Source organism: Variovorax sp. GrIS 2.14, from assembly GCF_046115955.1.
Lineage (GTDB): Bacteria > Pseudomonadota > Gammaproteobacteria > Burkholderiales > Burkholderiaceae_C > Variovorax.
Map to the genome: position 1 here is coordinate 1 of NZ_JBJXIA010000013.1, position 56,420 is coordinate 56,420.

At 64.3% G+C, this 56,420-nt stretch carries 52 protein-coding genes and 2 tRNA genes (1 of these 54 running past the window's edge); 32 read left to right on the forward strand and 22 right to left on the reverse strand.

The features are described from left to right. Positions 1 to 172 precede the first annotated feature (172 nt). On the forward strand, positions 173 to 949 hold the full coding sequence (locus tag RCH10_RS19340; protein WP_409053655.1) for a hypothetical protein: 777 nt from the start codon (positions 173 to 175) through the stop codon (positions 947 to 949). 36 nt (positions 950 to 985) lie between these two features. After that, a complete protein-coding gene (locus tag RCH10_RS19345) occupies positions 986 to 1,480 on the forward strand; it encodes a hypothetical protein (RefSeq protein ID WP_409053656.1) in 495 nt (164 codons plus the stop codon). A gap of 76 nt (positions 1,481 to 1,556) precedes the next feature. On the opposite strand, the gene RCH10_RS19350 is transcribed toward RCH10_RS19345, so the two are convergent. Both RCH10_RS19350 and RCH10_RS19355 read right to left on the reverse strand, forming a co-directional pair. Further along, complete coding sequence (locus RCH10_RS19350) at positions 1,557 to 2,870, reverse strand: site-specific integrase (protein WP_409053657.1); 1,314 nt, start codon at positions 2,868 to 2,870, stop codon at positions 1,557 to 1,559. Between the two features lie 99 nt (positions 2,871 to 2,969). Then, positions 2,970 to 3,046 (reverse strand) — tRNA-Met (locus tag RCH10_RS19355). Between the two features lie 90 nt (positions 3,047 to 3,136). On the opposite strand from RCH10_RS19355, the gene RCH10_RS19360 reads away from it, so the two are divergent. Beyond that, entirely contained in the window at positions 3,137 to 3,817 is a 681-nt protein-coding gene (locus RCH10_RS19360; protein ID WP_409053658.1) for a sigma-70 family RNA polymerase sigma factor, read from the forward strand. Next, positions 3,814 to 5,217: a hypothetical protein gene (locus tag RCH10_RS19365; RefSeq protein ID WP_409053659.1), complete on the forward strand. Its 1,404-nt coding sequence runs from the start codon at positions 3,814 to 3,816 to the stop codon at positions 5,215 to 5,217. Before RCH10_RS19360 ends, RCH10_RS19365 begins: the two co-directional genes overlap by 4 nt. A 39-nt stretch (positions 5,218 to 5,256) precedes the next feature. Here RCH10_RS19365 and RCH10_RS19370 read toward each other — a convergent pair whose 3' ends face one another. Beyond that, a complete protein-coding gene (locus RCH10_RS19370; RefSeq protein WP_187053096.1) occupies positions 5,257 to 6,036 on the reverse strand; it encodes an enoyl-CoA hydratase in 780 nt (259 codons plus the stop codon). 125 nt (positions 6,037 to 6,161) lie between these two features. On the opposite strand from RCH10_RS19370, the gene RCH10_RS19375 reads away from it, so the two are divergent. Then, positions 6,162 to 6,626, forward strand: a complete 465-nt coding sequence (locus RCH10_RS19375; RefSeq protein WP_409053660.1) for a CopD family protein — start codon at positions 6,162 to 6,164, stop codon at positions 6,624 to 6,626. Positions 6,627 to 6,664: 38 nt separating this feature from the next. Here the strand turns inward: RCH10_RS19375 and RCH10_RS19380 are convergent, their stop codons facing one another. The 3 genes from RCH10_RS19380 to RCH10_RS19390 are packed head-to-tail and all read right to left on the reverse strand — an operon-like array spanning position 6,665 to position 10,383. Beyond that, on the reverse strand, positions 6,665 to 8,491 hold the full coding sequence (locus RCH10_RS19380) for a M61 family metallopeptidase (RefSeq protein ID WP_409053661.1): 1,827 nt from the start codon (positions 8,489 to 8,491) through the stop codon (positions 6,665 to 6,667). Further along, on the reverse strand, positions 8,491 to 9,219 hold the full coding sequence (locus tag RCH10_RS19385; protein WP_409053662.1) for a DsbC family protein: 729 nt from the start codon (positions 9,217 to 9,219) through the stop codon (positions 8,491 to 8,493). The genes RCH10_RS19380 and RCH10_RS19385 overlap by 1 nt, the downstream gene beginning before the upstream one ends. A gap of 45 nt (positions 9,220 to 9,264) precedes the next feature. Continuing rightward, complete coding sequence (locus RCH10_RS19390) at positions 9,265 to 10,383, reverse strand: FAD-dependent monooxygenase (protein WP_323500164.1); 1,119 nt, start codon at positions 10,381 to 10,383, stop codon at positions 9,265 to 9,267. Positions 10,384 to 10,473: 90 nt separating this feature from the next. On the opposite strand from RCH10_RS19390, the gene RCH10_RS19395 reads away from it, so the two are divergent. Then, positions 10,474 to 11,397, forward strand: coding sequence for an MOSC N-terminal beta barrel domain-containing protein (locus RCH10_RS19395; protein WP_323495718.1), 924 nt, complete (start codon positions 10,474 to 10,476; stop codon positions 11,395 to 11,397). 21 nt (positions 11,398 to 11,418) lie between these two features. Here the strand turns inward: RCH10_RS19395 and rbsD are convergent, their stop codons facing one another. The 6 genes from rbsD to RCH10_RS19425 are packed head-to-tail and all read right to left on the reverse strand — an operon-like array spanning position 11,419 to position 17,369. After that, a complete protein-coding gene (gene rbsD, locus RCH10_RS19400; protein WP_323495717.1) occupies positions 11,419 to 11,817 on the reverse strand; it encodes a D-ribose pyranase in 399 nt (132 codons plus the stop codon). Then, a complete protein-coding gene (gene rbsK / locus RCH10_RS19405; RefSeq protein WP_409053663.1) occupies positions 11,814 to 12,767 on the reverse strand; it encodes a ribokinase in 954 nt (317 codons plus the stop codon). Before rbsK ends, rbsD begins: the two co-directional genes overlap by 4 nt. Beyond that, positions 12,764 to 13,780: a LacI family DNA-binding transcriptional regulator gene (locus RCH10_RS19410; protein ID WP_409053664.1), complete on the reverse strand. Its 1,017-nt coding sequence runs from the start codon at positions 13,778 to 13,780 to the stop codon at positions 12,764 to 12,766. The genes rbsK and RCH10_RS19410 overlap by 4 nt, the downstream gene beginning before the upstream one ends. 14 nt (positions 13,781 to 13,794) lie before the next feature. After that, complete coding sequence (locus RCH10_RS19415; protein WP_409053665.1) at positions 13,795 to 14,811, reverse strand: ABC transporter permease; 1,017 nt, start codon at positions 14,809 to 14,811, stop codon at positions 13,795 to 13,797. A 19-nt stretch (positions 14,812 to 14,830) separates the two neighbouring features. Beyond that, positions 14,831 to 16,408 (reverse strand): sugar ABC transporter ATP-binding protein, encoded by a 1,578-nt coding sequence (locus tag RCH10_RS19420; protein ID WP_409053666.1) that lies wholly within the window; start codon positions 16,406 to 16,408, stop codon positions 14,831 to 14,833. 7 nt (positions 16,409 to 16,415) lie between these two features. Further along, complete coding sequence (locus RCH10_RS19425; protein WP_409053667.1) at positions 16,416 to 17,369, reverse strand: sugar ABC transporter substrate-binding protein; 954 nt, start codon at positions 17,367 to 17,369, stop codon at positions 16,416 to 16,418. A 203-nt stretch (positions 17,370 to 17,572) separates the two neighbouring features. Here RCH10_RS19425 and ychF point away from each other — a divergent pair, with 203 nt between their 5' ends. Continuing rightward, the gene (gene ychF / locus RCH10_RS19430; RefSeq protein WP_409053668.1) at positions 17,573 to 18,664 is read left to right on the forward strand and encodes a redox-regulated ATPase YchF; all 1,092 of its coding nucleotides are present in this window, start codon (positions 17,573 to 17,575) and stop codon (positions 18,662 to 18,664) included. 425 nt (positions 18,665 to 19,089) lie between these two features. Next, positions 19,090 to 19,764 (forward strand): glutathione S-transferase, encoded by a 675-nt coding sequence (locus RCH10_RS19435; RefSeq protein WP_409053669.1) that lies wholly within the window; start codon positions 19,090 to 19,092, stop codon positions 19,762 to 19,764. A gap of 9 nt (positions 19,765 to 19,773) precedes the next feature. Here RCH10_RS19435 and RCH10_RS19440 read toward each other — a convergent pair whose 3' ends face one another. Continuing rightward, positions 19,774 to 20,244, reverse strand: a complete 471-nt coding sequence (locus RCH10_RS19440; protein WP_409053670.1) for a YqaA family protein — start codon at positions 20,242 to 20,244, stop codon at positions 19,774 to 19,776. A gap of 222 nt (positions 20,245 to 20,466) precedes the next feature. On the opposite strand from RCH10_RS19440, the gene dusB reads away from it, so the two are divergent. The 4 genes from dusB to RCH10_RS19460 all read left to right on the forward strand — a co-directional run bounded on the left by dusB (position 20,467) and on the right by RCH10_RS19460 (position 23,915). Then, positions 20,467 to 21,543 (forward strand): tRNA dihydrouridine synthase DusB, encoded by a 1,077-nt coding sequence (gene dusB / locus RCH10_RS19445; protein WP_409053671.1) that lies wholly within the window; start codon positions 20,467 to 20,469, stop codon positions 21,541 to 21,543. 21 nt (positions 21,544 to 21,564) lie between these two features. After that, positions 21,565 to 21,801: a Fis family transcriptional regulator gene (locus RCH10_RS19450; RefSeq protein ID WP_187053082.1), complete on the forward strand. Its 237-nt coding sequence runs from the start codon at positions 21,565 to 21,567 to the stop codon at positions 21,799 to 21,801. Between the two features lie 53 nt (positions 21,802 to 21,854). Beyond that, complete coding sequence (purH, locus tag RCH10_RS19455; RefSeq protein WP_409053672.1) at positions 21,855 to 23,462, forward strand: bifunctional phosphoribosylaminoimidazolecarboxamide formyltransferase/IMP cyclohydrolase; 1,608 nt, start codon at positions 21,855 to 21,857, stop codon at positions 23,460 to 23,462. A 198-nt stretch (positions 23,463 to 23,660) separates the two neighbouring features. Then, complete coding sequence (locus RCH10_RS19460; protein WP_409053673.1) at positions 23,661 to 23,915, forward strand: c-type cytochrome; 255 nt, start codon at positions 23,661 to 23,663, stop codon at positions 23,913 to 23,915. 68 nt (positions 23,916 to 23,983) lie between these two features. Here RCH10_RS19460 and hemL read toward each other — a convergent pair whose 3' ends face one another. Then, positions 23,984 to 25,276: a glutamate-1-semialdehyde 2,1-aminomutase gene (gene hemL, locus RCH10_RS19465; protein ID WP_409053674.1), complete on the reverse strand. Its 1,293-nt coding sequence runs from the start codon at positions 25,274 to 25,276 to the stop codon at positions 23,984 to 23,986. 24 nt (positions 25,277 to 25,300) lie between these two features. Further along, the gene (locus tag RCH10_RS19470) at positions 25,301 to 26,281 is read right to left on the reverse strand and encodes a hydroxymethylpyrimidine/phosphomethylpyrimidine kinase (RefSeq protein ID WP_409053675.1); all 981 of its coding nucleotides are present in this window, start codon (positions 26,279 to 26,281) and stop codon (positions 25,301 to 25,303) included. Between the two features lie 110 nt (positions 26,282 to 26,391). On the opposite strand from RCH10_RS19470, the gene RCH10_RS19475 reads away from it, so the two are divergent. The 6 genes from RCH10_RS19475 (at position 26,392) to RCH10_RS19500 (ending at position 36,597) form a co-directional block, all read left to right on the forward strand. Beyond that, the gene (locus tag RCH10_RS19475) at positions 26,392 to 26,562 is read left to right on the forward strand and encodes a rubredoxin (RefSeq protein ID WP_187053077.1); all 171 of its coding nucleotides are present in this window, start codon (positions 26,392 to 26,394) and stop codon (positions 26,560 to 26,562) included. Between the two features lie 80 nt (positions 26,563 to 26,642). Then, complete coding sequence (locus RCH10_RS19480) at positions 26,643 to 27,041, forward strand: PleD family two-component system response regulator (RefSeq protein WP_187053076.1); 399 nt, start codon at positions 26,643 to 26,645, stop codon at positions 27,039 to 27,041. After that, entirely contained in the window at positions 27,041 to 27,406 is a 366-nt protein-coding gene (locus RCH10_RS19485; RefSeq protein WP_187053075.1) for a response regulator transcription factor, read from the forward strand. Before RCH10_RS19480 ends, RCH10_RS19485 begins: the two co-directional genes overlap by 1 nt. 16 nt (positions 27,407 to 27,422) lie before the next feature. Further along, the gene (locus tag RCH10_RS19490) at positions 27,423 to 27,956 is read left to right on the forward strand and encodes a chemotaxis protein CheW (RefSeq protein WP_187053074.1); all 534 of its coding nucleotides are present in this window, start codon (positions 27,423 to 27,425) and stop codon (positions 27,954 to 27,956) included. A gap of 35 nt (positions 27,957 to 27,991) precedes the next feature. Beyond that, positions 27,992 to 30,346, forward strand: coding sequence for a methyl-accepting chemotaxis protein (locus RCH10_RS19495; RefSeq protein ID WP_409053676.1), 2,355 nt, complete (start codon positions 27,992 to 27,994; stop codon positions 30,344 to 30,346). 50 nt (positions 30,347 to 30,396) lie between these two features. Continuing rightward, on the forward strand, positions 30,397 to 36,597 hold the full coding sequence (locus tag RCH10_RS19500; RefSeq protein ID WP_409053677.1) for an Hpt domain-containing protein: 6,201 nt from the start codon (positions 30,397 to 30,399) through the stop codon (positions 36,595 to 36,597). 149 nt (positions 36,598 to 36,746) lie between these two features. Here RCH10_RS19500 and RCH10_RS19505 read toward each other — a convergent pair whose 3' ends face one another. Continuing rightward, a complete protein-coding gene (locus RCH10_RS19505) occupies positions 36,747 to 38,240 on the reverse strand; it encodes a cryptochrome/photolyase family protein (RefSeq protein ID WP_409053678.1) in 1,494 nt (497 codons plus the stop codon). Here RCH10_RS19505 and RCH10_RS19510 point away from each other — a divergent pair, their 5' ends adjacent. From RCH10_RS19510 to RCH10_RS19535, 6 genes are read left to right on the forward strand one after another with little or no spacing between them, the layout of a single operon-like run. Continuing rightward, positions 38,241 to 38,840 (forward strand): YqgE/AlgH family protein, encoded by a 600-nt coding sequence (locus tag RCH10_RS19510; protein ID WP_323495697.1) that lies wholly within the window; start codon positions 38,241 to 38,243, stop codon positions 38,838 to 38,840. Positions 38,841 to 38,851: 11 nt separating this feature from the next. After that, the gene (gene ruvX / locus RCH10_RS19515; protein WP_409053679.1) at positions 38,852 to 39,307 is read left to right on the forward strand and encodes a Holliday junction resolvase RuvX; all 456 of its coding nucleotides are present in this window, start codon (positions 38,852 to 38,854) and stop codon (positions 39,305 to 39,307) included. Further along, on the forward strand, positions 39,304 to 39,801 hold the full coding sequence (gene pyrR, locus RCH10_RS19520) for a bifunctional pyr operon transcriptional regulator/uracil phosphoribosyltransferase PyrR (RefSeq protein WP_409053680.1): 498 nt from the start codon (positions 39,304 to 39,306) through the stop codon (positions 39,799 to 39,801). Before ruvX ends, pyrR begins: the two co-directional genes overlap by 4 nt. Then, a complete protein-coding gene (locus tag RCH10_RS19525) occupies positions 39,801 to 40,763 on the forward strand; it encodes an aspartate carbamoyltransferase catalytic subunit (protein WP_323500181.1) in 963 nt (320 codons plus the stop codon). Before pyrR ends, RCH10_RS19525 begins: the two co-directional genes overlap by 1 nt. Beyond that, complete coding sequence (locus RCH10_RS19530; protein ID WP_323495694.1) at positions 40,760 to 42,028, forward strand: dihydroorotase; 1,269 nt, start codon at positions 40,760 to 40,762, stop codon at positions 42,026 to 42,028. Before RCH10_RS19525 ends, RCH10_RS19530 begins: the two co-directional genes overlap by 4 nt. A 16-nt stretch (positions 42,029 to 42,044) precedes the next feature. After that, positions 42,045 to 42,788, forward strand: coding sequence for a lysophospholipid acyltransferase family protein (locus RCH10_RS19535; RefSeq protein ID WP_409053681.1), 744 nt, complete (start codon positions 42,045 to 42,047; stop codon positions 42,786 to 42,788). A gap of 277 nt (positions 42,789 to 43,065) precedes the next feature. Here the strand turns inward: RCH10_RS19535 and RCH10_RS19540 are convergent, their stop codons facing one another. After that, entirely contained in the window at positions 43,066 to 44,466 is a 1,401-nt protein-coding gene (locus RCH10_RS19540; RefSeq protein WP_323495692.1) for a PLP-dependent aminotransferase family protein, read from the reverse strand. Positions 44,467 to 44,888: 422 nt separating this feature from the next. Between RCH10_RS19540 and RCH10_RS19545 the strand changes: the two genes are divergently transcribed. Genes RCH10_RS19545 through RCH10_RS19580 form a run of 8 tightly spaced genes read left to right on the forward strand, consistent with a single transcriptional unit; the run spans position 44,889 to position 51,984 of the window. After that, a complete protein-coding gene (locus RCH10_RS19545) occupies positions 44,889 to 45,371 on the forward strand; it encodes an MSMEG_0572/Sll0783 family nitrogen starvation response protein (protein ID WP_187053060.1) in 483 nt (160 codons plus the stop codon). Between the two features lie 13 nt (positions 45,372 to 45,384). Then, positions 45,385 to 46,461 carry a Nit6803 family nitrilase gene (locus tag RCH10_RS19550; RefSeq protein ID WP_409053682.1) on the forward strand — a complete coding sequence of 359 codons (1,077 nt, stop codon included), beginning with the start codon at positions 45,385 to 45,387 and terminating at the stop codon, positions 46,459 to 46,461. Beyond that, positions 46,424 to 47,494 (forward strand): MSMEG_0568 family radical SAM protein, encoded by a 1,071-nt coding sequence (locus tag RCH10_RS19555; protein ID WP_323495819.1) that lies wholly within the window; start codon positions 46,424 to 46,426, stop codon positions 47,492 to 47,494. Before RCH10_RS19550 ends, RCH10_RS19555 begins: the two co-directional genes overlap by 38 nt. A 30-nt stretch (positions 47,495 to 47,524) precedes the next feature. Continuing rightward, on the forward strand, positions 47,525 to 48,130 hold the full coding sequence (locus RCH10_RS19560; RefSeq protein ID WP_409053683.1) for an MSMEG_0567/Sll0786 family nitrogen starvation N-acetyltransferase: 606 nt from the start codon (positions 47,525 to 47,527) through the stop codon (positions 48,128 to 48,130). 7 nt (positions 48,131 to 48,137) lie between these two features. Further along, positions 48,138 to 49,145 carry a sll0787 family AIR synthase-like protein gene (locus tag RCH10_RS19565; protein ID WP_409053684.1) on the forward strand — a complete coding sequence of 336 codons (1,008 nt, stop codon included), beginning with the start codon at positions 48,138 to 48,140 and terminating at the stop codon, positions 49,143 to 49,145. Beyond that, positions 49,138 to 50,358: an MSMEG_0565 family glycosyltransferase gene (locus tag RCH10_RS19570; protein WP_409053685.1), complete on the forward strand. Its 1,221-nt coding sequence runs from the start codon at positions 49,138 to 49,140 to the stop codon at positions 50,356 to 50,358. Before RCH10_RS19565 ends, RCH10_RS19570 begins: the two co-directional genes overlap by 8 nt. Before the next feature lie 30 nt (positions 50,359 to 50,388). Further along, a complete protein-coding gene (locus tag RCH10_RS19575) occupies positions 50,389 to 50,673 on the forward strand; it encodes an MSMEG_0570 family nitrogen starvation response protein (RefSeq protein WP_409053686.1) in 285 nt (94 codons plus the stop codon). 18 nt (positions 50,674 to 50,691) lie between these two features. Next, entirely contained in the window at positions 50,692 to 51,984 is a 1,293-nt protein-coding gene (locus tag RCH10_RS19580; RefSeq protein WP_409053687.1) for an MSMEG_0569 family flavin-dependent oxidoreductase, read from the forward strand. 27 nt (positions 51,985 to 52,011) lie between these two features. Here RCH10_RS19580 and RCH10_RS19585 read toward each other — a convergent pair whose 3' ends face one another. The 5 genes from RCH10_RS19585 to RCH10_RS19605 form a co-directional block, all read right to left on the reverse strand. Next, positions 52,012 to 53,109 (reverse strand): NUDIX domain-containing protein, encoded by a 1,098-nt coding sequence (locus RCH10_RS19585; protein ID WP_409053688.1) that lies wholly within the window; start codon positions 53,107 to 53,109, stop codon positions 52,012 to 52,014. Positions 53,110 to 53,219: 110 nt separating this feature from the next. Then, positions 53,220 to 53,456, reverse strand: a complete 237-nt coding sequence (locus RCH10_RS19590; RefSeq protein ID WP_323495684.1) for a hypothetical protein — start codon at positions 53,454 to 53,456, stop codon at positions 53,220 to 53,222. Further along, positions 53,456 to 53,647, reverse strand: a complete 192-nt coding sequence (locus RCH10_RS19595; RefSeq protein ID WP_323495683.1) for a hypothetical protein — start codon at positions 53,645 to 53,647, stop codon at positions 53,456 to 53,458. The genes RCH10_RS19590 and RCH10_RS19595 overlap by 1 nt, the downstream gene beginning before the upstream one ends. A gap of 87 nt (positions 53,648 to 53,734) precedes the next feature. Further along, positions 53,735 to 53,809 (reverse strand) — tRNA-Arg (locus RCH10_RS19600). Positions 53,810 to 53,868: 59 nt separating this feature from the next. Further along, positions 53,869 to 56,420, reverse strand: the 3' portion of a protein-coding gene (locus RCH10_RS19605; RefSeq protein WP_409053689.1) for a translocation/assembly module TamB domain-containing protein. The gene runs 1,606 nt beyond the window's last position; 2,552 of the gene's 4,158 nt are visible here — the last part of the coding sequence; its start codon lies beyond the right edge, outside the window; it ends in the stop codon at positions 53,869 to 53,871.

Below are 56,420 nucleotides of genomic sequence, written 5' to 3' on the forward strand. Positions count from 1 at the left end.
CTGCTCAAATAAACAGCAGGGTAGGTTGAACACCTGGCTCACTTTTAATTCGGCGCTACCCGCATAACTGGCTCATTTTCCGGTCGGCGCCAACACCGTAGACCCTCTGACTTCGAAATATGTTGCACACGGCAAGGCGATTACCGATCACCTTGCGCCAATCAACGCAACCATGTTCTTGAGCACTGGGATTCTCGTACCGGTGATGGACTTCGTGCGGCCTCGCTTTCCTTACATCAACTATGTCACTGGGGCCGTGGTTCTCTTCTTCGTCTTGCTTTGCATGATGAAGCTGGCGAAGGTGCCAAAAGACAAGGTCATCCCCAGCAGCTTTGTGCTGAGCGCATTCGTCTGCATGTGTGTCTTTTCTGTTGGTTCATTGGCTAGCGCAAGGCACGCCGCGCAGGGCGGCTACATCGCAGCAAGCAGTGAGGACGCGAAAGCTCTTCAGTCCAATCTTCTGAACATTGAGAGGCAAAACGCTGACATCCTTGGCGAAATCAGAGGCCTGCGTTCGGGGAAGAGCACCGACCCTCGAGTCGAGCTTTCCAATATCGGCGTGAAGTGGAGCGAGAGCGAATTCATTGCGGCTTCCATCCGTGGCGACCTCAGAGTCCTTGAACTTTTTCTTCAAGGTGGCATGCCGGTGCATCTGCAATCGTCCGACTATAAATACAGCTTGGCACAGTACATCGTGGCGAGAAATTCGCCCAACATGAAAGCGCAACTGGCCTTGTTGCAAAAGTACGGCTTTGACCTGAGTTCGCCTACTTCGGTTAAGCAAACCCCAGACAAAGATGGTCCGCCCAACCTCTACTACTACGCCCGTGAGCAAGCCATGGACGAGCCTGCGCGCGTTCTCGCAGAGTTGGGCGTTCAAAGCGCAGGCTATGACGAATGGAAGCAAAAGAGACCGTCAGCGAAGAAGGCGGTCGACTTCGGCATCTGATGAGCAGCACAGAATTTCTAACTGAAGGGAGCAGCATTGAAAAACACCATCCACACCGAGAAATCGCACGTGGCTACTCAACACGCCAACGGCGATACCACGCTGACCTTCAAGCGGCCCATGAACGGAGCGATGGGATGCGGGCTCGTCATAGGCTTTTTCATCCTCCTGGCTTGTTTGTTGTTCGCCGTGATGATCATGTCAGGCCGCAACTCAGGAGGTTTCGGTGCGTTGTTTTTGGGCGTTACGGCACTGGTGGGCTACGCGCTTTATCAGATGAAGAAAAGCTTCACGACTGTGTCCGTCAGGGTTGTTGCTAATCAAGGCATCAAGACCATGAACGGCGATCTACCGTTTACTGACATTCGCGGTTTCGATACCTCCACGGAAAGCAATACCACCTACGCGAGAGCCTTGACGGACAAAGGGCCAGCTCGCATCTGTGTGGTCGATAACTCAGGCGGCACGGAGGTCATTGCCACCCTTGAGCAGTACTGGCGAGCTTGGACAAAATCGAACATGCCTACCTAGCGGCAGACTACTGATAGACAGCAACACTCCCAAAAAAGCCCGCGACTTGCGGGCTTTTTTGTTGCGTAGCGCACGGCTAGTGTGCCGAAAATTGGATGTCGAAGGACAGCCTGTCAATCGCTGCCTTGAACACATGCAACGGCTTCACTTCTTCTTGGTAGTTCGTGAAGTGCGGGCTAGAGAAATCAACCCGCTTCTGCTCGTAGTGGCCGACCAGCCCCATCAACACTGCAGGATGCACCCCGAGGTTCGTCATTCGACTGATGAACGTTCCACGGAACGAGTGAAAGACCTTGCGCTGTTCCATGATGCCGACCTTCTCCAGATACTGGCCGAAGCGCCGCGAGCAGTTGCGAGAGTAACCGTTCTTGCCGGGCAAGATGTGCGGGAAAAGTTGGACGTGTCCTGCGGCTTTGACCTTCTCCACATATTTCAAAAATCCCGATTCCACGACGCGTTCGTGTAGCGGCACCTGCCGGACGGAATTCAAGTTTTTGTCCTTGACGATATCCAGATACCAGATGCCGCCGTCCTCTTGAATCTGCGACACCCTGAGATTGGCCAGCGTCTCAATGCGCGCGCCGGTGTAGAGCCCGAGGAACGGTACCCAGAGGTAGTCGGGTTCGTTCATGAATTCGGCGTATCCCGGGTTCTCAAAAATGAGCTTCAGATCCTTGTCGGAGAACGCCAGATAGCTCTGGGTTGCAGCCCTCAGTTTGGCCTTGTTTGAAACACCGAGCTTGTCGAAAGGGTTGGACCCAAAGTAGAGCTTGTTGTTGATGGCGTAGCTGAAAAGGTCCTTCATGTACGACATCTTCTTGTTGATGCTTGGCGCCTTCGCCCCGTCCGAGACCATGCGATTTTTGAAGCTGACAGCGGGTTCGTCGCCAAGTGCGTTGATGTCGCTGTCGGAAAAAAGCCGGGCGTACTCGTTGTACGTGGACTGCTTTTCTTCAATCGTCTTGCGGGTGTTGTCCAACTTCTTTTCGGCGAGGTAGAGGCTGACAACCTCGCTGAAAATCTTCGTTCTGGCCTTTACGGGGGCGCCGGGGGCCTGTTGGGAGGCATGGACAGCCCCCGACGGCGGCATGCAGAGACTGGCTCTCACCTCCTCGATTTGCCTTGAGCTTTCGCTGAGAAACTGCTGAATGCTCCCGTTGGCAAGCAATTCCTTGAGCCGCTCAAAGTCTTCGGCTGTGTTCACGTTCTTGATCTCAAAGCCCGAAGGGAACGTGAGATCAAGTTTGCGAAAAGGCATGGCGCGGCCAAGGTGGAAGTGGAGTGCCAGCAGTTTAGCTGTGGCCCATTCCTTGGTGCGTAGGGAAGTACGCACCTCCCGGCCGTCCCGGTAGTTGCGTAAGTAGTAGACCCCGTGCCGGGATTTCAGCACGTTCGGTAGTCTGTTCATTGGTGGAGACCGTGTCACTGACCGTCTCACCGAATGAATCAAGCCTTGATTTTTCCCTTTAAAATCAACGACTTACTAAGATGGTGGCTCTTCACGGATTCGAACCGCGGACCTGTGGATTATGATTCCATCGCTCTAACCGACTGAGCTAAAGAGCCGAGCCCGATATTATAGCCGGCTCGTGAACACTTCGACAATCGACCCCGAATGGCAACGCCGTCCGTACAAGCTCAGGTGAAAATTGCCCGATGCTCGCGCCCACCCTCGAAGCGGACCCCGCTACCCCGACCACCCCCGACGCCATGGGGGACGATCAATTGATGCTCGCCTATGCGGCAGGCGACGCGGCCGCTTTCGACATGCTCTATGCACGTCATGAAAACGCGCTGTATCGCTTCGTCAAGCGCTTGCTGGGGTTGCGTTTGTCGGCCGAGGTCGACGAGGTGTTCCAGGACACGTGGCTGCGCATAGTGGCGGCACGCGCCAGCTTTTCCGCGCAAGGCGCGGCGTGGCGTACCTGGGCCTTCACCATCGCCCACAACCTCGCGATGGACCGCTTGCGCGTGAGCGGACGCGAGGTGCAGTTCTATGCCCACGACGAAGACGGCGATGGCCTCGAAGCCGGACGGCTGTTCAGCCGCGGCTTGCTGAACGAAGGTGCGTCACCTTCCGATACGGCCCATCCGTCGGCCGAAGAAATCGCTTTCTGGCGTGCTGCGGGCCGGCGTCTGCTGGCCTGCCTGGATGAGTTGCCCGACGATCAACGCGCTGCGTTTTTGTTGCATCACGAAGATGGCTTCACGGTCGAGGCGCTGGCCGATGCGCTCGACACGCACTTCGAAACGGTGAAGAGTCGATTGCGCTATGGCATCAAGAAATTGCGGGAGTGCATGGAGCGCTACTTGTCCGTGCTGAGGGTTCGCAAATGAGCGACGAACCGATGGGCAATGTGGCCTTCCCCGACGAGTTCGATGATCCGGTGCTCCGGCGTGCGCTGCAGAACGCTCCCGATGCCGCTGTCGCGCCGGACTGGCGGATTCGCCGGACCATTCAGCAGCGCGCGCGGGAGGCGGTCGAGCCGCGCGACGAAGACATTTCGCTGGCGCCGATGGTTCCGCTGTGGAAGCGCCTGCTGGGTATCGGTGGCGAAAGCGGTCGCAGCCGCCTGCCATGGAACGCTGCTTTTGCGACCGTGCTTGTCGGGGTCATCGTGACCGCACTGTGGCAGCACGAGCCGGTGCCCGAAGCGCGGCTCGACAGCGAAACGAAGTCGAGTGCGGCGCCGACGGCCCGTGAAGCTGCAAACACGCTTCCACCGGAGCCCTTAGACACCACGCCGATGCCGGGACTGGAGCCTCGCAACGCAGCGCCCGCGCCACCCCCGGTCGAGGCGCCTCAGGAGCCTTCGACGACGTCTGTTCCGGCCCCGACGCCAGGCACGTCGACGGAGACGGCCGCAGCAACTGCGACGCCTGCGCCACCAGCGATTTTCGAGCCTGCGCCTGCAGTCGTTTCGCCACCCCCCAAAGTCGAAGCTTCGCCAGCGCCAGCGCCAGCGCCAGCACCGGTACCGGCACCGGCACCGGCACCGGAGCGGGCTCGCGAGCCGAAGGCGGCTGCGGCCGACCTTGAGAGTTCGTCGAAGCGCGCGGAGGCCGAGCAAGCGCCGCCGCGCGCAGTGCTCAAGCTGGAGCCGATACCGACGGCACCGGCGCAATCCATTGCACCAACAGCAACACCTGCCGCTGCCGCGAAGTCACGGGATTCCAGCACCGCCGATCAGCCGGCGGCTGGCGCTTCACCGCCTGTCGGTGCAGCAACACCCGTGCTGCCCGGTACGCCCGGTGCAGCCGCAGCGCCTCCCGCACGCGCGGCCAAAGCCGCACCGACATCGACGGTACGCACTGAAGCCACCGACCCGCCGACCTTCGCCGCGCTGTCCCAGTGGACGCGGCTCACCATCGCGCAAAGCGCTGGCGAAACGCGCAGCCTGTCGCGCGCCGAAGGACGTGAGTTGCTGCCGCTGATCGGCTCTGCGGCGATCACTGCCGTGGGCGCGCAACGCTTCGTTGGCGGGGCCGAGTGGCGACTGACGTTCGAGCGTGACGGCAAAGTACTGGCGGTGCTCGAACTCGCGCGAGAGCAGGTGCGTTGGCGTGAAGGTACGGCGCCACCGGCCACGGGTTCGCCGTCGGCAGGGTCGCTCGCGGCATTGGTGCGCTCATTAGCGGAGGCGGTTGCGCCAGCGCCGCGAGCCGATCCGGCACCTCCGGCTGCTCCTGCGGCAGGTTCACCGCCAGGTGCGACATCAGCGGAAGCCCCGCGATAAGCGGCGGAGCAATGGCTTCGGGCGCGGGCGGTACCGACTTCAGGCGTTCTTGAAGTCGGCCTTGCGCTTGCCGACGAAGGCGTCCATGCCTTCTTTCTGATCGTTCGTCGCGAACAGCGCATGGAACAGCCGGCGCTCGAACATCACGCCATCCGACAGCCCGCTCTCGAACGCGCGATTCACCGATTCCTTGGCTGCCATCACCGCGATCTGCGAGAAATCAGCGATGACCAACGCGGCGCCGAGTGCTTCGTCGGCCAGCTTGTCGAACGGCACGATGCGGCTTACCAGCCCGGCGCGTTCGGCTTCGGTCGCGTCCATCATGCGGCCGGTCAGTGCCATGTCCATCGCCTTGCTCTTGCCGACTGCCCGCGGCAGACGCTGCGTGCCGCCCGCGCCGGGAATCACACCGAGCTTGATTTCAGGCTGACCGAACTTGGCGTTGTCGGCCGCGATGATGAAGTCGCACATCATCGCGAGCTCGCAGCCACCACCGAGTGCAAAGCCGCTCACTGCCGCGATCACCGGCTTGCGGATGGTGCGGATGGTTTCCCAATTGCGCGTGATGTAGTCGCCCTTATAGGCGTCCACGAAACTGAATTTGGCCATGGCGCCGATGTCGGCGCCGGCCGCGAACGCGCGCTCGCTGCCGGTGATGATCATGCAGCCGATGGCTTCGTCGGCGTCGAACGCCTTGAGAGCCGCGCCGAGCTCGGTCATGAGCGCGTCGTTGAGTGCGTTGAGGGCTTTGGGTCGGTTCAGCGTGACGATGCCGACCTTGCCGGCTTCGGTGCGGACTTCGATGTTTTCGTAGCTCATGGTGTCTCCGTTGGCGATGAAAAAGTTTCGGGGAAAAGGCTGCGGGTCACTATAGCGAAGCCTCTGCGAACACGTGCGTTGGATGCGACACTGCCAGACCACTCCGGCAACCAAGACCGACCACGATGAACCTGCTTATTTCTTCCCTTCTTTGCGTGCATCTGCTCGCCGCCGCGTTTTGGGTCGGCGGCATGGCGACGATGCACTTCGCCGTCCGTCCTGCCGCTGTCGCAGTGCTGGAACCACCGCTGCGCTTGCCGTTCATGGCGGCAGCGCTCGGACGTTTTCTGGGCTGGGTCGGTGGCGCGATCGTGTTGTTGCTGCTCACCGGTTTCGCGATGGTCGCCATGGCCGGTGGTTTCGCGCGGGTGCACTGGAGCGTTCACGCGATGCTGGCGTTGGGGCTGGTGATGATGGCGATGTACGGCCACATCCGCTTCGCCGGATTTCCGAAGCTGGCGCGTTTCGTGGCGTCACGCGATTGGCCGGCCGCCGGCAAGGCGCTCGCCACCATCCGCATGCTCGTCGCGATCAACCTCGCGCTGGGCGTGCTCGTGTTCGTGATCGCGGTGGTCGGCCGCGTTATGTAGACGACGCTGGCCGTGGTCGACTCAAGTCGACGGTTCGCCTAGCTTCCGGTCAGCCACTTCGTCGTCAACGCGGCATCCTTGGCGAAGAGGCGCCATGTCGTCACGCCTGTCGGCAGCGTGAGCGGCAGACGCAGCAGGCGACGGTCACGCGCGACGATGGCGATCATCTTTTTCTGCGGCCCGAGGTAGAGCGCCAGGTCTTCGATCTTCGTGATGCGCCAGGCCTGCGTCGGCTGCCCTTTGCGCGTCGGCAGTTCGATACCGATCCATTCGTCGTGCGCCGCGAAGCCGGCGGCTTCTGCAGCGCCGCCGCGCAGCACCACCTTGACCTGCACGCTGCCGTTGGTCTCCGTCACGCGCAGGCCGAGTTCCTGCGCGCGCTGCGCCGGGTCATCGAGCGTGGCGATGCCGTGTGCGCGCAGCAAGCCCGACAACGGCAGCTCGTCGGTCGAGTGCACCCATTGCGCGATCTCGCTTGCATACGAACGCCCGCCCACTGATGCGAGCGCTTTTGCTACATCGGCTTCTTCGATCGGGCCGCCAGCACTTTTCGTCCACAACAAACGCATCACGTCGTCGAGCGTGCCCTTGCCTTCGCTGCGCAGCGTCAGGTCGAAGCACATCGCGACCAGCGCGCCCTTGGTGTAGTAGCTGACCGTGCCATTGGGTGTCTGCTCGTCCTGCCGGTAGTACTTGACCCAGGCGTCGAAACTGGCGGCCGCGACCGACTGAACCAGCCGGCCCGGCGTCTGCATGACCTGGTTGATGGTCTTGTTGATGAGGCGCAGATAGGTCGCGTCGTCGATGCGGCCGGCGCGGCGCAGTAGCAGGTCGTCGTAGTAGCTGGTGAAACCTTCGAAGAGCCACAGCAACTGCGTGTGGTTTTCGCGGGTGTAGTCGTAGCGCGCGAACTCGGCGGGGCGCATGCGCTTCACATTCCAGGTGTGGAAGTACTCGTGACTAATGAGTCCCATCAACGTGGTGTAGCCCTCGGGCTGCTTCTTCGCGCCGAGTTGCGGCAGATCGCGGCGCGTGCAGATCAGAGCGGTCGAGTGCCGGTGTTCGAGGCCGCCATAACCATCGTCGACCGCGTTCAGCATGAAGACGTAGCGGTTGAACGGGAGCTTCGTGCCGCCGCGCTTGCCAACCTTGTCGCCGTGCCAGAAACGCATCTCGGTTTCGCAGATGGCTTTGGTGTCGGCGATGAGCCGTTCGCTGTCGAACGACGCTGTCGCACCGGCGACGACGAAGCGGTGCGGCACGCCGCAGGCTTCGAACTCGCCGCTCCAGAACGCGCCCATTTCGAAGGGGTTGTCGGCCAGTTCGTCGTAGTCGGCAGCCTCGTAAGTGCCGAAGCCCTGCTTGTCGACCGTTGCGCCGACCAGCGCGGTCACGCAAGACCAACGCGCATGTCCAGGCAAAAGTTTGGGCGCGAGGACTTCGATCGCATGCGGCGTATCGGTCTGGGCATCGACCCGCAGGCACAGGCTCGTGCCGTTGAAAAAGCCGCGGTCGACGTCGAGCCACGCGGTGCGCACCGAGTTGTCGTATGCACACACTTCATAGCGAAGCACCAATGGCTGACCAGGCGTGCAATCGACTTCCCATGTGCACTTGTCGAGTTGCGCGATGCCGATGTTGCGGCGCCCTTGCTTCGCGTAGAGACCTTGCAGGTTCTTGGCGAACTCACGAACCAGATAGCTGCCCGGAATCCACACCGGCAGCGACACGCGTTGGTGCGGCGCCGGCCGATCGATGGTGAGGGTGACCGCAAACAGATGTGCATTGCGATCGGCGCATTCGACGCGATAGTGAATGGCCGCTGCAGTTGCAGTTGCAGTTGCCGCGCTCCGGGGCGCGCCCATCAATTGGCTGCGCTGAGTTTCTGCTCGACCTGCGCTGCAGGAATGGCGCCCGGTGCGCGCGAGCCGTCGCTGAAGATCAACGTCGGCGTGCCGGTGATGTTGTACTTGCGGCCGAATTCGACATTACGTTGCACGGCGGCGACATCGCAGTCGGCGCTGGCCGCATCGGGCTTGACCTCGCTCGACATCCAGTCGTTCCAGCTTTTGACCTTGTCTTTGGCGCACCAGATATTGCGCGCCTTGGCAGTCGAGTCCGCACCGAGCACCGGATACAGGAAGAGATAGACCGTCACGTTGTCGACCGTTTTCAGGTCACGCTCGAAGTGCTTGCAGTAGCCGCAGTTGGGATCTTCGAAAACCGCCAGCTTGCGCTTGCCGTTGCCGCGCACGATCTTGAAAGCGTCGTTTACGGGCAGCTTGTCGAATGCGACCTCGCTGAGCTTTTCGACCCGCGCTTCGGTCAGGTTCTTGCGCGCCTTCACATCGATGAGATTGCCTTGCAGCAGGTAGTTGCCCTGCTCATCGGTGTAGAAGATTTCGGCGCCGTTGATGCGGACTTCGTACACGCCAGGCATCGGCGATTTGGAAACCTCGTCGATCTTCGCGAACTGCGGAATGCGCGCCGCGAGGTTCTTTCGGATTTCGGCTTCGCCGGCCAGCGCATTGAAGCTGGCGAGCAGGGCAGCGCCGAAGCCGAAGACGGCAAGAAATTTGCAAGCGAGTTTCATGAGAGAACCGTTTAAATCGTTGAGTGAGTGTGATGCCGGAAGGCGTCAGGGAAGGCCCATTGCCTGCCGGGCGATCCACTGTTTGACGAACCGCGTGCGATCGAATCCACGCATGCCCCAGTTGCGCAGTGCCGGCAGCGGCTCCGTGCGATGCGCGAAGAGTTGCTGCAGCGCGTCGGTCGCGAGGCTCATCGACAGCACGTCGGTGCGACGGGCGCGCTCGTAGCGGCGCAGCAGACGCGCATCGCCGACGCCCCGCCAATACTCGCGGCCCTTCAATACCGAGGCCAGTTCGGCCGCATCGGCCAGGCCGAGATTGAGCCCCTGGCCCGCGAGCGGATGCACCGTGTGCGCCGCGTCACCCGCCAGCGCCCATGCCTTGCCGTCGGCCATCGTGCCGCTCCAGCGATCGGCGATGGCGCGCTGCAGGGGCCAGGCGGCACGCTCGCTCGTCAGCGTCAAAGCACCCAACGCGTCTTGACTGGCTTCGCGCACCGCCGTGGCGAAGTCGTCTGCGCTCAGGGCCAGCAACGCCGGCGCGCGCAGTTGGTCGACCGACCACACCAGCGCCAGCGAGCGACTACCGGGGCCGCCGACCGGCAGCAATGCCAGCACCTCGCCGCGGTCGTCGAACCACTGGCGGGCGATCTCCCCGTGCGGTTGTTCGGCTTCGAGTCGCGCGGCGATCGCATGTTGCGGGTAGCGCGTGACCTCATATCGCACGCCGAGTGCGTCACGTGTCGTGCTGACCTTGCCCTCGCACACCACCGTGAGCGCTGCCGCCACCGGCTCGGCCACGATGTCGATGCGTGGCTGAAAGCGGACCGCATCGCTCAGCTGGCGTTCCAGCGCCGGCACGTCGACGATCCAGGCCAGCGCATCGACCTTTTGGCTCGGGGCGCTGAACTGCACGCGACCACCTCCGTCGCCGTTGACCTGCATCTCGCGGACCTGGGTCGCGTGCTGCGCATCGGGCCAGGCGCGGAGTTCTTCGAGCAAGGTCCGGGAAGCGGCATTGAGCGCATAGGCGCGCACGTCTTCGTGCGGGTTCGGCAGTTGCGGCGCCACGAGCGCCACCCTGACGCGTTCGCGCGCCAGCAACAGCGCCAGCGTGCGGCCGACGATGCCGGCGCCGCGAATACAGACTTCGGGGGGAAGAGACATCGGCGGATTGTAGGAGTTGCCTCCCGCTGCCGTGCGCTGCGGGACAATCGGAGATTCGCGTCTTTTCGTGACGTTTTCAAGGAAACCGCCGTGACTTCACCCAACGCCGCTCCGCTTGCCGACCTGGCGGCTTTCGACGTTCGCGCCACCATCTCGCGCCTGTTCGTCTATCCGATCAAATCCTGTGCCGGCGTCGAACTCCCCGAAGTCCTGCTTACCGAAGCGGGACTTGAATTCGACCGCGCCTGGATGGTGGTCGATGCCGCCGGTGTGTTCGTCACACAGCGCGAGCTGCCGCGGATGGCGCTCGTCAGGCCGCAGATGAAGCAGATGGAAATGGTGCTTCGCGCCCCCGGAATGCTGGCACTCCACATCGCATTCGATCGGGTCGAAGGTCCGGTGCGGGTCACGGTCTGGAACGACGAGGTGGCCGCCTACGACATGGGTGATATCGCCGCGCAGTGGTTCAGCGACTTCCTGTCGGAGCCCGGCAAGCCCCGGCAACTCAGGATGGTCCGCTTCGACCCCGAGCAAAAGCGCCTGTCGAACATGAAGTGGACCCGAGGCGTGGAAGCGACCAACCAGTTCGCCGACGGCTTCCCGCTGCTGATCACCAGCGAAGCATCGCTTGCCGAACTGAACGAGAAGCTGGTGGCCGCCGGGCATGGCGCGGTCGGCATGGAGCGATTCCGCCCGAACATCGTGCTGGCCGGCATCGAGGCGCAGGACGAAGACCGGGTCGACACTTTCCATGTCGCTACCGCACCCGACGCACGGGCCTTGCTGCAGCCCGCGAAGCCGTGCCCGCGCTGTCCCATTCCGGACATCGACCCCGCCACCGCCGTGTCGACGCACGAGGTTGGCGACACGCTATCGACCTACCGGCAAAACGATCGGGTCGACGGCGCCATCACTTTCGGCATGAACTGCATCGTGCTGCAGGGCGGGACCGAGGGCGCCGAGCAGGTGCTGAAAGTGGGCCAGCCGGTCGGTGCCAACTACGTCTTCGGATAGGTCGGGCGCAGCCTCGACTCCTCAGAACGTCACTCCGGCACACAACACGATGTTGGCGTAAGGCGTGCACTCGCCCGTGCGCACCACCACCTTGGCGCGCGCGCACAAGCGCTTGAGCTCCTCGTGCGAGATCATTTCGGGCGCGATGGCCAACTGACCGGCACACCAGGCTGGCAGCACGTGGCCTGCACCGGCGTCGATCGCTTCCCGCGCGATCATGGCGCGCTCAACCTGCATCTCCGACAGCACGGCCCTGAGCACGTCGGCGAGTCGGGGCACGCCCGGTGTGACCGCCAGGTCGATGCGGCGCGGGCCATCGGGAATCGGCAGACCGGCGTCGGCGAGTACGACCATGTCGCCGTGACCCAGGCGGGCGATCGATTGCGACAGTTCGGGATGGAGTAGCAAAGTGCGTTTCAAAGTGGTGTCCATGCGGGTGGCAAGGCACTGCGCAACACGGCGCTGCGCAGCGGGATGGAAGGTTGAGCGCCGGGCTGCGTGATGCACAGCGCTGCGGCCCGGATGCCCAGGCTAACGCCCTCGTCCAGTGACGCGCCGGAGGCGAGAGTTACCGCCAGCGCACCTAGAAAAGTGTCGCCGGCTGCGGTGGTGTCGACCGTCTCCACGGGGAGTGTCGGATGGTGGCGCGCACCGTCCGCATCGACGGCCACGGCGCCGCTGGCGCCCAGCGTGACCACCACGCGTGCAACGCCGCGTGCACGCATCGACTCGCCAGCCATGGCGGCATCGCGCGGGCTCTCGACCAGTCGGCCCGAAAGCGTTTTCGCCTCGACCTCGTTGACCACCAGTGTGTCGATCAGCGGCCACAGCGCGTCATCGATCGGTTGCACCGGCGACGGGTTGAGCAGCACGCGGCAGCCGGCGCGATGGGCCGCAGTCATCGCACGCGCGACTTGCGCAATGGGGGTTTCGAACTGTGCGATGAGGAACGCCGTACCGTGCAGCCGTGCTGCCAGCGCCACGTCGTCGATTTCCACACGCGCGTTGGCGCCGGCAATCACCACGATGCGATTCTGGCCCGTGTCCTCGACCATGACCAGTGCGGTGCCGGTGGGCGCTGAGGCATCGGTGGTGACCGCCGAGGTGTCGATGCCGTCCTGCTGCAGCGCCTTGCGCAACGCCTCGCCGTTCGCGTCTGCACCGACGCAGCCGACCAGGCTGACAAGCGCACCCTGGCGCGCGCAACTCACTGCTTGATTGCCGCCTTTGCCACCGGGAATGCTGTGGATCGAATGGCCCTGCAGCGTCTCGCCTGCAGCGGGCGCGTGCGGCACTCGCACCACCAGGTCCATATTGAGACTGCCCAGCACGACGATGCGCGGCGGTCCTGAGGATGAGGTCGGAATCATGGCGGGCCTGCAAGCATCCTGGCCGTCGATGCGCGCACGCGCAATTCGGGTTGCAGCACCACCTTGCGTGGCTCCTGCCGGCGCTGGCTGACGCGCTCCAGCAGCATGTCCACCGCCAGTGCGCCGATGTGATCCTTGGGTTGGGCGACGGTGGTGAGCGGCGGGCTGGTGTAGCCCGACAGTTCGATGTCGTCGAAGCCGACGATCGACAGTTCGTCCGGTACCCGGACGCCGGTCTCGTGCGCGGCGCGCAACGCGCCGATCGCCATCAGGTCGTTGCACGCGAAGACAGCGGAAGGGGGCTGGTCGGTGCGCAGGATCGCATGCATCGCCTCGTAGCCGCCCTGGCTGGTGAAGCCGCCGCGCCACAACAGCGTGGTGGCGCCGGGCGCCGCACCGCTCTCCGCCAGCGCCATGCGCCAACCCTCGATGCGCTGCTCGCTCGGCATCACGCCGGCTGGGCCGCCGATGCAGGCAATCTGCCGATGGCCGAGCGACAGCAAATGCCGCACGGCGAGCAACCCGCCCTGCATGTGTGCGGTCTCGACGAGGTCGCACGTCGGATCGGCGATCTCGCGATCGACCAGCACGATCGGCAACCTGATGCCGCGCAGTTGGGTGACCAGCGAATCGTCGTCTCCGGTGGACACCACGATCAGGCCGTCGATACGTCGTTCGGCCAGCACCTTGAGGTACACGCTCTGCCGATGCGGCTCATCGTCGGTGTTGCAGAGAATCAGCGTGTAGCCGGCGGCGAAGCAGCGGTCTTCGACGATGCGCACGATCTCGGCGAAGTACGGATTGGAGCTGTTCGGGATCAGCATCCCCAGCGTGGAGGTGGTGTTGCTTTTCAGGCTGCGCGCCACGGCGCTCGGCACATACCCCAGCGCGCGTATGGCGGCCTGCACGCGTTCGCGGCCTTGCGCGCTGACGTGGCGGGTGTCGTTCAGCACGTGCGACACCGTGGTGATCGATACCCCGGCGTGCAGCGCAACGTCTCTGATGGTGGCCATGGTCGTTTCTGCCGTCAGACCGCGCCGGCGCGGCGCTGGCGCAGCGTGTCGATGATGACGGCGACCACGATCACGCACCCGGTCACGATGCGTTTGCTCGGCTCGCTGGCGCCCACCTGGGCCAGCCCGGCCTCGAGCACCGCGATGATGAGCACGCCGAAGAAGGTGTTGACCACCGAGCCCCGACCGCCCATCAGGCTGGTGCCGCCGATGACCACGGCGGCGATCACCTGCAGCTCGATGCCGACGCCGGCGTTCGGATCGGCGGCCTCGAGGCGGGCCGACTGCATCAGCCCCGCCAGACCTGCGAGCAACCCGGTGAGTGCGAACACGATGATTCGGATCGGCCGCGGGTCGATGCCTGCCAGCCGCATCGCCTCTTCATTGGTGCCGATGCCGACCACGTAGCGACCGAACACGGTCCGCGTCAGCAACGCCTGTGCGATCGCGACCAGCACCACCGCTATCACGAACGCCGCCGAGATGCCGCCGATCCAGGGAGTCGCGAGCCCTGAGATCGCATCGCCGACGTACTGGGTGCGCGAGTTGGTGACCAGATAGGCGCCGCCGCGGACCGCTTCGAGCATGCCGAGCGAGACGATGAACGACGGCAACCGCCACGCGACCGAGACCGAGCCGGTGACCGCGCCGCAGGCCAGGCCGGCGAAGAGCCCCAGCGCCGCAGCGGCCGGAACGGGCCAGTGCCATTGCAGGATCGCCGCGGTGGTGATCGCAGCACTCAGCGCCAGCACCGAGCCGACCGACAGGTCGATGCCCGCGATGATGAGCACGAAGGTCATCCCCACCGCCATCACGAGCAATGCCGGTATTTCGTTGGCGATGGTGATGAAGGTTTCGCGCGTCAGGAAATACTCGCTCAGGCTGCCGAACAGGGCGACCATGCCGACCAGCACCGCAGCGAGGCCGAGGTACGTGCCGAGCTGGCCGCGCAGCGTGGCGCCGCGGGTCGCTGCCGTGGCGGCGGGCTGCGCGTCAGGCGCAGAAACGGGTTTGGCTGCAATCGGATTCATGGCGTTCAGGGAAGACCGGTCAAGCCGGCAGGCTGGAAAGTTGTGTGACGGGCTTTGCCGTCGTGTCGCTGAATGCAGCAGCGAGCAACGACTGTTCGGTCCACTGACCACGCTCGAAAATCGCGACGAGCCGGCCCGCGCTCATGACGCCGATGCGATCGCACATGGCCATCAGCTCGCGCAAATCGCTCGACACCATCAGCAGTGCCTTGCCGGCGTCTGTCATGCGGTCGAGTTCGGTATACAGGTCGGCGCGGGCACCCACGTCGACGCCGCGCGTCGGCTCGTCGAGCAGCAGCACACGGCATTCGCGATGGAGCCAGCGCGCGAACACCACCTTCTGCTGATTGCCGCCACTCAAGGTGGCCACCGGCTGTTCGATGCTGCGCGAGCGTATGCGCAGCACGTCGACCCACCGCTGTGCGATCGATCGTTCCTTGGCCGGCTGAAGCCACCCGCCTCGCGACACGGCGCGCAGGTCGCTCAAGGTCGTGTTGACGCGGATCGATTGCGGCAGCAGCAGCCCTTGCGATTTCCGGTCCTCGGTCACGAGCCCGATGCCGGCGCGAATGGCCTGCATCGGCGAACGCCAACCAGGCCGGATGTGCTGCACCGGCGCTGTGCCGCCGGATGCCGGCGTCTCGCCGTGCAGGGCGATCTCGCCGCGGTCGGCCTTGTCTGCGCCGAACAGCAGGCGCACCAGTTCCGTTCGGCCCGAGCCGACCAATCCGGCAAGCCCCATGATTTCGCCGGCATGCAGCGTCAGATCGACGTCGCGCACCGTCTGCGCGCGGCCGAGGCCGGTCGCCTGCAACAGCACCCGACCGGCCGGGCGGCGTGGACGTCCTTCGTGTTCATGGACCGCGCGGCCGACCATGCGTTGCACCAGTTCGGATTCACGCACACCCGCCATCGCGCGCACGTCGACCAGCCGGCCGTCACGCAGCACGGCGACCCGGTCGGCAATGCGCTGCAGCTCCTCCAATCGATGCGACACATAGACGATGGCGACGCCACGTGCTTTGAGCAAATCGATTTGTTCGAACAGGTGCGAGGTTTCGCGCGGCGTCAGCATCGCCGTCGGTTCGTCCAGCACCAGAACGCGCGTGTCGTCCTGCAGGTTGCGTGCGATCTCGACCATTTGCTGCTGGCCGATGCCCAGGCGCGCGACCGGCGTGCCGGGATCGATGCCCTGCATCCCGATCTTGGCCAATTGGCGCGCAGCGAGTGCGTGCAGTTCGCTGCGTCGGACCCAGCCGGCGCGATGGGGCAAGCGATCGAGCAGCAGGTTTTCGGCGACGGACAGCGTTGCCACCAGGCCGAGTTCCTGCATCACCATACGGACGCCCTGGCGTTCCGCGTCGCGCCGCGATGCCGGTGAAAAGACGTTGCCGTCCAGGGCCATCGTCCCGCGCGTCGCGGTCACCAGGCCGCAGACGATCTTCGACAAGGTGCTTTTGCCGGCACCGTTCTCGCCGGTCAGTGCCAGCACCTCACCCGCGTGCAGCGCGAGCGACACGTCGTCGAGCACGGGCGTGGCGTAGTCCTTGCCCAGTGACTCCAGCGTCAGGAGCGGGGCGACGGCGGCCAGCGGCATGGCGTGGTTACTTGGTCGTCTTGGTGACCAGCACCACGTCGGTCTTGACCTCGGCGGGCATCGCCGACTGGGGCTGCTTGGCGGCCAGCGCCTTGAGCGCGGTCTCGATTCCAAACACCGCCTGCTTCGCTGCGAACTGGTCGGCTGTGGCCAGCACGCGACCGTCGGCCAGCATGGGCTTGATGGCACCGATGTTGTCGTAGCCGACGACCAGTACCTTGCCGGTCTTGCCCGCGGCCTTGACTGCCGCCACGGCACCGAGCGCCATGCTGTCGTTGCCGACCAGCAGTGCTTTGAGGTCGGGGTGCTCGCGCATCATGCCGGCCGCTACGGTATTGCCCTTGTCGATCTCCCATTGGCCGGATTGCACGCCGACGACGGTGGCGCCGGCGGCCTTCATTGCATCCTGGTAGCCGAGCGTGCGCTGCTGCGCATTGAACGTGGTCGAGACGCCTTCGATGATGCCGACCTTGTCCCCGGCCTTCAGGCTCTTGGCCAGGTAGTCGCCGACCAGCTTGGCGCCGGCTCGGTTGTCGGGGCCGACGAAGGGCACCTGAATCGACTTTTCCTTCAGCGCGGCGGCGTCCAGCTGGTTGTCGATGTTGACGACGAGGATGCCCTTGTCGATGGCCGCCTTGATCACCGGAACCAGCGCTTTCGAGTCCGCCGGAGCGATCACCAGGGCATTGATTTTCTGCGCCACCATCTGCTCGACCATCTTGATCTGGGCCGCGGTGTCGGTTTCGTCCTTGATGCCGCTGGCCATCAACGTGTAGTCGGATGCGTGTGCTTTTTGATGCGCCTTGGCGCCGTCTTCCATGGTCTGGAAGAACTCATTGGCCAGCGACTTCATGACCAGCGCCACCTTGGGCTTGTCCTGTGCGAACGCAGGCGTCGCGGCGAGGGCGCCCAGCAGTGCCAGAACGGCGGTGGTTTGAATGGTGCGGCGAGTGAATTTCACGGTATGTCTCCTGAAAATGGATGGGCTCCGGTCTGTTGCCGGGACTCCGATCGTAGCCAAAGCAAACGTTTGCGCAAACGTTTGCGCGTCGGGTTTTACCCTTATGCTGCATGGGAAGCGCGCCCGGAATCCGCCGGAAGTCGCGCGACGTCGAAGCGTCGAGGTCCTCGCCTAAAATCGCGGGTTGATTCCAGAGGACCTCCATGAGTTTGCAATGCGGCATCGTCGGCCTGCCCAACGTCGGTAAATCCACCCTTTTCAACGCGTTGACCAAGGCCGGCATCGCAGCGGAAAACTATCCCTTCTGCACCATCGAGCCGAATGTCGGCGTGGTCGAAGTGCCCGACCCGCGGCTGGCGCAACTGAGCGAGATCGTGAAGCCAGAACGCATCGTTCCGGCCATCGTCGAGTTCGTCGACATCGCGGGCTTGGTGGCTGGTGCCAGCACCGGCGAAGGTTTGGGCAACAAGTTCCTGGCGCACATCCGAGAAACCGACGCCACCGTCAACGTGGTGCGCTGCTTCGACGACGACAACGTGATTCATGTGGCGGGCAAGATCGATCCGATCTCCGACATCGAAGTGATCCAGACCGAGCTGTGCCTGGCCGACCTCGCGACGGTAGAGAAGGCGCTGCATCGCCACGGCAAGACGGCGCGTTCGGGCGACAAGGAGTCCATCAAGCTGGTGGCCTTGTTGGAGAAATGCCAAACCGCGCTGAACGAGAACATCCCGGTTCGCGCACTTGAATTCACCAAGGACGAGCAGCCACTGGTCAAGTCGTTCACGCTCATCACCGCCAAGCCGGCGATGTTCGTGGGCAACGTGGCCGAAGACGGCTTCGAGAACAACCCGTACCTCGATCGACTGCGTGAATACGCCGACAAGCAGAAGGCGCCCGTGGTGGCCATCTGCGCCAAGATCGAAGCCGACCTGTCCGAGATGGACGACGAGGACAAGAAGATGTTCCTCGCCGAAATCGGCCAGGAAGAGCCGGGCCTGAACCGGCTGATTCGCGCGGCCTACCAGCTGCTCGGCCTCCAAACCTATTTCACCGCCGGCGTCAAAGAAGTGCGCGCCTGGACCATTCATATCGGCGACACGGGCCCGCAAGCGGCGGGCGTGATCCACGGCGACTTCGAAAAGGGCTACATCCGCGCCCAGACCATCGCCTTCAACGACTACATCGCCTTCAAGGGCGAGCAGGGCTCCAAGGACGCCGGAAAGATGCGCAGCGAAGGCAAGGAATACGTCGTCAAGGATGGCGACGTGATGAACTTCCTGTTCAGCTCCTGAACCGTTTGCAGCGCCACTGGCAGGGCTACTTTGCCGCTGCCTGTTGCATGCCCCAAACGACGGTGTTGTCCACAGCGTAGACCGCGCAGGTCACGTTGCGACCGGCGCATGCCTTGACATGCCCGATGAGTGCAGCTGAACTGGTGGCAGTGCCGTACTGGCCGTCTCTCGTGATCAGAAAGACGCGCGTCGACCACACGGCACGCGGTGACCAGTGCGGCGGGCGTAACGGCGACCGCACTGCCGATGGAGAACGCGCCCTTGCCACGGTCGGCCTTCACCGTCCACACAGCGGGCGAGACACGTTGAAAGATCGCCTTGGGTTCCAGCGCATTGGCATCGGATGCCAGCCCGCCCAAGGCGCACAGCAACAGCGTCGTTAGACTCCCGATCTTTCCAGAATTCATTCGCATTTCGCGACGCTCATGATCACCGTTCACCATCTCAACAACTCGCGCTCGCAACGCGTGCTCTGGCTGCTCGAAGAGCTCGCCCTGCCATACGAAGTCGTTCGCTACGAGCGCAACCCACAGACGATGCTGGCACCACCCGAGTTGCGCGCGGTGCATCCGCTTGGCAAATCGCCCGTCGTGACAACCGAGGACGGCTTGACGTTGGCAGAGTCCGGAGCGATTGTCGAGACGGTGATAGAGCGTTTTGGTGAAGGCCGATTGGCACCTGTCGCGGGAACGCCGGAAGCACTGCGTTATCGCTACTGGCTGCACTACGCAGAGGGTTCTGCCATGCCGCCGCTGCTGTTGAAATTGATCTTCGACAAAATCGAGAACGGCAAGATGCCTTTCTTCGTGAAGCCGATCGCCAAATCCATCGCTGCCAGGGCCAAGGCTGGCTTCATCACACCGAACATCAAGGCGCACCTCGACTTCATGGAAGGCGAGCTCGGCAAGAGCCGCTGGTTCGCTGGAGAGAACTTTACCGGTGCCGACATCCAGATGAGCTTCCCGGTCGAAGCGGCAAAAGCGCGCGGCGGCCTCAATGCGACTCGCCCCAAGCTCATGGCCTATCTCGAGCGCATCCATGCGCGCCCCGCTTACAAGCGCGCACTCGAACGCGGCGGCCCGTACGCCCTGCTGGGCTGAGCCGCTCGGTTACTCCGGCCAGATGTAGAGAAGCGCGACTGTCATCGTCACGTAGCGCGCAAATTTGCCAATGGCCATGTAGAACACACACGGCCAGAACGACAGCTTGAGCCAGCCGGCGACGGCGCAAAGCGGATCGCCGACCAGCGGCAGCCAACTCAAGAGGCACGCTTTGGGGCCGAGCTTTTCAAGCCACTTGAGCACGCGCGTGTGGTGCTTGGAATTCGAATACTTGTCGGCGACTTGGTGCGCGCCATAACCCATCCACCAGTCGACGGCGCCGCCCAAAGTGTTGCCAAGGGTCGCAACGCCGATGGCCGGCCAGAACATCGACGGGTTCAACTTGAGAAGGCCGAATAGAAACGGCTCGGACCCGACCGGCACCAGCGTGGCCGATACGAAAGCGGCGATGAAAAGCGTCGACAGCCCGTATTGCGGGAGCGCGAGCAGTGCGAGAAGAGAGTCGAGCCAGGCTTGCATGGTCGCGCAGTATAGGAAACGGTGCTTTGGGCACGTTGTGGGAAAAACGCGCGATCGGGCGGCCACCGATCAGGACGGCTGAAGACCGGGCGACCAACGCCGCGAACGGGCTCGCAAACCCGAGGCAAATATTCGTGCAAATCGTTTCAGTCACTGAAACGCGGCGTGGCTACAATCGTGCCTCATTTTTCAGCAGCCGACAGCACACCCGCTTCCACTTTCATGACACTGCAGATCGGCAACATCACGCTGGAAAACCGCCTGTTCGTCGCGCCCATGGCCGGCGTGACCGACAGGCCGTTTCGCATGCTGTGCCGACAACTCGGTGCCGGTTATGCAGTGAGCGAGATGGTCACTTCGCGAAGGGATCTGTGGGGCTCGCTCAAGACGTCGCGCCGTGCCGATCATGTGGGTGAGCCCGGTCCGATCTCGGTGCAGATCGCTGGCACCGATGCGGCAATGATGGCCGAAGCAGCGCAATACAACATCGATCGCGGCGCGCAGATCATCGATATCAATATGGGTTGCCCCGCCAAGAAGGTGTGCAACAAATGGGCGGGCTCCGCATTGATGCGCGACGAGCCGCTGGCGCTTCAAATCGTCGAAGCGGTGGTGGCTGCTGCAGCGCCGCATGGCGTGCCCGTCACGCTCAAGATGCGAACCGGTTGGAGCGACGATCGTCGCAACGCAGTGAAGCTGGCGCGTGATTTCGAAGCAGCCGGCGTGCAGATGCTGACAGTGCATGGCCGCACGCGCGAGCAGGGCTACAAGGGTGCCGCCGAGTACGACACCATCGCGGCAGTTAAGGCCGCGGTGCGTGTGCCCGTGGTTGCCAACGGCGACGTGACCAGTCCGGAGAAAGCACGCGACGTGCTGGCAGCAACCGGTGCCGATGCGGTGATGATCGGCCGCGCCGCGCAAGGCCGCCCATGGATCTTTCGCGAGATCGCGCACTTCCTGGAAACCGGAACGCACCTGGCGCCACCGCTCGTTGCCGAAGTACGGCGATTGCTGCTCGACCATCTTCAAGAGCACCATGGTTTGTACGGTGAGTACAGCGGTGTGCGCACCGCCCGCAAACACATCGGCTGGTACGTTCGGGGCCTGCCGGATGGCGAGGCGTTCCGGGCCCGCATGAATACGATCGAAGACAGCGCATTGCAACTGCGCGCGGTCGGCGAATATTTCGATGAGCTTGGTGTCCGCATGGACCGCATGCCGACGTACCGCCCCGACGAAGAGCAGACGGACGCAATGGGGACGATGGGGAACGAGGAAGCGGTCACCACCGCTGAATGAGAAGAGAAGCAGAGAACAAGCATGAGCAAAAAACACATTGAAGACTGCGTGCGCACCAGCCTCGACAGTTACTTTCGCGACCTGCGCGGCACCGAGCCCGACGGTATGTACGAGATGCTCGTGCGCGTGGTCGAAAAACCATTGCTCGACGTCGTCATGACGCGGGCCGAAGGCAACCAGTCGCGCGCCGCGCAGTGGCTCGGTCTCAATCGCAACACGCTGCGCAAGAAGCTGGTCGAACACAAGTTGCTCAAGTAAGTGCGTAAGCACACCGCAGCAGAAGAACAAAACACGAAGCAACAAAGCACCCCATGGCACTCACCGCACTGATCTCCGTTTCCGACAAGACCGGAATCCTCGAATTCGCCCAGGCGTTGCACGCGCTCGATATCAAGCTGCTCTCGACCGGCGGCACCGCCAAGCTTCTTGCCGATGCCGGCTTGCCGGTGACCGAAGTCGCCGACCACACGGGCTTTCCCGAGATGCTCGATGGCCGGGTCAAGACACTGCACCCCAAGATCCACGGGGGCCTGCTCGCGCGCCGCGATGTGCCGGCGCATGTGGCGGCCATCGACGCGCACGACATCGAGGCGATCGATTTGCTGGTGGTCAATCTCTACCCGTTCGAATCGACCGTCGCCAAGCCCGGCTGCACGCTGGAAGACGCGATCGAGAACATCGACATCGGCGGGCCGGCGATGGTGCGCAGCGCGGCCAAGAACTGGCAAGACGTCGGCGTGCTGACCGATGCCGCGCAGTACCCGCAGGCACTGGCCGAACTCAGGGCAGACGGCAAGCTGAGCGACAAGACCAGGTTCGCTTTCTCGGTGGCCGCCTTCAATCGCATCAGCCAGTACGACGGCGCGATCAGCGACTACCTCTCTGCCATCGACTTCGACGCCAGCATCGGCCAGCCCGCGCCGACGCGTGCGCTGTTCCCCGCGCAGACCAACGGCCGCTTCGTCAAGCTGCAGGATCTGCGTTACGGGGAGAACCCGCACCAGCAGGCCGCGTTCTATCGCGACCTGTTCCCGGCGCCGGGATCGCTGGTCAGCGCGAAGCAGTTGCAAGGCAAGGAGTTGAGCTACAACAACATCGCCGATGCCGATGCGGCCTGGGAATGCGTCAAGAGCTTCGACGTTCCTGCATGCGTGATCGTGAAGCACGCCAATCCGTGCGGCGTGGCGGTCGGCAAGGATGCGGCCGAGGCTTATGCAAAGGCGTTCAAGACCGATCCGACTTCGGCTTTCGGCGGCATCATCGCGTTCAATCGCCCAGTGGACGCAGCCACCGCGCAAGAAATCAACAAGCAGTTCGTCGAGGTGCTGATGGCGCCCGGCTACACGGCCGAAGCGCTCGCGGTGTTCCAGGCGACCAAGGCCAAGCTCAATGTGCGCGTGCTCGAGATCGCACTGCCGCCGGGTGGCGCGACCGATTGGGACAATGGGCGCAACGCGGTCGACGTCAAGCGCGTCGGCTCCGGCCTGCTGATGCAGACCGCCGACAACCGCGTGCTCGCCGCGAGCGAACTCAAGGTGGTCAGCAAGAAGCAGCCGAGCGCCGAGCAACTCGAAGACCTGCTGTTCGCATGGAAGGTCGCCAAGTTCGTCAAGAGCAACGCGATCGTGTTCTGTGCCGGTGGCATGACGATGGGCGTCGGCGCGGGCCAGATGAGCCGCCTCGACTCGGCACGCATCGCGAGCATCAAGGCCGAGCATGCAGGGCTGTCGTTGAAGAACACTGCGGTTGCGAGTGATGCCTTTTTCCCGTTCCGCGACGGGCTCGATGTTGTTGTCGATGCCGGTGCGAGCAGCGTCATTCAACCCGGTGGCTCGATGCGCGACCAGGAAGTGATCGATGCAGCCGACGAGCGCGGCGTGGTGATGGTGCTCAGCGGCGTGCGGCACTTTCGGCATTGAAGCGGCATTGAAGACTTGCGCCACTGGTCGGGGTGTCGAGTGCGGCCGATAGCCGGGCGATGGTGGGCGGCAGTTGCAGTTGCTGTTGTGGTGGCAGGCAGCGGGTCGGCGGTGTGGGCGCAGACAGCGGCGACGCCAACTTCTCCAGCGCCTGCAACGGCGACCACGATCGCGACCGCGTCAGTTCAAGGACAGGCGTTGGCCAACAAATCCGGCTGCCTGTCGTGCCACGGGCTGGTCCACACGCAGGTCGGCCCGGGCTTCGCGCAGGTCGCGGCGCGCTACCGCGACGATGCAGGCGCACCGGCGCATCTGGCCGCCAAGATTCGCAGCGGCGGCGTCGGTGTCTGGGGTCGCCTCATCATGCCGCGGCAACCGCAGGTGACCGAAGCCGATGCGGCGCTCCTCGCGAAATGGGTACTGTCGCAGCCGTCGCAGCCGTCGCAGCCGTGAGCAAGGCGGACATCGGCACCGTTGGCCGATGCACAGGATCCAGCGCTTAGCTGCAGCGGCTGGCGCGCTTACCGATTTGCCAGTGTCCTGAAGATCTCGCGCGCAGACGCGATGGTCGCTGCAATGTCTTCTTCGCTGTGCGCCGCGCTGACGAACCCGGCTTCATACAAAGCCGGTGCGATGTAGACGCCGCGGTCGAGCAGGCCGTGAAACAGCGCGTTGAATTTGGCGTTGTCGGTCGTCATCACCGTCGCGTAGTTTTGCGGCAGTGCATCCATCAAGAAGAAACCGAACATGCCGCCTTCGCTGTCGGCGTTGAAGGGCAGGCCCTCGGCCTTCGCAGCGGCGCGCAGGCCGTCGGTCAGCGAACGCGTCTTCCGGCCGAGCCCTTCGAAGAAGCCGGGCTTGGCCACTTCCTTGAGCGTCGCCAAACCGCATGCGGTGGCTACCGGGTTGCCCGACAGCGTGCCCGCCTGGTACACAGGGCCAAGCGGCGCCAGCTGCTCCATGATGGCGCGCGGCCCGCCGAATGCAGCCAGTGGCATACCGCCGCCGATCACTTTGCCCAGCACAGTGAGGTCGGGCGTGACGCCGAGCACGCCCTGCGCGCCATGCAGGCCAACGCGAAAACCCGTCATCACTTCGTCGAATACCAGCAGCGCGCCGTGCTGAGTGCAGAGCTCCCTGCAGCGCTTGGCGAACTCGGGCGTGGCGCGCACGAAGTTCATGTTGCCGGCGATCGCTTCGATCATCAGGCAAGCGAGTTCGTGGCCGTGGAGCGTGAAGGCTTCTTCAAGTTGCGCGATATTGTTGTATTCGAGAACCAGCGTGTGCTGCACGACTTCGGGCGGGACGCCGGCGGAAGTCGGATGCCCGAAGGTTGCGAGACCGGAGCCAGCCTTGACCAGCAACGCGTCGGCGTGGCCGTGATAACAGCCTTCGAACTTGATGATGTACTTGCGGCCGGTGGCACCGCGCGCTAGCCGCAGCGCACTCATCGCCGCTTCGGTGCCGGAGCTCACGAGGCGCACCATTTCCATCGACGGCACCAGCGCGAGGATGGCTTCAGCCAGTTCGATTTCGCGCTCGGTCGGTGCGCCATAGGAGAAGCCGTCGAGCATGGCCTTTTGCACCGCTTCGACCACTGCAGGATGGCCGTGTCCAAGGATCATCGGCCCCCACGAGCCGATGTAGTCGACATAGCGCTTGTCGTTGGCGTCCCAGAAGTAAGCGCCTTGCGCGCGCTTGACGAAGCGCGGCGTGCCGCCCACGGCCTTGAATGCGCGGACCGGCGAATTGACGCCGCCGGGGATGACGGCGCGAGCGCGCTCGAAGAGGGTTTCGTTGAGGTCGGTAGCCATGTCGGTGCTTTTCAGTGCGAGAGATCAGTGTCGGGTGTCATGCGGAGGCAGGCCAAAATCGGAAGCGGCTCCGATTTCGGGAGGGTCATCGTCGAGATCTTCTTCATCTTCTTCTTGCGCCCAGAAGAGGCGGTCGGGAATCACGTGCCCCATGCCCGGCCTGAAGCCTGCGTCGAGACAGCGATCCATATAACTCAGCGCTTCGCCGGTAGCTGCGACCAGGTCGGTACCGCTGGCGAGCAGTGCCGCGAGCGCAGCCGACAGCGTGTCGCCAGCACCGGAGAACACGGCTTCGAGCCGCTCGTATTTCTCGCTCGCGAGCACCGATTGCGGTGACGCCAGCACGTTGTCGATGTGCTGGTCGGGCAGCATGATGCCGGTCACCAGCGTGTAGGGCACGCCGAACTCGCCCGCGGCCTTGGCGATGTCGCGCGCTCCGGGTGGCCGGTCGCCGGACCAGTCGGGTAACAGCCAGCGCCACAGGGTGCTGTGGTTTCCGACCAGAACCGTCGTCTGCGGCAACAGCAGTTCGCGGAAAGCGTCGAGGTACGGCTCGATGAGGTTCTCGTCCCACCACGACAGGTTGGGCATGTACGCCACCAGTGGTACCTCGGGATAGTCGGTCGCGGTTTCGGCAACTGTGCTCAGGATCTCCGGCGTGCCGACGAAGCCGACCTTGATCAATTGCACTTCGACGTCCTCCAGGATGGCGCGCGTTTGTTCGGCAACGGCTTCTTCATCGAACGGAAAGTGATCGAAGATTTCGGCGGTGTCGCGTGCGTAGGCGCCTGTTACGACCGGCAACATGTGGGCGCCGACGGAGGCCATGGCGAGTGCATCGCCGCCCAATCCACCGGCGCCGCTGGGGTCGCTCGCATTAAAAACCAGCACGCAGGGAGGATCCAGGCCTTCGACCTCTAGCCCCTCGTCTTCTTCGGTTGTTGGGGGGTCGTTAAGATCACCCGGAAGGCGGGCGTTCTCGGGCGGTAGTAAGTAAGTTGTCATACGCCGTTTGGTGTCACGCGATGGTGGCATATGTGAGACGTTGGTCACGTGTAATCGTGATACGCCTAGATACAATCGTTGCATTCTATGTACAGGGACTTTAAGCTGCGATGAATACGAAAACCTGGATGTGCCTGATTTGCGGGTGGATCTATGACGAAGCGGTGGGAGTACCAGAAGATGGTATTGCGCCAGGTACGGCGTGGGCAGAGGTTCCAATGAATTGGACTTGCCCTGAGTGCGGGGCGCGCAAGGAAGACTTCGAAATGGTTGAGATGTGAAGCATGGCATAGGGTCGTGCTTCCTGCGCTGAAAAGTCGGCGCAGTCGTCTTCCCGGTGTGGGTGCAACGAGGAGTGCGAATGAGCACGAGCGGGTCCGGTTACAAGGTGCTGGTCATCGATGACAGCAACACCATTCGGCGCAGTGCCGAGATCTTCCTGAAGCAAGGTGGTCATGAAGTGCTGCTCGCCGAAGATGGCTTCGATGCACTCTCGAAGATCAACGACCACAAGCCGCACCTCATCTTTTGCGACATTCTGATGCCGCGTCTCGACGGCTACCAGACCTGCGCCATCATCAAGCGCAACGCGCATTTTTCAAACGTCCCTGTCGTGATGCTGTCTTCCAAAGACGGCGTCTTCGACAAGGCGCGCGGCCGCATGGTCGGCTCGCAGGACTATCTCACCAAGCCGTTCACCAAAGACCAGTTGCTGCAAGCCGTGCAGCAGTTCGGTCTGGTTCAACAGGAAGCACCTTAATGCCGATTCACAAAGTGCTGGTCGTCGACGACTCCAAGACGGAGTTGCTGTTTTTGACCGACCTGCTCCAGAAGAATGGGTTCGCCGTCAAAACCGCAGAGAACGCGGACGACGCGATGCGCCGCCTCGAAGAAGAACAGCCCGACCTCATCCTGATGGACGTCGTGATGCCCGGTCAAAACGGCTTTCAGCTGACTCGCGCCATCGCGCGCAATCCGCAATACGCATCCGTGCCCATCATTCTGTGCACCAGCAAGAACCAGGAAACGGACCGCGTCTGGGGCATGCGCCAGGGCGCTCGCGACTACATCGTGAAGCCGGTCAACGCGGCCGAACTGATGGCAAAGATCAGCGCGCTGGCCTGATCGTCCCGACGAGTCCATGGCCAACCGCGACGCCCTGCGCGCTTTCCAGTCCCGACTTGCCAGTCGTCTGCAGGCAGCGCGCACATCGGGTGTGTCTGCCTCCTGGCTCGCAGTCGAAGCAGGCGACCGCAAGTACCTGTTTCCCCTCTCCCATGCTGGCGAGATATTTCCTTGGACGCCACCGCAAGCAGTGCCCTATACCGAGCCGTGGTTCCTCGGCGTCGCCAACTTGCGCGGCGGCCTGTACGGCGTGGTGCAGTTGTCGAGTTTTGCATCGGGCGTTGCGACGCCGCTGGCCGCTACCGAATCAGCCCGTGCGCAGTCGCGCATGGTGGCCTTGAACGAGTTGCTCGAAGTCAATTGCGCACTGCTGGTCGATCGCCTGATCGGGCTGCGTGGCGTTGAAGCATTTACCGCTGCCGAGCTGCCGGGGCCTGATGCGCCGGCGTGGCTCGGGCATGCCTACACAGACGTTGCAGGAGAGCGCTGGCAGGAAGTCAACCTGCAGGCGCTGTCGCAGCAACCCCAGTTTTTGAGCATCGGCGCCTGAGGGCGTCGACCAGACAACAACCTGAAGGACCGACCGTGAGTTCGATCGCCGACAAGTTCAAGAAGTTTCTACCTTTGCGGGAAGACGGCGTGACCGTTCACGCCAGCAACGCCGCGGCCATGTCGCTCGAGCACACCGAAACGGTTCAGCCGCCGGAAGAACGAACGGTGCTGTTGCGCCGTGAGTCCGCGAACGAGGCGGCTGCGGTGCCTGCACACGCGCCCGAACCTCCGGATACCGTTGTGTCTCCGGATGGTCACGCCGACTTTGCGCCCAGCCGTAATTTCGACGATGTGCCTGAGCCCCTGGCGGCATCGGCGGGCAGTGGCACCGTTGCGCCGTTGGCGACACGCGGTGGGCTGCAACGCCAACAGCGCGTGCTGGCCGGCGTGCTGGCGGCGGTCGTGTTGCTGCTGCTTCTCGTGGCGGGTTCCGCCATTCTTCGCGCAGAGCGTTTGGCACAACAGGTGGCTTCGACTGGTCAGGCGCTGATGCAATCGCAGCGTCTGGCCAAGTCGGTTTCGCAGGCGCTGGTGGGCAACGTGCCGGCCTTCACCGAAGTGAAGGAAAGTTCGGACGATCTGGCGCGTCGCGCACAAGGCCTGACGGCCGGTGACGACTCGCTCAAGCTCGAGCGTGTCGGTTCTCAGTACGACGCGGAACTTGAAAAAATCAATCCGCTGGTCGATCGTGCCGACAAGAGCGCCAAAGCCGTGCTGGCGCAGCAGCAGATCCTGACGCAGGTCGGTGCCGCGCTTCGCAACATCAACCGCCAGTCGTCCGATTTGCTTGAAATGACCGAGACGGTGGCGTCGCTCAAGATGCAGCAGAACGCGACCGTGCCGGAGATCTCTGCTGCCGGTCAGCTGGTCATGCTGACGCAGCGGATCGGCAAGTCTGCCAATGAATTTCTGACGGTCGAAGGCGTGAGCCCCGATGCGGTGTTCCTGCTTGGCAAAGACCTGAACACCTTCCAGGAAATTACGCGCGGCCTGCTCGACGGCAATGCGCAGCAACGCTTGCCCGGCTCGCGCGATGCGCAGACCCGCCAGCAACTCGAAGCCATCCTGAAGACGTATGAGCAGACGCGCGGCCAGGCCGGTGCCATTCTCGGAAACCTGCAGGGCCTGGTGGCGGCGCGCGAAGCGCAATCAATGATCTTGACCGACAGCGAACCGCTGCGCCTCGCGCTCGGCGATCTGCAAGACAAGCTGTCGCAACGCACCGGCCTGGGCGCCGGCACCCTGGTGATGCTGTTCGTGCTGGCGCTGGCGGCACTGCTGCTTGCTGGCGCGATCGGTTTCGTTCAAGTGAGAGAAGGGCGCGAACGTGCAGCTTTGGCCGAGAACGAACGGGTCGAGGCCGAGCGCATGCGCGAAGACGCGAGCCGCGTGAACACCGCCAACCAGGCGGCAATTTTGCGGCTCATGAACGAGCTGCAAACGGTGGCCGAGGGCGACTTGACGCAAGAAGCCACGGTGACCGAGGACATCACCGGCGCCATCGCCGATTCGGTGAACTACACGGTGGAAGAACTGCGTTTGCTGGTGGGCAACGTGCAGAACACGGCGACCCGCGTGGCCGCAACGACGTCGCAAGTGGAAAGCACATCGACCGAGCTGCTGGCAGCTTCGACCGAGCAGCTGCGCGAGATTCGCGAGACCGGGCAGTCGGTGCTGACGATGGCCGAGCGAATCAACGGCGTGTCGGCACAGGCGCAAGAGTCGGCCACGGTGGCGCGGCAGTCGCTGCAGGCCGCATCGTCCGGCTTGCAGGCGGTGCAGAACGCCATCGGCGGTATGAACTCGATTCGCGACCAGATCCAGGAAACGTCCAAGCGCATCAAGCGGCTCGGCGAATCGTCGCAAGAGATCGGTGAAATCACCGAGCTGATTTCCGATATTACCGAGCAGACCAACGTGCTGGCACTCAACGCGGCCATTCAGGCGGCATCGGCCGGTGAAGCCGGCCGCGGCTTCTCGGTAGTGGCCGAAGAAGTGCAGCGGCTGGCCGAGCGGTCGGCCGATGCGACGCGTCAGATCTCGGCGCTGGTGAAGGCGATTCAAACCGACACCCAGGATGCCGTAGGCGCCATGGAGCGCTCCACGCAGGGTGTGGTCGAAGGCGCCAAGTTGTCCGACAACGCCGGCACCGCACTGTCGGAGATCGACCGCGTGTCGCGTCGCCTTGCCGAGCTCATCGAGCAGATCTCCCAATCGGCATCGCGCGAGGCCGATTCTGCCAACGTGGTGGCTGCCAACATTCAGCACATTTTTGCGGTGACCGAGCAAACCGGCGAAGGCACGCGCACCACCGCGCAACAGGTGCGCGAGCTGTCGCACATGGCTGAAGAACTTCGCCAGTCGGTGTCGCGTTTCAAGATCGCTTAAGCCGTTCGACGTCCGACGCCCGTTAAAAAAATACACGCCGAGAAAACATCGTGTCGACCCTAAGCCCCGCCACCGCTCATGTCGCCGGCAACGCGCCGGCCACCGAAGACCTTGGACCGCTGGCCTGGGTCTTGGGTGAAATCCAGAAATCGATCGACGGCGTCAGCAAATCGCTGCGCCGTTTCTCGCGCGAATCGGGCACGGTGCCCGAGCTCGATGCCGGGCCGCTGCGGCTCGCGCGTCAGCAACTGCATCAAGCCGTGGGCGCGTTGCAGATGGTCGGTCATGCCGCGCCGGCGCTGGTGCTGGGCGCGATGGAGTTCGCCGTGCAGAGCTTCGTCGCGGAGCCGATGCGCTGCAACGAAGCCGCGGTACAAAAAATCGACAAGGCCGGTTTTGCTGTCACCGACTTTCTGAGTGCCATGTTGTCGGGCAAGACGGTGTCGCCGATCGCGCTGTTTCCGCAGTATCGCGACGTGCTCGAATTGGTGGGCAATGAACGTGTTCATCCGGCCGACCTCTGGAGCCTGCCGTTTCGCTGGGTCGACATCGAGGCATCTGACCGGCAGCCCACGCTGGTTTACGACCCGGCGGTGCGATCCAAGCTCGACCGCGAAGTGCTCAAGGTCGTCAAGACCGGCGACGACGCTGCTGCGCGTCGCTTGAGTGCGCTGTGCCTCGGGCTCGCGCGCGGCGCCACCATTTCTCGCGTTCGAAGTTTCTGGACGTTGGCCGCCGCATTCTTCGAATCGCTTTCCCTGGCCTTGATGCCCGCCGATGTGTACGTCAAGCGCGCCGCCTCGCGTGTGCTGCTGCAGTACGCCACGCTCGCCCGTGGTGACAACACCGTGTCGGACCGACTCGGGCAAGACCTGCTGTTCTTCTGTGGACAGGCCGTGCCCACCGCCCGCGACGAAGCCCTGACCTTGCGCGCCGTGCGTGCGGCCTGGGGCCTCGAAGCCGAGCAACACGTCGACTACACCGTCGAACAGTTCGGTCGTTTTGATCCGCTGGTGTTGGTGCAGGCGCGCAAACGCATCGAGGCCGCCAAGGAAATGTGGTCGGCCCTGTCGGGTGGCGACATGACCCGCATGCGGCAGGTGGCAGACACCTTCGCGCAGTTGGGAGAGTCGCTCGGCAAGCTGCATCCGCCCAGTGCACCGATGGTGCAGGCGCTGAACAACGCAGTCGAAGATTCGCTCCGCGCCGGGCAGCCACCGGCCACCGAACTCGCCATGGAAGTCGCGACCTCGGTGCTGTACCTGGAAGCGGCTTTCGAAGACCTCGACCCGCATGATCGGCAACTGACCGCGCGCACTGTGCAGCTCGCGGGTCGCATCGACCGTGCTCGTGAAGGCGGCCATTCGGAGCCGCTCGAACCGTGGATGGAAGAACTCTACCGACGCGTGAGCGATCGGCAGACCATGGGCACCGTGGTCGATGAGTTGCGCTCCCATTTGAGCGAGCTTGAGAAATCGCTCGACCAGTTTTTCCGTCGGCCGGGCGACAAGAGTTCGTTGCGCACCGTGCCGAGCCAGCTGCTGCAAATGCGCGGTGTCTTCTCGGTGCTCGGGCTCGACCAGGCTGCGCAAACCGTGCAGCGCATGCGGGACAACGTCGACAACCTGATGGCCCGCGATTCGACCATCGAAGAATCGTCGGCCGAAGAGACGCGCAGCTTCGATTCGCTCGGCAACAACCTTGGCGCGCTCGGTTTTCTGATCGACATGCTGGGCTACCAGCCGGCGCTGGCAAAGCGTTTGTTCGTGTTCGACGCGGCAACCGGCGAGCTGAAGCCGTTGATGGGCCGGCAAGGGACCGACTCGGTGCCCGAAGCGCTGGTGCCGGTGTCGATCGCGCCTGCTGCTGCGCCCGTGTTGCACGACGTTTCGTCGCATTCGCCAGCGCCCTCTGTAACGCTTCCTGCAGCGCCGGTCGCCGCCAAAGCCGCGTACGACGCCAAGCTCAGCGTGGAAGAAGTGGACGCACAAATTGCGGCCAAACTGGCTGCACTCGCAGCGCCGAGCCGCAAGAAAGTTTCCCCGCTCGAAGAGTTCAGCCGCGCCACCGACAGCTGGACCTCGAAGATCACCGGACCGGCGCCGCTCGAACATTCGATGCCCGACACCGAGGTCACCGAGCTCGAAGAAGAAGACCTGCAAAACATCTTTCTGGACGAGGCGCGCGAAGTGCTGCACAACGGGCTGGCCGCGGTGTCTGCATTGCGCCGCGACGCGGCCGAAGGCGGAGAACTGACCGTGCTGCGCCGTGCGTTCCATACGCTCAAGGGCAGCTCGCGCATGGTCGGGTTGATGGACTTCGGTGAAGCCGCGTGGGCCTTCGAGCAGGTGCTGAACACCTGGCTCGCAGACCAGCGCGCCGAAACGCCGGAATTGATCGAAGGCACCGGCAGGGCGCTGCAGGATTTCGCGAAGTGGGTCGAGGCCGTTGCCTCCGGCGAACCGCACAACTGGCAAGCTGTTCCTTTCCGGACAATGGCCGAGGCGCTGCGGTCGGGCGAGCCGATCGCGGCAATGCCGACGCGTGCGGCCGACGCCGATGCGCTGGCTATTGCGGCGCGACAGATCGCTGCCGAGCCGCCGGCTGCAGCGACAGCAACGCCGAGCGAGCCCGACGCATTGATGCCGGAATTGCCGGATCTCGACTTCCTCACAACGGCCTACGACGCGCCGCCGGAGTTCGATTTCTCGAAGCCTGCGTCTGCCGAGGAAGCTGGCAAAGAAGCCAAGGACGCCGCCGAAGATCGTCCTGCTGCACCGCGGCTCGACCACTCCGACGACGACTTCGCATCGACCGACTTTCTCGATTTCGACGCCAAGCCGACGCAGTTCGATCCGGCGCCAGAGCGCGATCGCGATCGCGTTGCCGACCCGGCTTTCCTCCTCGGCAACGACGAGATCGATTTCTTCGCGACCGCTCAGTCGCCGTTGGAGCCGAGCCGCGAAACGACGGCTTTCTCGGCACCCCGCGAGTTCGGCGAATCATCGACAGCGGAATTCGAGCGCGGCGTCGAACCCGTGTTCAGTCCATTGCTGTCCGGGCCGTCCGACGAGCCGTTGCTCAAGTCGGCCGGCGAGCCCTCCATGGCGCTGCCAGTCGAGCCGGTCGTCCAGCCCGTGGCGAAGGTCGAAGCGCCGGAGGTGCTGCCTGAGATCGTGCCGCCTTCCGTCTATATCGATGCGGCCAATGCCTCGGGCGCCGACGATGCGGTCAAGGCGATCGGCCCGCTGCGCATCGGCATCGCGCTCTACAACGTCTATCTGAACGAAGCCGACGAATGGTCCCGCCAGCTCGCCAACCAGGTTGGCGAGTGGGCGATGGAGCCGCACACGCAAGTGGCCGACTCGACCATCGGATTGGCGCATTCGCTCGCGGGCAGTTCGGCCACCGTCGGCTTTCAGAGCCTGTCCGGCATGGCTCGCCTGTTCGAAGCGGCGTTGCAGCATCTGCACATGCAAGGCAGCGGCACCGAGGCACAAGGCGCGGTGCTGGTCGCTGCGGCCGAAGAGCTCCGGCGCCTGCTCCATCAATTCGCTGCTGGCTTCCTGAAAGAGCCTGCCGATGAAACCGTCAAGGCCCTGCGCGAAGTGGCTGAGTCGCTGATGCCGGTAGAGCCTGTGGAGGCCAGGGTCGAACAGGTCTTCGCTCCCGCAGAGCACGCCGATCGCCCCTCCGGCTTCTCGGCCTCGACCGAAGCCGACTCAGCAGCCCATGTGCCCAACGTCGCGATGGAGGATTCGGAAGACGCGATCGATCTGGCGGACGCGGTCGATGTCGACCTGTTCCCCATCTTCGAAGAAGAGGCGGCAGAGCTTCTTCCGCAACTCGGCACCGCGCTGCGCGAATGGGCTCAGCGGCCCGAAGACACGGCGCCGCGGGCGTCGGTGCTGCGCACGCTGCATACCCTGAAGGGCAGCGCGCGCCTGGCTGGCGCCATGCGCCTGGGCGAGCGCGCGCACCGCATGGAATCGGAGATCGAGTACGTCGGCAGCGCTGGCGCCGATACCGCATCGGTCGAGCGTTTGCTGGGTCGCTTCGACGGTCTGCAAGCTACTTTCGATGCCCTGCGCGCGGACGATGCGGCAACGCAGGCGGAGATCGCACAGAAGGCCGCGACCGCTGCGGCGATGCCGCTGGTCAGCGCTGCCAAGCCCGCCGAGCCATTGCCGAACGCGGCTGACGAAGCCGGCGCGGATCTGTTCTCCGAAGGAATCGACACGGTCGATGCGGTCGATACGGTCGATGCGGTCGATACGGTCGATACGGTCGAAACGCCTGCGCTCGCCAAAACCAAGGCTGCACTGCCTACGCCGTCTGCGCTGGTGCCGTTGCGCGCCTCGTCGACCCAGCAGGTTCGCATCCGCACGCAACTGCTCGATCGTCTGGTCGCGCAGGCCGGCGAGGTCATCATCACGCGCTCGCGGCTGGAAGCCGAGCTGGGCCAGTTGCGCAGTTCGCTCGGCGACCTGACCGGCAACCTGGACCGCTTGCGTCAGCAGTTGCGTGACATCGAAGTGCAGGCCGAAAGCCAGATGCAGTCTCGCTTGGCCCAGGCCAAGGATTCGCAACAGGGCTTCGATCCGCTCGAGTTCGACCGCTTCACCCGCGTGCAGGAACTGACCCGCATGATGGCCGAGTCGGTCAACGACGTGGCCACGGTGCAGCGCACGCTGCAGAAAACCGTGCAGGCGACGGAAGACGACTTGAGCGCGCAGGCACGGCAAACCCGCGAGCTGCAACGCGGACTCTTGCGCACGCGCATGGTCGAGTTCGAGGGTCTGTCAGACCGCCTTTATCGCGTGGTGCGGCAGGCCTCCAAAGACACCGGCAAGCAGGTGCGCCTCGACATCACCGGTGGCACGATCGAGATGGACCGCGGCGTACTTGAACGGATGACGCCGGCGTTCGAACATTTGCTGCGCAACTGCGTGGCCCACGGCATCGAAGACGCTGCCGTGCGAGAGAAGGCCGGCAAGGATGCCAGCGGCCTGATCCTCATCGACCTGCAGCATGAAGGCAACGACGTGTCGGTCACCTTCAAGGACGATGGTGCGGGCCTCGACCACGAGCGCATCACCGCTCGCGCCCTCGCACTCGGCCTGATAGAGGAAGGCCAACAGCTTTCGGTGGACCAAGCGTCCGAGATGATTTTCAAGGCCGGTTTCTCCACGGCCGATCAGGTGTCGGAACTGGCGGGCCGGGGCATCGGCATGGACGTGGTTCGCGCGAATGTCGCCGCGCTCGGCGGTCGCATCGAAACGCGCACCGCGACGGGCACCGGCACGAGCTTCAAGCTGGTGCTGCCGCTCACCACCGCGGTGACGCACGTGGTGATGATGCGGGCCGGCGCGGTGTCGATCGGCGTGCCGTCGAGCCTGGTCGAACTGGTGCAGCGCGTGGGTGGTTCCGACGTCGAGTCGGCCTACCTGACGCAGAGCTACCCGTTCGGCAGCGAGCAGGTACCGTTCTACTGGGCGGGTGCGTTGTTGCAATCGTCGGCACGCAGCGAGCGGGCACCGGGCAAACACAACACCATCGTCATCGTGCGAAGCGCGGCGCAACGCGTGGCGCTGCATGTGGACGAAGTGCTGGGCAACCAGGAAGTCGTGGTCAAGAACCTTGGCCCGCAACTCTCGCGGTTGCCGGGCATGGCGGGCATCTCGGTGCTGACATCGGGCGCGGTCGCGCTGCTCTACAACCCGGTCGCGCTGGCGGCGGTGCATGGCGAGCTGGCACGGCAGTTGCAGGCTGCGGGTGGCGTCGGTGCGGAAGGAGCCCGTGTGGCGGGCTCGGCCGAAGGCGGTACGGCGCAGGTCGTCATGTTGCCGCAAGCACCCGCGCAAGTGCCTTTGGTGCTGGTGGTCGACGACTCGATCACCGTGCGCCGCGTGACGCAGCGCCTGCTGCAACGCGAAGGCTATCGGGTCGCGCTGGCGGCCGATGGTCTGCAGGCACTCGAACGATTGCAACAGGAGCGGCCCTCGGTCGTGCTGTCGGACATCGAGATGCCGCGAATGGACGGTTTCGACCTGGCGCGCAACATTCGCGCCGACGAGTCGCTGGCCGACCTGCCGATCATCATGATCACCTCGCGCATCGCAGAGAAGCACCGCGACCACGCCCGCACACTGGGCGTGAACCACTACCTCGGCAAGCCCTACTCGGAAGACGAGTTGCTGCGACTGGTGCGCAGCTACACCAGCGAGCCTGCGCTGGCGGCCCCCGCCTGAACCGTACTAAAGCGCAGCCAGCCCGGTCCTCACCAGATCGATCTGGCGCGTGCAGCCGATCTTTTCAATCGGCACCGAGACTGCAACCTTTCGTGCAACATAGGAAAGCGCCCGCACACAGCGAGGCGGCCTCGCCGGGCTGCGCCGGCTCAGCTTGCGGACACCGCCTTGCTGCGCACCACGCCGTAGCGCTGCAGCGTGCGTTCGCGCGCCTCGGCGTGGTCGACGACGGGTTTCGGATAGCCCTCGCCCAGCACGATGCCGGCGGCTTCGAGCTCCACTGGCGTGGCATTCCATGGCGCGTGGATCGACGTGTTCGATAGCTTTGAAATCTGAGGCAAATAACGCCGGATGAACTTGCCTTCCGGGTCGAAGCGTTCGCTCTGTGTGACCGGATTGAAGATTCGAAAGTAAGGTTGCGCATCGCAACCGCTGGAGCTCGCCCACTGCCAGCCGCCGTTGTTGGAGGCGAGCTCGAAGTCGTTCAGGTGCAGTGCGAAGTAGGCCTCACCGCGACGCCAGTCCAGTCCCAGGTCCTTGCACAGAAAGCTCGCCACCACCATGCGCAGCCGGTTGTGCATGTAGCCGGTCTGGTTGATCTGCGCCATGGCCGCGTCGATCAACGGGTAGCCGGTTCGGCCCTGGCACCAGGCGTCGAAGAGCCCGTCGGCATGCTTGCCGTGATGCCAGATGATTTTGTCGTACTCGGGTCTGAAGCTCTTGCCCTCGCCAATGCGCGGGTTGAACGCCAGCACCTGAAAGTAGAAGTCGCGCCAGATCAGTTCGCTGAGCCAGGTCGCGGCCCCGACGTCGCCTTGCAGCGCGAGTTGATGTGCCACGCCGGCCAGTTGCCGGATCGACACCGTGCCGAAGCGCAGATGAACGCTCAGGTAGCTCGGGCCGCGCACCGCCGGAAAGTTGCGCGACGCGTCGTAGCGGTCGATGCGCTGAAAGAAGTCGTCGAACAGCGCTGCGCCGCCCTGGGTGCCGGTGGGGATTTCGAGCTCGGCGAGGTTGGTCTTCTCGAAGCCGATGGCCTTCAACGTCGGTACGCCGGCACGATGCGATTCGGGCGGCGGTGCCAGTGCATCGACGTAGTGGCGTACCGGATACGGCTTCAGATAGAAAGCTTCGAGCTTGGCGAGCCAGGCGCGCTTGTAGGGCGTGAACACGGTGTACGACTGACCGGTCTTGGTGAGCACCTCGTCGCGCTCGAAGATGGTCTGGTCTTTGTAGGTGTGATACGTGACGCCGGCGTTGGCCAGCGCGCCGAACACCTTGGCGTCACGTTCGAGCGCTGCCGGCTCATCGTCGCGATTCGCGAACACGGCTTGTACTTCGAGTGCGTGGGCCAGCGCCGCGATTTCGTCGGCCGCGACCGCATGCCGAACGATCAGCCCGCTCCCCAGGGTACGCAGCTCCGCATCGAGCTCCACCAGCGATTCGCGGATGAATTCGACCCGTCGATCGGCGCTCGGCAAGGCGTCGAGGATGGCCCGATCGAACACGAACACGCACAGCACCTGCCGGCAGCTGCGCAGTGCGTGATAGAGCGCTGCGTTGTCGTCCACGCGCAGATCGCGACGGAACCACATCAGCCCTTTGGGATAGGCTTTGTCGACGGCCAGTAAAATGGGAGGCATATGGCTTCTGATTCTGCCCCGATGAACCTGACGCATCATTTCCTGATCGCGATGCCCGGTCTGGCAGACAAGGCATTCAGGCGCAGCGTGATCTACCTGTGCGAACACAGCGAACGCGGCGCGCTGGGCCTCGTGATCAACAAGCCCAGCGACATGAATTTGAAGGGTCTGTTCGAAAAGATCGAGCTGCATCTGAGTCGACCCGAACTGGGTGAGGCGCCGGTTTTCCAGGGTGGGCCGGTGCAGACCGAACGTGGCTTCGTGCTGCACGAGCCGGTGTTCGCGGAAGGCGACAAGCCCGAGGAGTCGGTCTATGCATCGACCATGACGATTCCGGGTGGCCTTGAAATGACGACGTCGAAAGACGTGCTCGAAGCGCTGGCGACCGGCGCCGGGCCGCGCAAGGTGCTGGTGTCGCTCGGTTATGCGGCCTGGGAGCAGGGGCAGCTCGAGTCCGAGCTGGCCGAGAACAGCTGGCTTACCGTCGATGCCGATCCGGCGGTCATCTTCGACACGCCGATCGAGCAGCGCTACGACCGCGCGCTGTTGTTGCTGGGGCTGGAAGCCTGGAAGCTGTCGCCCGACGCCGGTCACGCCTGAGCGCTTTGGTCATGTCGAACGAGCCAGCCAACACAGCCTCATCCCGTGACGTTTCCGCTCCTTCTGCTGACCCGGTCCCCTCGCATTTTCAGAGCTTCCTGGCCTTCGATTTCGGCTTGAAGCGCACGGGCGTCGCTACCGGCAATCGCCTGCTCAAGACCGCGTCGCCGCAGGCCACCATCAAGGCCGAAGGCGATGTCCGCTTCGTTCAGGTCGAAGCCCGCATCCGCGAATGGCAGCCCGATGCACTTGTCATCGGCGTGCCATTTCATCCCGATGGCGCAGCGCACGAGAACACGCGTCGTGCTCAGAAGTTCGCACGCCAACTGCACGGACGCTTCAAGCTGCCGGTGTACGAAGTCGACGAGCGCTACAGCACGACCGAGGCGCTCGCGTCCGGCGCGCGCGATGCCGATGCCGCCTCCGCCTGCATCATCCTGGAGCAATTCCTGAGGAGTCTTTCTTGAACACGATCCCCGACGCCGAGGCGCTCTACACCGCGCTCACATCCGGCGTAAAGCAGCTGATGCGGCCCGAGACGAGGCTGGTCGGCATCACTTCCGGCGGCGCCTGGCTGGTGGAGCGGCTGCAAAAAGACCTGGGCCTGCCCGGCGGCCCCGGCGTGATCTCGTCGGCCATGCATCGCGACGACTTCGCACGCCGCGGCCTGGCTGCGAGCGCGCAAACCGCGTTGCCGTTCGAAGTGAACGGTGCCGATGTGCTGCTGCTCGACGACGTGCTCTACACCGGCCGCACCATCCGCGCGGTGCTCAACGAGCTGTTCGACTTCGGGCGTCCGGCCTGCGTGCGGCTTGCGGTGCTGGTCGACCGCGGTGGGCGTGAACTGCCGGTGGCAGCCGACTTCGCAGCGACGCATTTGACGTTGCCGGACACCCAACTCCTGGCTTTGGCACGCAGCGAATCAGGCGTGTTCAGCTTGCAAGTTGAGGCCACTCGCTGATGCTCTACAAACGCAATCCGCAGCTCAACAAGAACGGCGAACTCATCCATCTGCTGTCGATCGAAGGGCTGCCCAAGAGCATCCTTACGCACATCCTCGACACAGCCGCCAACTTCACCAGCGTGAGCGACCGCGAGGTCAAGAAGGTCCCGTTGCTGCGCGGCAAGAGCGTGTTCAACCTGTTCTTCGAGAACTCGACGCGCACTCGCACCACCTTCGAGATCGCGGCCAAGCGGCTGAGCGCCGACGTCATCAACCTCGACATCGCGCGCTCGTCGGCGACCAAGGGCGAGTCGCTGCTCGACACCATCGCCAACCTGAGCGCGATGGCCGCCGACCTGTTTGTGGTGCGGCACGGCGAATCGGGCGCGCCGTACCTCATCGCGCAACACGTCGCGCCGCATGTGCATGTGATCAACGCCGGCGACGGCCGCCATGCGCATCCGACGCAGGGGCTGCTCGACATGTACACGATCCGTCACTACAAGAAAGACTTCACCAACCTCACGGTTGCGATCGTCGGTGACGTTCTGCACTCGCGCGTGGCGCGCTCCGATATTCACGGCCTCACCACGCTGGGTTGTGCCGAAGTGCGGGTGGTCGGCCCCCGGACGCTGGTGCCCGACGACATGGCCCAGATGGGCGTGCGCGTGTGCCACACGCTGGAAGAAGGCATCAAGGATTGCGACGTCGTGATCATGCTGCGCCTGCAAAACGAGCGGATGAGCGGCGCGCTGCTGCCGTCGAGTCAGGAGTTCTTCAAGACCTACGGGCTCACGCCGGAGAAGCTTCGGCTGGCCAAGCCGGACGCCATCGTGATGCACCCGGGGCCGATCAACCGCGGTGTCGAAATCGACTCCGCTGTGGTCGACGGCAGGCAGAGCGTGATCCTGCCGCAGGTCACTTTCGGTATCGCGGTACGCATGGCGGTGATGAGCATCGTTGCGGGCAATGAAGCATGAACATCCTCATAACAAACGGCCGCGTGATCGATCCGGCATCGGGCTTCGACCAGCGGGCCGACGTCGCGTTGGCCGACGGCAAGGTCTTCGGCATCGGCGACGTTTCGGGCTTCAAGGCCGATCGCATCCTAGATGCCGCAGGCTGCATCGTGGCGCCGGGCCTGGTCGATCTCGCAGCGCGCCTGCGCGAGCCCGGCTTTGAGCACGAGGGCATGCTCGAAAGCGAGATGGCCGCGGCGGTCGCGGGCGGAGTGACCAGCCTGGTCTGCCTGCCCGACACCGACCCGGTGCTCGACGAGCCTGGCCTGATCGAGATGCTGCGGTTTCGCGCATCCAAACAAAACGGCGCACGCCTGTTTCCGCTGGGCGCCCTCACCCGCAACCTGGCCGGCGAAGTGCTGACCGAGATGGCCGCGCTGACCGAAGCCGGCTGCATCGGCTTTACCCAGGCCGACGTGGCCCTGGCCGACACGCAAGTGCTGCAGCGCGCGTTGCTCTACGCGAGCACCTTCGGCTACACCGTATGGCTGCGCCCGCAAGACCGCGACCTCGGCAAGGGTGTCGCGGCCAGCGGCCCGCTCGCGACGCGGCTCGGCCTGTCCGGCGTGCCGGTGGCGGCGGAGACCATCGCGATCTTCACCATCGTCGAACTCATGAAGAGCACCGGCGCACGCGTGCACCTGTGCCGGCTCTCTAGTGCGGCCGGTGTGCAACTGGTGCGCGAAGCCAAGGCGGCCGGCCTGCCGCTGACCTGCGACGTCAGCATCAATTCGCTGCTGCTGATAGACACCGACATCGGCTACTTCGACAGTCGCGCGCGGCTCAACCCGCCCCTGCGCCAGCAGCGCGACCGCGATGCGTTGTCGGCAGGGCTGGCCGACGGCACGATCGATGCGCTGGTGTCCGACCACACGCCGGTCGATGCCGATGCCAAGACGCTGCCCTTCGCCGAGAGCGAAGCGGGCGCGACCGGGCTCGAATTGCTGCTGCCGCTGGCGCTGCAATGGGGTGAGCAGAGCGGTGTCGGGCTCATGCGCGCGTTGCGTGTCGTGACATCGGCGCCGGCCCGACTGCTGACTGCAGCCGGCGCCGGCCAGTTGACGACAGGCGGTGTGGCGGACGTCTGTGTGATCGACCCCGAGATCGAATGGCAGGTGCAGCCCGAGACGCTGCGCAGCCATGGCAAGAGCACACCGTTTGCCGGCTACGCGCTGCGAGGACGGGCGCGCCATACGCTCGTCGCCGGTCGCCTCGTTCACGGCTGAAGCGCCGACTTCGCGCATGCGTCAACTCTCCGCTTCCTGGAAATTGCTTCGCGCCGTCGGCCATGCGCTCGGTGGCTGGTGGACCATCCGCTTCAAGTTTCCGGCAATGACCCCGGCGCAACGCGAGACGGCCGTGCAGCAGTGGGCAACGCGCATGCTGGCGCTCATGGGAGTGCAGCTCACGGTGCAGGGCACGCCACCTGCGGGCGGGCCGGTGCTGCTGGTGTGCAACCACCTCTCGTGGCTCGACATCCTCGCGATCCACGCGGCACGCCACGTGCGCTTCGTCTCGAAAGCTGGCGTCAGGCATTGGCCGCTCATCGGCATGTTGTCGACCGGCGCGGGGTCGCTCTATATCGAGCGTGAGCGGCGACGCGACGCGCTGCGCGTGGTGCATCACATGACCGACGCGTTGCGCAAGGGCGACCTGATCGCGATCTTTCCCGAGGGCACGACCAGCGATGGCCATGGGTTGTTGCCGTTCCATGCCAACCTGATGCAGGCCGCTATCTCAGCCGATGCGCCGATCCAGCCCGCTGCGATTCGCTTTGCCGATGCCGCCACCGGCGAGACCAGCCAGGCGCCGCGCTATATCGACGACGACAACCTCGTCATCTCGTTGTGGAACACGCTGACGGCACCGCCGTTGCTGGCCATCGTCCGGTTCGGCGAGCCGCAATCGGCGTATGGACGGGAGCGGCGCAGTTGGGCGAGATCGCTGCATGAAGACGTTCAACAACTTCGTCGCGAAACGTTCTGACCAAAAAAAGCGCCCCGAAGGGCGCTATGGAACGACGCCAGTGAGGCGCCGGGAGGAGGAACCTGTCGAATCTCAAAAGACGCCGAAAACCTTCAGACCGATGATGACGATGAGCGGGACGCCGCACAGCCAAAGGATGATGCTTTTCATGAAGGTCTCCGTGTGTTGGTGAGCCACGACCTTAGTGGTCTGCCCTGGGCCTTTGCTGCCGGATAACGCATCCCGCGCACGTCGGCGTGTGCCTACAGGCGGTCAGGGCTGGGCGCGAGTCCGTACCTCAGGTCACCGTTGCGTGCGGATGCAGCGGATGCGTCAGCGTATCGGCGACCAGCCGCAATGCCTGATCGCATTCTTCGCGCGACATCGGCCCGCCGAGGCAGATGCGCACCGCGTCCGGCGGCGCGCCGTCGGTAGAGAAGGCTGCGCTCGCGACCACGCCGACGTTCTGGCTGCGCAGGTACGAAGCGAATTCGACGGTGCTCCACGCCGAGGTCAACGGCAGCCACAAATGAAAGCCCTCGGTCTGTTGATCGGAGCCGTTGATCCCGTGGTCGGCCAGGTGCTTGACCGCCAGCGCCTGGCGCGCGTTCGATTCGTTGCGCACCGCGACCAGCATTTCGTCGGCGGTGCCATCTTCGACCCACAGCGTGGCGAGCGCGTTGGTGATGGGCGAGGCCATGACGGTGGTGGCACGCAGCGCGCCAGCCAGGCGTTGCGATTGCCGCGCGTTGGGCGAGCGCACGTAGGCGTTGCGCAGCCCCGCACCCAGCGTCTTCGAAAAACCGGTGATGTAGTAGGTGAGGTCGGGCGCCATGCTGGCGAAGGTCGGGGGCACCTGGCGCGGAATCATCGCGTAGGCGTCGTCTTCGATGATCGGAATGGCGTAGCGCAAGGCGATGTCGGCCAGCGCTTCGCGACGCGCGCGAGAGATCGTCGCGGTGGTCGGGTTGTTGAGGGTCGGGTTGACGTAGAGCGCCTTGGGCTTGAGCGTTTTGCAGGCGTGCTCGAAGGCATCGCCCATCGGGCCCTCTTCATCGAGCTGCAGTGCATGCAGCTGGATGCCCAGTTGTGTGGAGATCGCCTTCACGCCCGGATAGGTCAGCGCCTCGACGCAGATCAGTTCGCCCGGTCGTGCGAGTTGCGAGAACACCGCCGCCAGGACGCTGTGGATGCCGGGGCACACCAGCATCTGGTCGAGCCGGCAATCGGGTACGCGCGGCCGCAGCCACTGCATGCCGGCCTCGCGGTCGCGCACGGAGCCGCCGAAGTCCTGGTAGCGCAGCAGATCCCACAGGTCGGAATCGGCCATCACGCGAGCGGCGCTCTCGTGCATGCGTCCGAGCAGGCCGGCGTCCTGCGGCTCGGGCGGCAGGTTCATCGTCATCTCGGCACCGCTGCCGCCGCGCAAGGGCAGCGCGGGGCTGCTGCCGCGTATGAAGCTGCCGGTGCCCGAGCGCGAGTCGATGAGGCCGCGCTTGCGCGCCTCCGCGTAGCCGCGCGCCACGGTCGTGTAGTTGAGCCGCAAATCGACCGCGAGGTCGCGCAGCGTGGGGAGCTGGTCGCGCGCCGTCAGCCGGCCTGTACGGATGTCGTCGGCAATCAGGTCGGCGAGCAACAGGTAGGCGGGCTTGCTGCTCGTGTCGAGCTTGCGCTGCCAATGCTGCGAGAGTTTGGTCATGTGTTGCTCATGGCGGGTTCACGGTGAGTTGATCGCATCCATTGATCGCATCGGATGCGATCGGTGAATGCGATTGGCGGACGCAGGTTCCGTGCCGACCAAAACGAGTCGTATGGAGCGGTGGCGAGCGATCAATGCCTCGAACGTGTGCATTCAAGTCCATTGATCGGGTGCATTGATCGCATCGAAAGCGCATCAACGGTGTGCATGGCGAGGCCTCGAAGGCTGTCTGCAGGGCGCACCCAGCCATTGAAAAGAGCGCCTGAAATTCTTTCGAGGTCCCGGATGGCGCACTGCTATTGATTGATTGCAGGTTGATCGCATCCACACGGGTTTCGAGTGGCACAAAGCGTGCGAATTCGAAGGGCGAGCAGCACATCGTCCCTCTCGTTTTTCAGTCCACTTTTCAACCGGAACACACCATGCCCAAAGTCACCAAAGCACCGAACGTCACTGGCGATCACCTTGTCGACTACGAAGAAAAAGTATTCGAAGACGTCAAGGCCGAACCGGGCGAGAAGGCCCTGGTCACCTTCCACACCGTCGCCTTCGAAGGCTCGATCGGTTTCGTCAATCTGCTGCAGGCCACGCGGCTGAAGCGCAAGGGTTTCGACACCACCATCCTGCTGTACGGCCCCGGCGTCACGCTCGGCGTGCAGCGCGGCTTCCCGACGCTGGGCGACGAGGCTTTCCCCGGTCATCAAAACTTCAACAAGCAGATCACCAAGTTCATGGAAGAGGGCGGCAAGGTCTACGCCTGCCGCTTCGCGCTGCAGGCCCTGTACGGCCATGGCGAAGGCTCGCTGATTCCGGGCATCGTGCCGATCAGCCCGCTCGACGTGCTCGACATCGTGCTGCTGCACCGCAAGGCCAACGCCTTCATCCTCGACACCTGGACCCTGTAAGAGTCGCGCTGCCATGACATCGCCACGCATCGTCCGCGCCGCAGCGGTACAGATATCGCCCGACTTCGAGAGCCATGACGGCACCCTGAACAAGGTGTGCGAGGCGATCGATGAGGCCGCGGGCAAGGGCGTGCAGCTGATGGTCTTTCCGGAGACCTTCGTGCCGTACTACCCGTACTTCTCCTTCGTGCAGCCACCGGTGCAGCAGGGGCCGGCGCACATCCGGCTGATGGAGCGGTCGGTGGTGGTGCCGGGCCCGGTCACGCTGGCCGTGGCGGAGCGGGCGCGGGCGCGCGGCGTGGTGGTGGTGCTCGGCGTCAACGAGCGTGACCATGGCAGCCTCTACAACACGCAACTGGTGTTCGACGCCGACGGCACGCTCGCGCTCAAGCGCCGCAAGATCACGCCGACGTACCACGAGCGAATGATCTGGGGCCAGGGCGATGCGGCCGGCCTCAAGGTGGTCGACACCGCCGTCGGCCGCGTCGGCGCGCTGGCCTGCTGGGAGCACTACAACCCGTTGGCTCGCTATGCGCTGATGGCGCAGCACGAAGAAATCCATTGCGCGCAGTTCCCCGGCTCGTTGGTCGGGCCAATCTTCGCGGAGCAGATGGAAGTGACCATCCGCCATCACGCGCTCGAGTCGGGTTGCTTCGTGGTGAACGCGACCGGCTGGCTGACCGATGAACAGATCGTCGCGATCACGCCCGACACCGGTTTGCAAAAGGCGCTGCGCGGCGGTTGCCATACGGCCATCGTTTCACCCGAAGGCAAGCACCTCGCAGCGCCGCTGACCGACGGCCAAGGCATGGTCATCGCCGACCTCGACATGGCGCTGATCACCAAGCGCAAACGAATGATGGATTCGGTCGGCCACTACGCGCGGCCCGAACTGCTGAGCCTGGCGATCAACGAGCGTCCTGCCACGACCACTTTCGCCATGCCGGCCGCCGCCGAGCTTTCCAACGGTTCTTTCGGTTCTTCTTCTTCCACCGGACATCCCTATGACCACACCGACCGCAACGCCAACCTCCCCGTCGAGCCGGCAACTGATGACCGAGTTGCAGTCCTTCGGGTTGCGGCTGGTTGATCCTTCGGCCGGCGCGGCCAGCCGCCGCGGCGGTGCCGGCCCATCGGACCACAAAGCCGTCACGGTGGACGGTCACACGATCATGGTGCCGGTGCATACGTCGACCGCGTGGAACTCGCCCTTCACCGCGCAGGCACCCGACGCGCAGGGTATGAGCACCATCACGCGTGGTGCGATTCCCATCGCGAGCATCAGCTTTCCGAAGCAGCCGCGCTTTTATTCGATGCAGACTTTCGACGGCGTGCCTTACTCGCACATCGCGACGCTGCATGGCTCCGACGTCCTTGCGACAACGGTGCTGCAGACCTGCATCCGCTACGAGAGCCGCAAGAAGACCTGCAAGTTCTGCGCGATCGGGCAGTCGCTCGCAGCCGGCCGCACGGTGGCGCGCAAGACACCCGAGCAGCTGGCCGAAGTGGCGCGTGCCGCGGTGTTGCTCGACGGCGTCAAGCACATGGTGCTGACGACTGGCACGCCCAACGCGACCGACCGCGGTGCGGCCATCCTGTGCGAGAGCGCATTCGCGATCAAGGCCGCGGTCGACATTCCGATCCAGGGCCAGTGCGAACCGCCGGACGACGACCAGTGGTTCCACCGCATGAAGGCGGCTGGCATCGACACGCTCGGCATGCACCTCGAAGTGGTGACGCAGTCGGTGCGCGAGAAGATCATGCCGGGCAAGGCCAGCGTGCCGATCTCGCGCTACATGAGCGCGTTCGAGGCAGCGGTCGGCGTGTTCGGGCGTGGCCAGGTCAGCACCTACATCCTGGCCGGGCTCGGCGACACGCGCGAAGCCATCCTCGAGATCTGCGACACGCTGCTCACGATGGGCGTGTACCCGTTCGTGGTGCCGTTCGTGCCGATCAGTGGCACCCCGTTGGAAGACCATCCCGCGCCGACGCCGGAGTTCATGAAGTCGATCCTCCAGCCGCTGGGCCAGCGCGTCGCCGCCCACAACCTGCGTTCGAGCGACATCAAGGCCGGCTGCGGAAAATGCGGCGCCTGCTCCTCGCTGTCGGTGTACGAGTCCTGACTCGAAACCATTCGAAAGAAGGAGCCCACCATGAGCTGCATCGATGACATCGTCGACCCTGTGGTGCACTACGCGCCGGTCGAATTCCTCGTGCGCGAGGCTGCGCAACGCTGGGAACGCGACGAAGCGCATGCCTTGCGCCGCGCGGTGTTTTGCATCGAGCAGGGCATCTTCATCGGCGACGATCGTGATGGCATCGATGAGCACGCGCAGTTGCTGGTTGCGATGTCGTGCATCGGTGGCATGCCGGATCAGGTGGTCGGCACGGTGCGTATCCATGAAGCATCGCCCGGTGTTTGGTGGGGCTCGCGACTTGCCGTGCACGCGGCGCTCAGGAACCAGGGCCATCTGGGCGCGACGCTGATCAAGCTGGCGGTGACGCGTGCACGTGCGCAGGGGTGCAACACGTTCATGGCACATGTGCAGTCGCAGAACGAGGCGCTGTTTCAGAAGCTGCACTGGCGTACGACGGGCGCGCTGACGATTCATGGAAGACCCCATGCGGAGATGCAGCCGGACTTGCGCTTTTATCCGCCGTGCCATGACCCGGTCAGCGGCTTCGTCTCCCGCGCGGGTCGTCCGTCTTTTCCCTCTCCAGCTGGGAGAGGCCAGGGTGAGGGCAGCAGCCTTGAATAGGGCACCCATGCTGCACGCCATCGTTGCTGCATTGCGCGACTCGCGCGGCTTCGCGCACAAGCGCGACATCAGCGACATCGTCACCGCACTCGGCCGCGCACTGCCCGGCGGCACAGCCGACCTGTCGCAAGCAGTGCCCATCGGCGACGACTGCGCAGTAATACCCGACGGCAATGGCGGCTACCTTCTCTTCGCCATCGAGGGCCTGGTCGAAGACTTCATCACCCGCATGCCGTGGTTCGCCGGCTACTGCGGCGTGATGGTCAACGTGAGCGACATCTACGCGATGGGCGGCCGGCCGACGGCCGTCGTCAACGCGCTGTGGAGTGCGGGCATGCAGCCGGCGGACGAAATGCTCAAGGGCATGGCGGTGGCGTCGGCGAAATATGGCGTGCCGATCGTCGGCGGTCACAGCAACAACCGAAGCGAGCGTCCCCAGCTGGCCGTGTCCATCCTTGGTCGCGCGAAGAAATTACTGACGAGTTTCGATGCGCGGCCAGGCGATCGCCTCGTGATGGCGATCGACTTGCGCGGCGCCTACGAGGAGCCGTTCCCCTACTGGAACGCCTCGACCGCGACGCCCGGTGAACGCTTGCGTGGCGATCTCGAAATCCTTCCGTTGCTCGCAGAAGAAGGCCTGTGCGATGCCGGCAAGGACATCAGCATGGCCGGCGCCATCGGCACGGCGTTGATGCTGCTCGAATGCTCCGGCGTCGGCGCGACGATCGACATCGATGCCATTCCGCGGCCTGCCGGTGTGCCGCTGCTGCGCTGGCTGACATCGTTCCCCAGCTACGGTTTCGTGCTCAGCGTTCGGCCCGACAAGGTCGACGCGGTGCTCGCGCGTTTTGCAGCGCGCGATCTGGCTGCCACCGTCGTTGGCGATGTCGACGCCACACGCAAGCTCATGTTGCGCCAGGGCTCGCAACACGAAGAGCTGTGGGACTTGCAGCGCGACCCGTTCATCTGCGAGGCTGCCGACTCCGAGTCCGACGCGCAGGTGGCCCATGCGTGAAGCGTTCGACTTTAAGAAGCCGCTTCGCATCGGCCTGTTGACGCACTCGGTGAACCCGCGCGGCGGCGTGGTCCACACCATCGAGCTGGCGCATGCCTTGCACGATGCCGGCCACGATGTGACGGTGATGGCACCCGCGACGCCGGGTCAACGTTTCTTCAGGCCGATGCGATGCGCGACGCAACTCGTGCCGGTCGGTGGCACGCCCCACGACATGGTCGAGATGGTCGGTGGCCGCATCGAGGCCTTCACCACCCATTTGTCTGCGCTGATCGAAAAGAAGCCGTTCGACGTGCTGCACACGCACGACCCGATCGGCGGCAACGCGCTGGCCAACCTGCAAGACGAAGGGCTGATCGATGGCTTCGCGCGGACGGTGCATCACCTCGAAGTCTTTGCGTCGCCGCAGTTGATGTTCTGGCAGGCGCGCGGCTTTCGTCGTGCGCGCCAGGTGTTTTGCGTGAGCCGGTTGTGGCAAGACATCCTGCGGCGCCAGCACGGCATCGATGCGTCCGAGGTGAGCAATGGCGTCGACAGCGAGCGCTTCAGCGCCTCCGCACATGACACCGATGCGGCGCTGGCACGTCGGCTCGGCGTGCGCACGGGGGCGCCAGTCGTGCTGGCGGTGGGCGGCGTCGAAGCGCGCAAGAACACGCTGCGGCTGCTCGAAGCCTTCGTGCTGCTGCGCGCGCGCAGGCCCGATGCGCAACTGGTGATCGCAGGCGGTGCCAGCTTGCTCGACCACGCACACTACACCCGCGATTTCAAGGCGTTGGCCGATGCCAGTGGACTGCGCATCGGCCGCAACCAGCCGGTGGTGCTGACCGGTCCGCTCGACGATGCGGACATGCCCGGTCTCTATCGCTTGGCCGATGTCGTTGCCATGCCGTCGCTCAACGAGGGGTTCGGTTTGGTCGTGCTCGAAGCATTGGCGAGCGGCGCGCCGGTGGTGGTGTCGCGCATCGCGCCCTTCACGGAATACCTCACCGAGGCCGATTGCCAGTGGGCCGACCCCGAGCAGCCGTCATCGATTGCCGACGCGATCGATCGCGCGCTGAACTCCCGCGACCCGGCTGCGATCGCCCGCTCCGCCGCGCGCCTCATCGCCCGCTTCAGCTGGGCCGCCAGTGCCGAGCGACACGCGACGTTGTACCGGCAGGGCCTGTCCGCCGAGCCGGCGTCGGCAATGCAACGCGCTGCCGCGACCTGTTGAGCAATCGCTCGACACCACAAGGAAATCCGTATGCCCGTGATGCACTTCAATGTTCGATGGCCCGACTTCAGCGAGACGCGCTGCTACTCGCCGTCGCTGGTCGTCGAGGACTTCCTCGCCGTCGGTCAAAGCTACCCGCTTCCGGACTTCATGCAGCGCACGCGCGATGCACTCGGCATCGCGTCGGAGCGCGTGCGCGCCAAGTACGGCTTCGCCTGTTCGCAGGCAATGGACCAACTGGCCGAGATCGAGCACATCGCAACCCGGTTCGACGCGCAACCCGATGCGCAGGTGACCGTCATCGCCTTCGACTGATTGAATAAAAGAAACACCATGCTTACCAAGACCACTCATTACAGCGTCGTCATCGTCGGCGGCGGCCAGTCCGGCCTGTCGCTCAGCCACTGTTTGCAGCAGCGCGGCATCGACCATCTGGTCATCGAAAAACGAAGCCTGGTGCACAGCTGGCGGACGCAGCGCTGGGACTCGTTTTGCCTCGTCACGCCCAACTGGCAGTGCGATCTTCCGGGCTGGCCGTACAAGGGTACCGATCCGCACGGCTTCATGGTCAAGGACGAGATCAACGCGTGGCTGGCCGGTTTCGTCGAGCAGGTGCAGGCGCCGGCGATGGAAGGCGTCACGGTCAACAAGGTGTCGCGCGCGGGCGAGTCCGACCGGTACACGGTCGACACCAGCGCCGGCCAGTTCACTGCCGACCAGGTGGTGGTGGCGTCGGGCGGCTATCACAAGCCGGTGATCCCGCGCATGGCCGAGCGCCTGCCTGCCGGCATCGTGCAATACCACTCGGCTCAATACCGTAACCCCGCGCAATTCCCCGAGGGTGCGGTGCTGGTGGTGGGCTGCGGACAGTCGGGTTCGCAGATCGCCGAAGACCTGCATCTGGCCGGCCGCAAGGTGTTTCTTGCCACGGGCAACGCGCCGCGCTGCGCGCGCTTCTATCGCGGCAAGGACGCGGTCGACTGGCTCGCCGACATGAAGTACTACGACATGCCGGTCACTGCACATCCGTTGCGCGAAGGCGTGCGCGACAACACCAACCACTACCTCACCGGGCGTGATGGTGGACGCGACATCGACCTGCGTGCGTTCGCCAACGAAGGCATGGAGCTCTATGGTTTGCTGACCGGCATGGAAGGCGATGCGCTGCAGTTCCAGCCCAACCTGCGCGAGCACCTGGACCACGCCGACAAGATCTACAACGGCATCAACGCGTCGATCGACAAATACATCGAAGCCAACGGCATCGATGCGCCGCCGCCCGAGCGCTACGTGCCGGTGTGGGAGCCGAAAGAGGAGCGCACGACACTCAGCCTGCGTGCCTCGGACATCACCAGCGTGGTGTGGTGCATCGGCTTTCTGCCTGACTTCGCATGGGTCGATGCGCCGGTGTTCAACGGCAAGGGTGAGCCGGTGCATCTGCGGGGCGTGACGCATCAGGCGGGGTTGTATTTCCTCGGCTTGCCGTGGCTGCACACCTGGGGATCGGGCCGGTTCTCAGGTGTCGCGCGAGACGCGTACTACCTCGCAGAGCAGATCGATGGGCGGCGCAAGAACGTGCAAGGTTCGGCGCTGTCGCGAGAAGAGAGCCTAGCTTCGATGAGCTGAAAGTTGGGCGCGCCTGCGAGGGCGGGCTCAGGCGGGAGGCGCAGGCAACTCGAATTGCAGGAAGTGATGCAGCATGGCGAAGTGGTCGTCCATGAAGTGGGCCTCTTCCGCCACGAGCGCAGCGATGGGCGTCCAACTGGCCGAGGCCGCATCGTCGTCGGCGCGCACCGTCGGCAAAGGGCGATCGCCCAGGTCGAAGTAGTGCGCGTGCGTGATCGTGCGGCCGCGCTCGCTGCGATCGGGGGCGTCGAATACCGCAGTGCCCCTCAGGCAGGCGCGCAGGTCGGCGTCTGGCACGTCGAGGTGCGTTTCTTCTTCCAGCTCGCGCAGGGCGGAACGATGCGTGGTCTCACGCTGCTCGATGAAGCCGCCCGGCACGGCGAGCAAACCTTTGCCTGGTGCTTCGCCACGGCGGATCAGCAACACATGGTCGCGGCACTTCACCACGCAATCGACCGTGACCAGCGTGGGCGGCCAGGGCGCCGCGGCCCAGGTGGCACGGTAGTCCCGCAGCATCGTCCACTCTTCTTGCAACGCGGCGAAGGTTGACTCGTTGCGCCAGATTGCCAGGAAGTCGAACGCCGGCAGCGGCACCATTGCGCGCAGAGGGCCGTCGTCGTTCGCACCGAACAAGGCGTCGCGCGCCGCACGGGCTGTTGCGGTCGAGGCGACCGACAGCGTCGTCAACTGCCATTCGGGAAACCAGTCGAGATAGGCGGTGGTCGCGTCTTTTCGGTGGCCGACCAGCAGCACCGCGGTCGGCGCGGAGGCGGTCGCATCGGTCGAGCCCGTCGAACCAGCCGTGAAAGTCGTTGCCGCTTTCGCTGTGTTCGCCTTGTTTGCGCTGGCTATCGCCTGGCGAACTTCGGCGATCCACGGCGCGTCTTCATGGTGATCGCGCACCGGCACAAAACTGACCCGCTCTCGATCCGTTTCAGGCAAAGCGCGTCGAATCATCTCGGCACGTTGCTGCCAGCTGAAAGGATGCCGCGGCGAACGCGCGTGAAAGGCCGAGCCGATGACCACGATGCAGCGCTGCGCTTCAGAGAGCGCGTGCTGCAACAGGGCGAGGTGACCTTTGTGGAAGGGTTGGAAGCGGCCGACGAAGACGGCGAGATCATGCATCGCTCGAATGTAATGCCCGAGCGGAGCGCAAAAAGCAAAACCCGCCGGTGGGCGGGTTCGGTGAAGTAGCCAGCGCGCTGGATCGCGTGGTGGCCGAGCGGTGGAGCTCCTCAGAAGTTCGTGACGGCCCACTCGGCAACACGACGGACCGACGCTGAATTTCGCAGGCCGAACTGGCGCTGCAGTCGCGCCGCCCGGCATGCGCGTTCGCGGGCGACCGATTCCAGTGCGTCGGCGACGGCAGCTGCCGTGCGGCCATCGTGTGCCGATTCGCTTCGGAGTGAGTCTGCGAGCCCGTGAATCTGCTCGATGCTCAGGCGCTCGGGGCGAGGGGAAACGTTGAACATCATGTTGCGATCAACAGGCGAACCAGCACGGGAATGGCGATAACCAGGAACCCGAGCATGACGTTGCGGCGCCAGCCAGCGGCGTGCTGCTCGCGTTGGCCGGAACGGTAAGACTGGGTGAAAGCAGCCCGTTCGGTCGAATCGGACTTGTCTTTCCACCATTCGTGAGGGGTTTGTGCGCGCTGTGTCATGTAAGCAATTGTGCCTACGTCATCCTTTTGACGGGAGGAACTAGGTCACACTTAAGTACACAAAAACAAATCTCGAGCCCGAGGCCTTGGTGCCCTCGACAGGAATCGAACCTGTATCTGAGTCTTAGGAGGACCCCGTTCTATCCATTGAACTACGAGGACTGAGCGCGCGAAAACTTGCTTGTTTCGGGGCTTCGGGCAGCGGCGACGACTTTAACAGTTCAGTCGTATTTGAGCGTGTAGATCAGGTCGAGTCCGCTCTTCTGGCCGGCCTGGCCGCGCAGGGTCAGGCGCCGCGTCAGGTCGTAGAAGATGAAGAGCGTGCCGAAGGTGCCTCCGATGCTGCGCTCGTAGGTCACGTAGAAGTCCGACGACAGCCGCTTGCCGAGCGTCACCGCCGATTCGCGCAGGTCACCACCGCTGCCAGGGCCTTTGAAGCCGATTTCGTCGAGCCCGAAGCGGCTGGCAAGGCTGCCGCCGGTGCCGCCTTTGCCCAGCCCGCCGAGCACCGCCAACGCGGCCTGCTGCAGCAGCAACGATTCGCCGCCGCTGCTGGCCTGGGCGCGTCCGAGGATCACCCATGACAGTGTCTCCGCGTCGGAGAGCGCGGGCTCGGAATAGAGCCGCACGCGAGGTGATTGCGCAGTGCCTGTGATCTGCACGCCCGCGCGCTGGGTGATGTTCGGCCGGATGGCCAGAATGTCGAGCGACGGGTTATCGAACGGACCGTTGAAGCGCGCCAGGCCGCTCTCTACATCGAGTTCCTGGCCGTAAGAACGATAGCGGCCACGCACGGTCTTGACCTCGCCGGTGATGCGCGGCGGCGCTGTAAGCGAGGTACTGCGGATGTCGAGCTTGCCTTCGAGACGCGTCGTGATGCCGCGGCCCTGGACCGCGAAGTCATCGCCGAGGTCGAAGGTGACTGCGATGTCGGGTGGCTTGGCAGTTTGCGGTCGGGCGTTGTTGCTTGCCGCGGTCGTTTCGGCAGCGCGCGCGGCAGCGTCGCGCTTGGCTTGCTGCTCAGCCGCCTCGCGGTCTTTGGCGGCTGAATGAACCACCACATCGCTGCCGAGACTTGGCGCGGTCTCGTCTGGCAGGATGATCACTGCGCGATCGGTCTTGAGGTCGCCCCGCACGGTGAACTGGCCGTTATCGAGGTGCGACTGCATCTCACCCGAAATTGTCACCTGTCGATCGGTGCGGACCAACACACGCAAGCGCGTCAACTTGCCTTGCACCGACATGCGGATGCCAGACCCCGAGGTGGTCGCGTCGCTGTTCCAGCGGACCTCGCCACGGGCCGACAAGCTGCCGCCATCGCTCGCAGCCTCGCTGGCGGCCGTGCTCCTGTTGCCGCTCTGGCCCGCGATGCGTGCCGTGCTGCCGGCGCCGCCCTTGAGCGTGAAATCCGTGATCTCGACGCGGTCGCCCGAAAGCGCGACCCGCAAGCGCCCATCGCGCAAATCGAGTCCTTCGACGGGCGCGCGCAAGGCGAGCTGGTCTGCACTCAATGTCCCGTTCCAGCGCGGTGCTGCGCGATGACCCGACAGCGTGGCATCGGCTTCGAGCGTGCCGGCCACGCGCCAGCCGGGTGGCGCAAGAATCGACCACACGCCCAGGCTCGGCAGTTTGGCCGTGAGCCGGCCGGCGAGGGGCGCGTCGGCAGCCCACTGCCAGCCGCCGTCGTGCTGCACCACGCGGCTCGACGCTTCGGCGTTGAGCTGACCGGCACGCTCGCTGTCCCAGGCCAGCGTCGCCTTGATCGCGTCGCCTTGTGCGTCGACTTTGAGTTCGGCCTGCCGCAGGCCGGCGGGTGTGCTGGGGCCGACCGCGTCGCCATCGGACGCCGTTATGGTGCGCTCGCTGGCCGTGCCGGTGCCATGGCTCGTGATGCGCGTGACGAGCGCCGCTTCGCCGGCCTGCACGCGGATGTCGCCGCTTTGCCGAGCAAGCCGCGCATGGGCGCGAAGTGCGTCGCCGGCGTCGATGTCCCAATCGCCGTCGAACAACAAGTCGCCGGTGACGCCGGCATCGGCCAGTGCCGTGTTGGCGCCCAGTGCGCTCGCCCAAGCCATCGGCAGGCCCTGCAGCTTGCCTTGCGATTGCAGGCGGTACACGCGGTTGGTCGACGTGCCGCTCTGGCTGAAGCGCAATGGTTGCCAGTCGATGCGCACCGTGCCCGGCACCGGGCCGCGCAGCGTCGCGCCTGCGGCCGAAGCTTCGACGTCGAGCCGCGCGGCCGTCTTGCCATTCGCGGCCGTGCTGCGGATCGTGGCGCTGATGGCGCGGCTCAGCTCCAGCGTCCAGGGGCCGGGCCGCGTGCTGTCCTGCGCTTGAAGATGCAGGCTGGCGATCGTTGCGCGCCATTGATCGGCGCGCTCGAGGCCGCCGCTGGCGCGTGTGTCGAGCGTGATCTTTTGCGTGCCGGTGCTGGCCTCGCCTTGCAGCGACAAGGTGGCTTGCGCCAGGCTGCCGGCCAGCTCTGCGCGGATGCCGCGCAGTTGAATGATCGACGAAGCAGAAGCAGAAGAAGAAGAAGAAGCAGAGGCGGGCGCCGGCAACCGAAGATCGAGCTTCTGCGCGATCAGCGTGGCTTGCACGGTCGGCTCCGCGTTGCCGCGCGGCGAAGGCGTCGTTGCGCTTTGCAAGCGCCGTTGCACAGCCAGCCAGCCACCTTGCCAGCTGGCATCGAGACGTGCGGCACCTTGCGCGCTGCTGCCGTCAAAAGCCGATGCAAGCCCGGGCAGTCCTTCGATCCACTTCTGCAGCGTCG

What these genes read in the sequence shown, in the direction of transcription:
- RCH10_RS19340 (WP_409053655.1), top strand. Translation starts at nt 173, where the DNA reads ATGTTCTTGAGCACTGGGATTCTCGTACCGGTGATGGACTTCGTGCGG.
- RCH10_RS19360 (WP_409053658.1), top strand. Translation starts at nt 3,137, where the DNA reads ATGCTCGCGCCCACCCTCGAAGCGGACCCCGCTACCCCGACCACCCCC.
- RCH10_RS19365 (WP_409053659.1), top strand. Translation starts at nt 3,814, where the DNA reads ATGAGCGACGAACCGATGGGCAATGTGGCCTTCCCCGACGAGTTCGAT.
- RCH10_RS19370 (WP_187053096.1), bottom strand. Translation starts at nt 6,036, where the DNA reads ATGAGCTACGAAAACATCGAAGTCCGCACCGAAGCCGGCAAGGTCGGC.
- RCH10_RS19375 (WP_409053660.1), top strand. Translation starts at nt 6,162, where the DNA reads ATGAACCTGCTTATTTCTTCCCTTCTTTGCGTGCATCTGCTCGCCGCC.
- RCH10_RS19380 (WP_409053661.1), bottom strand. Translation starts at nt 8,491, where the DNA reads ATGGGCGCGCCCCGGAGCGCGGCAACTGCAACTGCAACTGCAGCGGCC.
- RCH10_RS19385 (WP_409053662.1), bottom strand. Translation starts at nt 9,219, where the DNA reads ATGAAACTCGCTTGCAAATTTCTTGCCGTCTTCGGCTTCGGCGCTGCC.
- RCH10_RS19390 (WP_323500164.1), bottom strand. Translation starts at nt 10,383, where the DNA reads ATGTCTCTTCCCCCCGAAGTCTGTATTCGCGGCGCCGGCATCGTCGGC.
- rbsK (WP_409053663.1), bottom strand. Translation starts at nt 12,767, where the DNA reads ATGATTCCGACCTCATCCTCAGGACCGCCGCGCATCGTCGTGCTGGGC.
- RCH10_RS19410 (WP_409053664.1), bottom strand. Translation starts at nt 13,780, where the DNA reads ATGGCCACCATCAGAGACGTTGCGCTGCACGCCGGGGTATCGATCACC.
- RCH10_RS19415 (WP_409053665.1), bottom strand. Translation starts at nt 14,811, where the DNA reads ATGAATCCGATTGCAGCCAAACCCGTTTCTGCGCCTGACGCGCAGCCC.
- RCH10_RS19420 (WP_409053666.1), bottom strand. Translation starts at nt 16,408, where the DNA reads ATGCCGCTGGCCGCCGTCGCCCCGCTCCTGACGCTGGAGTCACTGGGC.
- ychF (WP_409053668.1), top strand. Translation starts at nt 17,573, where the DNA reads ATGAGTTTGCAATGCGGCATCGTCGGCCTGCCCAACGTCGGTAAATCC.
- RCH10_RS19435 (WP_409053669.1), top strand. Translation starts at nt 19,090, where the DNA reads ATGATCACCGTTCACCATCTCAACAACTCGCGCTCGCAACGCGTGCTC.
- RCH10_RS19440 (WP_409053670.1), bottom strand. Translation starts at nt 20,244, where the DNA reads ATGCAAGCCTGGCTCGACTCTCTTCTCGCACTGCTCGCGCTCCCGCAA.
- dusB (WP_409053671.1), top strand. Translation starts at nt 20,467, where the DNA reads ATGACACTGCAGATCGGCAACATCACGCTGGAAAACCGCCTGTTCGTC.
- RCH10_RS19450 (WP_187053082.1), top strand. Translation starts at nt 21,565, where the DNA reads ATGAGCAAAAAACACATTGAAGACTGCGTGCGCACCAGCCTCGACAGT.
- purH (WP_409053672.1), top strand. Translation starts at nt 21,855, where the DNA reads ATGGCACTCACCGCACTGATCTCCGTTTCCGACAAGACCGGAATCCTC.
- hemL (WP_409053674.1), bottom strand. Translation starts at nt 25,276, where the DNA reads ATGGCTACCGACCTCAACGAAACCCTCTTCGAGCGCGCTCGCGCCGTC.
- RCH10_RS19470 (WP_409053675.1), bottom strand. Translation starts at nt 26,281, where the DNA reads ATGACAACTTACTTACTACCGCCCGAGAACGCCCGCCTTCCGGGTGAT.
- RCH10_RS19475 (WP_187053077.1), top strand. Translation starts at nt 26,392, where the DNA reads ATGAATACGAAAACCTGGATGTGCCTGATTTGCGGGTGGATCTATGAC.
- RCH10_RS19480 (WP_187053076.1), top strand. Translation starts at nt 26,643, where the DNA reads ATGAGCACGAGCGGGTCCGGTTACAAGGTGCTGGTCATCGATGACAGC.
- RCH10_RS19485 (WP_187053075.1), top strand. Translation starts at nt 27,041, where the DNA reads ATGCCGATTCACAAAGTGCTGGTCGTCGACGACTCCAAGACGGAGTTG.
- RCH10_RS19490 (WP_187053074.1), top strand. Translation starts at nt 27,423, where the DNA reads ATGGCCAACCGCGACGCCCTGCGCGCTTTCCAGTCCCGACTTGCCAGT.
- RCH10_RS19505 (WP_409053678.1), bottom strand. Translation starts at nt 38,240, where the DNA reads ATGCCTCCCATTTTACTGGCCGTCGACAAAGCCTATCCCAAAGGGCTG.
- RCH10_RS19510 (WP_323495697.1), top strand. Translation starts at nt 38,241, where the DNA reads ATGGCTTCTGATTCTGCCCCGATGAACCTGACGCATCATTTCCTGATC.
- ruvX (WP_409053679.1), top strand. Translation starts at nt 38,852, where the DNA reads ATGTCGAACGAGCCAGCCAACACAGCCTCATCCCGTGACGTTTCCGCT.
- RCH10_RS19525 (WP_323500181.1), top strand. Translation starts at nt 39,801, where the DNA reads ATGCTCTACAAACGCAATCCGCAGCTCAACAAGAACGGCGAACTCATC.
- RCH10_RS19530 (WP_323495694.1), top strand. Translation starts at nt 40,760, where the DNA reads ATGAACATCCTCATAACAAACGGCCGCGTGATCGATCCGGCATCGGGC.
- RCH10_RS19535 (WP_409053681.1), top strand. Translation starts at nt 42,045, where the DNA reads ATGCGTCAACTCTCCGCTTCCTGGAAATTGCTTCGCGCCGTCGGCCAT.
- RCH10_RS19540 (WP_323495692.1), bottom strand. Translation starts at nt 44,466, where the DNA reads ATGACCAAACTCTCGCAGCATTGGCAGCGCAAGCTCGACACGAGCAGC.
- RCH10_RS19545 (WP_187053060.1), top strand. Translation starts at nt 44,889, where the DNA reads ATGCCCAAAGTCACCAAAGCACCGAACGTCACTGGCGATCACCTTGTC.
- RCH10_RS19550 (WP_409053682.1), top strand. Translation starts at nt 45,385, where the DNA reads ATGACATCGCCACGCATCGTCCGCGCCGCAGCGGTACAGATATCGCCC.
- RCH10_RS19555 (WP_323495819.1), top strand. Translation starts at nt 46,424, where the DNA reads ATGACCGAGTTGCAGTCCTTCGGGTTGCGGCTGGTTGATCCTTCGGCC.
- RCH10_RS19560 (WP_409053683.1), top strand. Translation starts at nt 47,525, where the DNA reads ATGAGCTGCATCGATGACATCGTCGACCCTGTGGTGCACTACGCGCCG.
- RCH10_RS19565 (WP_409053684.1), top strand. Translation starts at nt 48,138, where the DNA reads ATGCTGCACGCCATCGTTGCTGCATTGCGCGACTCGCGCGGCTTCGCG.
- RCH10_RS19570 (WP_409053685.1), top strand. Translation starts at nt 49,138, where the DNA reads ATGCGTGAAGCGTTCGACTTTAAGAAGCCGCTTCGCATCGGCCTGTTG.
- RCH10_RS19575 (WP_409053686.1), top strand. Translation starts at nt 50,389, where the DNA reads ATGCCCGTGATGCACTTCAATGTTCGATGGCCCGACTTCAGCGAGACG.
- RCH10_RS19580 (WP_409053687.1), top strand. Translation starts at nt 50,692, where the DNA reads ATGCTTACCAAGACCACTCATTACAGCGTCGTCATCGTCGGCGGCGGC.
- RCH10_RS19585 (WP_409053688.1), bottom strand. Translation starts at nt 53,109, where the DNA reads ATGCATGATCTCGCCGTCTTCGTCGGCCGCTTCCAACCCTTCCACAAA.
- RCH10_RS19590 (WP_323495684.1), bottom strand. Translation starts at nt 53,456, where the DNA reads ATGTTCAACGTTTCCCCTCGCCCCGAGCGCCTGAGCATCGAGCAGATT.
- RCH10_RS19595 (WP_323495683.1), bottom strand. Translation starts at nt 53,647, where the DNA reads ATGACACAGCGCGCACAAACCCCTCACGAATGGTGGAAAGACAAGTCC.